Here is a 56,436-nt window from a genome sequence, read left to right as displayed (position 1 = left end):
CCGGTACCCGGCACGACGCCCCGGAAGCAGACATGGAACTCCAGCAGACCTTCACCGTCCCCGTTCCCCTCGACATCGCGTGGAAGGCGCTCAACGACCCCGAGCGCATCGCACCCTGCATGCCCGGCGCCACCCTCGAGGCGGTCGAGGGCGACGCCTTCACCGGCAGCGTCAAGGTCAAGCTGGGCCCCATCGGGCTCACCTACCGGGGCAGGGCCCGGTTCGTCGAGGCCGACCCCGCGACCAGCACGGTGGTCATCGAGGGCACGGGCAAGGACGCCAAGGGCAACGGCACCGCCAGCGCCACCGTCACCGCCGTCCTCACCGAGGACGCCGGGAGCACCACCGTCACCACCACGACCGACCTGGCCATCACCGGCAAGCCCGCCCAGTTCGGCCGCGGGGTCATGAACGACGTCGCCAACAAGATCGTCGGCCAGTTCGCGGCCAACCTCGCCGCCCTGCTGACCTCGGACACCGGCGCCGCCACGGGCTCGGCCGAGCGGGCCCCGGCGCCGGCTCCCTCGACCGCGGACTCGGCCGGACCGACCCCGGCACCGGCTCCCCGGACCGTCGCGGCCGTACCCGCGGCCGCCGAACTCGACGCCTTCGCCCTGCTCGGCATCACCCCCGCGGTCCGCCGGCGCCTGGCCGCCGCACTCGTCCTCGCCGACGTCTTCGTCCTGGGCTGGGCCCTCGGCCGGCTCGGCAACCGTCGCTGACCCGCCCACCCCAGGGAGCTCCCCGTGCCCTCCACCGTCACCACGGTCGACCCGGCCACCGGCCAGACGCTGCGCACCTACCCCGGCGGCGACGTCGACACGGTGTTGTCGGTCCTGGCCTCTGTCGCCGCGGCCCAGCCCGCCTGGGCCGCCACACCCGTCACCGAGCGAGCCGAGACCGTCCGGGCGATCGGCGCCCGGCTGCGCAAGCAGGCCGACGAGCTCGCCGCCCTGATGACCGCCGAGATGGGCAAGCCCATCGGAGAGGCGCGCGCGGAGGTGGAGAAGTCCGCCACCGCCTGCGACTACTACGCCGACCACGGGCCCGCGGCGCTCGCACCCATCGAGGTGGACACCGGCGACCAGCGCAGCTGGGTGGCCCACGAGCCGCTCGGCGTGGTGCTCGCCGTGATGCCGTGGAACTTCCCGTTCTGGCAGGTGCTGCGCTTCGCCGCGCCGACGCTGCTCGCCGGGAACAGCGCGGTCCTCAAGCACTCCCCCAACGTCACCGGCTGCGCGCTGGCCATCGAGCAGCTGTTCCGGGAGGCGGGCCTGCCGGAGGACGTCTTCCGCAGCATCGTGGTCGCGGAGGAGGACGTCCCGGCGGTCACGCAGGCCCTCGTCGAGGACGACCGGATCGCCGCGGTCAGCCTCACCGGCAGCGAGCGGGCCGGCGCCGCCGTGGCCGCTGCCGCGGGGCGGGCGGTCAAGAAGAGCCTCCTGGAGCTCGGCGGCTCGGATCCGTTCGTCGTCCTCGACGACGCCGACCTCGATGCCGCGGTCGCCGGAGCCGTGAAGAGCCGCTTCATCAACTCCGGGCAGAGCTGCCTGGCGGCCAAGCGGTTCGTCGTGCACCGGGCCGTCGCCGAGCAGTTCACCCGCCGCTTCGCCGAGGCCGTCGCCGGCCTGCGCGTCGGGAACCCCGCGGACGAGGCCACCGCCATCGGCCCGATGGCCCGCGCCGACCTCGTCGACGGCCTCGAGCGGCAGGTCCGCGAGTCGGTCGACGCCGGCGCCACGGTCCTCGTCGGCGGCCGGCGCCTGGACCGTCCCGGCGCCTGGTTCCCGCCGACGGTCCTGGCCGACGTCACCCTCGACATGCCGGTCATGGCCGAGGAGACCTTCGGCCCGGTCGCCGCCGTCGTCACCGTCGCCGACGACGACGAGGCCGCCCGCGTCGCCAACGCCACCCGCTACGGCCTGGCCGCCAGCGTGTGGAGTGCGGACCCCCCGCGCGCCCTGGCCGTCGGCCGGCGCATCACCTCCGGGGCGCTGTTCGTCAACGCCGTGGTGGCCTCCGACCCCCGCCTGCCCTTCGGGGGCACCAAGCGCAGCGGTTACGGCCGCGAGCTCGGTGAGGTCGGCGCGGTCGAGTTCACCAACGCCCGCACCTACGTCATCGGCACCGGCTCAGTGCCGGCCGGCCCGGCCACGGAGTGAGGTGCGCGGCTGGCCGGGAGCCGCGGTCACTGCCCCAGGACCAGCTGCATCAGCAGCGCCTCGACGGGACGCCGATCCCTCAACCAGGGTCAACCCTCCGAGGATCCGCGGAGGCAGCCATCGGCTCCGTCTCGGGAGCACTCACCGCCTTCGGCGAACGGGATGGGCCGGGTCCTCGTCGGCCTCGGGCACCGTGGGGCGGCCCGGCCGCACGGTAGGAGCTCGGCCCGCACCTCGGCCAGCGTGGTGGTAGCCCACTCGCGGACGGCGGCGGCCTCGCCGCGCGGCGGTTGAAGGCGTAGACGCAGTGGCGGGCCCGCTCACCCTCGTCAATGGTGTCGAACCGGCGGCCGAGGAAGCCGAGCAGCTCGGACGTCCGGTGCGGTCACCGCGCGGATCCCTGGCGGCCGTCCACGGCGTCCATGGACAGCGGAGGTCATCGGGGACAGGCTGGGCGTTCCCCGACCACGGTCGGACAGTCGACCCGAGAGGAGGGCACCTCATGACCGGTGACATCAGGCAGACCGTGATCTCCGGCGTTCCCTACGTCGTGACGTCCGTCGCGGACGGCACCCCGGCGACGCTGGACGCGTTGATCGACGACGCGGAGTTCACCATCGCCCGGAAGGACCAGCACCACCTGGTGCGCGGCCACGGACGCGGGCTGGACGGCAAGGTGGTCTTCTTCGAGAAGGACCACCTCGGGGGCAAAGACGTGAGGGTCTGGCATGTCACGGTTGATGACTCAGGAACCTTGAAGGCTGAGGCGGTCGCGGCGTTCTGAGCCGCCGTGCGTGAACGACCGACGCCACAGCGACTTCACTAGGCAGCCGACCGCGACGCATTCGACGCCGACGTCGGGCCGCTGACCGAGGCCCGCGTGGAGGAGACGCCGGCCTGACGGGCGGTTGGCGGTGGGCGACGTGCGCACGGCCGAACGTCACACGCGCCCCTCGCTCCTGGCCTTGATTCCGCCGGCCTCGGCGGTCAGGTAGCGATCGGTGAGACGGCGGTAGAACCGCCCCACCACCACACCCACGGGCCCGGCCTGCTCCACCGCCAGCGTCACACGCGTGCCCCCGGTGCCGGGTTCCTTGTGCAGGTGCCGAGCGGTGGTGCGGACTCCCGGGCCGGTGGCCACCCAGGTGAACGAGCGGCTCGGCTCGAGCTCGGCCACCACGTACTCGGCCGGGGGAATCCGGGGGTGCGCCACCCGGACTCGGGACCCCATGGCCAGGGGCCCGTCGTCGAGGCGGCGCACCGAGGTGATCGTCGGCATCCACTCCGGCCGTCCTCGCGGCCGCATTGCTCGCGTTGCTGTACTCACGCGAGAGGCGGGCCCCCCTCGTCGGGCGACCCGCCTCTGACCTGCGGTTTCGCTGTCGGGCTGACAGGATTTGAACCTGCGACCCCTTGACCCCCAGTCAAGTGCGCTACCAAGCTGCGCTACAGCCCGAGCGCCGGGCGGCTCGCACCGCCCGATCGCTGCGTAGAGCAGGTTACCGCACCCGCTCCCCCGCTCCGCCCAGTGGTCAGCCGCGTGCCGTGGTCAGTCGCTCGCTCACCTCCCACAGCCGCAGCCCGGCGGCCGGGTCGCGCCCCTGGCCGGGCGTGGGCAGCTCCCGGCGCCCCGCCCACAGCTTCCCCGTCACGGTCGCCGTCTCCGGCGCGGTCGCCAGCCACAGCACCGTGTCCGCGCCCTGCTCGGGCGTGCGGCCGAAGCGGTCGGTGACCCACCGGAACGGACCGCCGACGTCGGCCAGCAGCCCGGTGCCGGCGACCAGCCCCGGGTGCACCGCGTTGGCGACGACGCCGGTGCCGGCCAGCCGGCGCGCGAGCTCCTGGGTGAACAGCACCCGCGCCAGCATCGTGGGCGGCGTGGACCGCAGGTAGGAGTACCGCCCGCGCAGCCGCTGCGGGTCGTCGAGGTCGATCGTCGCGCGGCCGTACCGCGACGCCACGTTGACCACCCGCGCCGGCGCACCGGCCCGCAGGAGCGGCAGCAGCTCCCGGGTGAGCAGGAAGTACGCCAGGTGGTTGGTGGCGAAGGTCAGCTCCACGCCGTCAGGGGTCAGCCGCCGCTCCTTCACGAACACCCCGGCCGCGTTCACCAGCACGTCGAGCCGGTCGTGGCCGGCGCGGAACCGCCGCGCCGCCTCGCGGATCGACGCCTGGACGGCGAGGTCGCAGACCAGCACCTCGAGCCGCGCGCCCGGCACCGCCGCCCCGACGTCGCCGAGCGCCCGCTCGCCCCTCTCCGCGCTGCGCACCAGCAGCACGACAGCGGCGCTCTCCCGGGCCAGACCGGTCGCCGTCGCCCGGCCGATGCCCGACGCCGCGCCGGTCACGAGCGCGACCTTCCCGTCCATGCGCGCCATGCGGCACATCCTCCCGCCGCCCCGGCGCCCGCCGGGGCGCTCGCCCCGCCCCTCCGTGCCGGGAATGCGCGACGACGACCGGCGTTGGTGGTTGTCCGTGACAACCGTGACCCGGGCCTCGGTCGGGCTCCGTTCCGAGCGCGGCCCCGTGCTCGGGGCGGTCATGCTCAGCACCGCGCTGATCGCCCTCGACAGCACGATCATCGCCACCGCCGTCCCCGCCGTCGTCGACGACCTCGGCGGGTTCAGCCAGTTCCCCTGGCTGTTCAGCGTCTACCTGCTGACCCAGGCGGTGACCGTGCCGGTCTACGGCAAGCTCGCCGACGTCCTCGGGCGCAAGCCGGTGCTCCTGTTCGGCATCGCGGTGTTCGTCGCCGCCTCGCTGTTCTGCGGCCTGGCCTGGTCGATGCCGGCGCTGATCGTCGGACGGGCGCTCCAGGGCATCGGCGCCGGCGCCATCCAGCCGATCGGCATGACCGTCATCGGCGACATCTACACCGTCGAGGAGCGCGCCCGGGTGCAGGGCTACCTCGCCTCGGTGTGGGGCGTCTCGTCGGTGCTCGGGCCCACCCTCGGCGGCGTCTTCAGCGACTACCTGTCCTGGCGGTGGATCTTCCTCGTGAACCTGCCGCTGGGCGCGCTGGCGTTCGTCGCGCTGCTGCGCCGGTGGCACGAGCGGGTCGAGCGCCGCACCCACCGCTTCGACGTCGCCGGCGCCGTCCTGCTGTCGGCCGGCTTCGCGCTGCTCATCCTCGGGCTGCTGCAGGGCGGCAGCGCGTGGGCGTGGACGTCGGGGACCTCGATCGCGGTCCTCGCGACGGCGGTCGTCCTGCTCGTGGTCTTCGCACTGGTCGAGCGGCGGGCCGCGGAGCCGGTGCTGCCGCCGTGGGTGCTGCGCCGCCGCATCCTGCTGTCCGGCAACGTGGCCGCGCTCGGCCTGGGCGCGCTGCTGGTCGGGCTCAGCTCCTACCTGCCGACCTGGGCGCAGGGCGTCCTCGGCGCCGGCGCGCTCGAGGCGGGCTTCGCCCTCGCCGCGCTGACCCTCGGCTGGCCGATCGCGGCGAGCCTCGCCGGCCGGCTCTACCTGCGGATCGGCTTCCGGAACACCGCGCTCATCGGCGTCGCGCTCGCCGTCGCCGGGACCGCCGGGACGGCGCTGCTCGGCGCCGACGCCCGGTTGTGGCAGGTCGGCGCGTGGATGTTCGTCACCGGCGCGGGTCTCGGGCTGTCGTCGTCGCCACTGATCGTCGCGGTGCAGTCGGTGGTCGGCTGGGACCGGCGCGGCGTCGTCACCGCCACCAACATGTTCGCCCGGTCGATGGGGTCCGCGGTCGGCGCGGCGGTGTTCGGCGCGATCGCCAACACCACGCTGGCCGCCCGGTTCGCCGCGCCGCCGCCGGGCCTGGACGGCGAGGTCCCCACCGACGTCGACAGCACCACCGCGGCGCTGTCCCAGGGCGGGGCCGTCGCGGAGTTCGCGCGGGAGAGCCTGCACGCGGCCTCGCACGGCGTGTTCGTGGCGACCGCCGTGACCGCCGTCGTCATCGCGCTGGCGGTGCTGGCGATGCCCCGCCGGACCGAGCCGCTGCGCTTCGACGACGACCCGGTCGCGGCGGGCTGACGCGGTCAGCCGCGCCTGTCGTTCCCCCGGCCCTCGCGGACCTTCACCGAGATGTCCAGCGGCGTGCCGCCGAAGCCGAACCGCTCGCGCAGCTTCCGCTCGAGGAACCGGCGGTAGCCGGCCTCGAGGAAGCCGGTGGAGAAGACGACGAACCGGGGCGGCCGGACGTCGGCCTGCGTCACGTACTTGATCTTCGGGGCGCGCCCGCCGCGGGCCGGCGGCGGCGTCTCCTGCACCAGCTGCCGGACGTAGGCGTTGAGCTCCGCCGTCGGCACCCGGGTCTCCCAGGAGGCGAGCGCAGCGTGCAGGTGGGCGGGCAGCTTGCCGATCCCGCGGCCGCTGGCCGCGGAGATGTTGACCCGGCTCGCCCACTTGACCCGGGCCAGGTCCCGCTCGATCTCGCGCTCGAGCTGGGCGTGCCGGTCCTCGTCGAGGGTGTCCCACTTGTTGAACGCGATGACCAGCGCGCGGCCGGCCTCGATGACCTGGGTGATCACCCGCTGGTCCTGCTCGCTGATCACCTCGTCGGCGGCCAGCAGCACGACGGCGACCTCGGCGGCCTGGATGGCGGCCTCGGTGCGCAGGCTGGCGTAGTACTCGGTGCCGCTGGCGGTGTTCACCTTGCGGCGCAGCCCCGCGGTGTCGACGAACCGCCACTCCTCGCCGCCGAGGGTGATGATCGAGTCGACCGGGTCCACGGTGGTGCCGGCGACCGAGTCGACGACCGACCGCTCCTCCTTGGCCAGCCGGTTGAGCAGGCTGGACTTGCCCACGTTGGGCCGCCCGACCAGCGCCACCCGCCGCGGGCCGCCCTCCTCGGGCTGCTCCCGCGGCGCCTCGGGCAGCGCGTCGAGCACCAGGTCGAGCAGGTCACCGCTCCCCCGGCCGTGCAGCGCGCTGACCGGCTGCGGCTCCCCCAGGCCCAGCGACCACAGCTCCGCGACGTTGGCCTCGCTGCGCTCGTCGTCGACCTTGTTGGCGACGACGATCACCGGCCGGTCGCTGCGGCGCAGGATGCGCGCGGCGGCCAGGTCGGTGTCGGTGGCGCCCACCTGGCTGTCGACGACGAACACGATGACGTCGGCGGTGCGCATCGCGAACTCCGCCTGCCGGCTGATCGACGCGCCCAGCCCCTCGGCCTTCGGGTCCCAGCCGCCGGTGTCGGTGACGGTGAACCGCCGGCCGTTCCACAGCGCCTCGTAGGAGATGCGGTCGCGGGTGACCCCGGGGATGTCCTGCACCACCGCGGCGCGCCGGCCCAGGACGCGGTTGACCAGCGTCGACTTGCCCACGTTGGGCCGGCCGACGATCGCCACCACCGGCAGCGGACCGCCGGTGCCCTCCTCGCTCATGCCCTCTCCCCCGCACCGACCGCCGAGAGCGCCAGCTCGACGATGCGGTCGACGACGCCCTCCCGGTCCAGGTCGGTGCTGTCGACGACCACCGCGTCGGCGGCCGGCCGCAGCGGGCTGTCCGCGCGGCTGCTGTCGTACTCGTCCCGGCGGCGCAGGTCGGCGGCCAGGTCGGCGATCTCGTCCGGGGTGCTCAGGCCCAGCTGGGCGGCCCGCCGCTGCGCGCGCGCCTCCGGCGCGGCGGTCAGGTAGACCTTCACGGTCGCGTCGGGCAGCACCACGGTGCCGATGTCCCGGCCCTCGACGACGACGGCGTCGGCCGCGGCCACCAGCGCGCGCTGCTGGTCGACCAGCTGCCGGCGCACCGCGGGCACCGCCGAGACCGCCGAGACGTTGCGGGTCACCTCGGCGCCACGGATCCGCACCGCGACGTCGGTGCCGTCGACCTCGACCCGCTCGGTGTCCGCCGCCGTCCCCACCTCGATGCGCGCGCCGGCGACCACGCGGGCCACCGCCTCGGCGTCCTCGGGGTCGACGCCGGCGTCCAGGACGGCCACGGTCGCGGCCCGGTACATCGCGCCGGTGTCGAGGTAGGCCGCGCCCAGCCGGGTCGCCGCCGCGCGCGCGACGCTGGACTTGCCCGTGCCCGACGGCCCGTCGAGGGTCACCTGCCCCCGGAACCCCTGCTCGCTCACTGGGCTGTCGCTCCGCGCAGTGGTCGCCGCTCGCTGGCGCTCGCTCACTGCGCGATGTCCCGTCGCAGCGCCACGGCACCCCGCAGGTACACGTGCTGGATGTCCCCGCGCGGCCGCTCGGTCTCCACGTGCGCCATGAGCCGCAGCACCCGCGGCAGCGCGTGCTGCACGCCGATCTCGGTGGCGCACATCAGCGGCACGTCGCCCATCCCGAGCTCGCGGGCGGCCAGCGCCGGGAACTCCGAGACCAGGTCCGGCGTCGCGGTGAACAGGATGCTGATGATGTCGTCGTGGTGGAGGCCGTTGCGCTCGACCACGGTGCTCACCAGCTCCCGGGTGGCCTCGAGGACCTGCTCGCGTTCGTCGGCGTCCACCTGTGTCGCGCCCCGGATGGCCCGTACGGCCACGTGCACCCTCCTCGTTCGGTCCCGGCTCCCGGATCAGGGGTGCCCGGTCGAGTCTAGGTACCCCGCGCCACCTCCCGGTCGCCGGTGACCGGACCGGCCGGGACCGGCGGGGCCCGGGAGGCCCGTGCCGCCATACGAGTCGTAGGTGAGTTGGGGATAACGGTTCCCTCTCCGGCCGGGACGGCGGAGGGCCGGGAGCCACGACCGGGAGCCGTGCGTGACGGAGCGCTTCCCGCCCGTACCGGTCCGCGACGGGTCGCCGTCCGCCGGGACGGGCAGGGACCTAGGGCCCTGGGTAGTTCCGGACGGATTCGTCACGGTCGGGGTGTGAGTCGAGAAGAGGCCCACCGCCGCACCCCTGCCCGCCGACGGCGAACCCCCTCGGGTCCGCCCCGGCCCACGCGGGCGCCCGAGGACGAGGCCCGCCCGCTGCCCCCGCTGTCCACCGCGCGCACCGACCGGACCGCCGGCGTCATCCGCGTCCGCGGCCGTCTCGACCTGATCGGCGCCGAGGCGCTGTGCCGGACCGTGACCGGGTTGCTGCGGCTGGGCCACCGGCAGGTCGTCGTGCGGCTGGACTCGGCCACCGTCGCCGACGACGCCCGCGCGCTGCTCGCCGACCTCGCCCGCCGGATGCCCGCAGGCGAGCGGCTCGTGCTCCGGTGAACGCGGACACCCGGCGCCGCGAGCACTGGACGATGGGCGCCGACGCGGTGCACCCCCTCGAGTGCGGCGGGGAGTCGCTGGACCTGCCCGTGGGCCGCCTGCACGCGGTGAGCGGCGACGGCCTGCTGGTCGGCCGGTCGGTGTGCCTGGCGCCGGTGACGCTGCTCGACCCCGCGGTGTGGTCCTGGCCCGAGGACCGGGACGAGGCCGGCGACCCGCTGTGCTGGATCTGCCTCGCGCTGACCGCCTGACCCGCGGCGGCGGCCGTCAGAGCGGGCGGATGCCCCAGGCGCCGGTCGTGGACTCCCCCGGCGCCAGCCGGCGCACCGCCTCGCCGGAGCGGAACGCGTCCGGCGGGCAGGTCATCGGCTCGACGGCGAGGCCGTGCCGGCGGCGCGACGGCGGCCCGACGACGTCGCCGGTGAACACCTGCAGGTGGCCGTAGGCGGCGTCCATCCAGACCGCGGCGCCGCTGCCGTCCGGGCGGACCAGCCGCACCTCGGCGAGGCCGTCGTCGTCCCGGATCAGGTCGGTGAAGCAGTCGTCGACCACCAGGTCGCCGACCCGCCGGCCGGCGCGCAGGTCGAACGGCGTCCCCACCACCGGCTCGCTGCCGACCGGCAGCAGCCGGTCGTCGGTCAGCAGCCGGGTGGCCGCGGGCAGGGTGAGGGTGCAGTCGTCGACCCGCAGCCCCGGGCCGGCGGCGAGGTAGGGGTGGTGGCCCTCGCCGTAGGGCAGGTCGGTGGCGCCCTCGTTGGTGGCGGTGGTGGTCACCCGCAGGCCGTCGTCGGTGAGCTCCCACGCCACCTGCAGCCGCAGGGTGAACGGGTAGCCCGGCTGCGGGTGCAGCAGGTACCCGAGGACGACGCGGTCCTCCGCCCGGTCGAGCACCCGCCAGGGCACGTGCCGGACCAGGCCGTGGATCGCCGTCCCGCGCTCGGGCTCGGTCACCGGGGTGACGTGCCGGACGCCGTCCCAGGACCAGACGCCGTCGCGCAGCCGGTTGGGCCAGGGCGCGAGCACGTGCCCGCGCACGTCCGCGGCCATCTCCGCCGCGTCGTAGCCGTCGACGACGTCGCGGCCCCCGGCCCGGTAGGTGCGCAGGCCGCCGCCGACCTCGACGACGACGGCCTCGGCGTCCCCGCGGCGGAGGACGTGCTGCTCGCCGGTGGGCGGGAGGCTCACCCGAGCCGCTCGCCGTCGACGGTGGAGAACAGGTGCACGTGCCCGGACAGCGGGCGGACGTGCAGCCGGTCGCCCTTCATCGGCGGACGGCGGCCGTCGACCCGCACGGTGATCGAACGCCGCTGGTCGTCGAGGTCGGCGTGCCCGTACACGTAGGCGTCCGCGCCGAGCTCCTCGACGACGTCGACCTCCACGGGCAGGCCGTGCTCGGCGAGCTCGAGGTCCTCGGGGCGGACGCCGAGCACCACCCGGTCCCCGGCCCGGCCGAGCACCTCCCGCTCCACCGGGTGGACGGCGTCGCCGAGGCGCACCCCGCCGTCGACGACGGGCAGCTCGACGAGGTTCATCGCCGGCGACCCGAGGAAGCCCGCGACGAAGACGTTGCGGGGCCGGTCGTAGAGGTCCCGCGGCCGGCCCGCCTGCATGAGCAGCCCGTCCTTGAGGACGGCGACCCGGTCGCCCATCGTCATGGCCTCGACCTGGTCGTGGGTGACGTAGACGGTGGTGATGCCCAGGCGCCGCTGCAGCGCGGCGATCTGGGTCCGGGTCTGCACGCGCAGCTTGGCGTCGAGGTTGGACAGCGGCTCGTCCATCAGGAAGACCTGCGGCTGGCGCACGATCGCCCGGCCCATCGCCACGCGCTGCCGCTGCCCCCCGGAGAGGGCCTTGGGCTTGCGGTCGAGGTACTGCTCGAGGTCGAGCAGCCTCGCCGCCTCGCGCACCCGCTCGCCGATCTCGGCCTTGCCGACCTTGGCCATCTTGAGCGCGAAGGCCATGTTGTCGGCGACGGTCATGTGCGGGTACAGCGCGTAGTTCTGGAACACCATCGCGATGTCGCGGTCCTTGGCCGGCAGGTCGGTGACGTCGCGGTCGCCGATGAGGATGCGGCCGCCGTCGACGTCCTCGAGGCCGGCGAGCATCCGCAGCGACGTGGACTTGCCGCACCCGGACGGGCCGACGAGGACGAGGAACTCGCCGTCCTCGACCTGCAGGTCCAGCGCGTCGACGGCGGGCCGCTCGGCGCCGGGGTAGACGCGGGTCGCGGAGTCGTAGGTGACAGTGGCCATGGAGGTGCTCCTCGGGAGTACGGCGACGGTGCCGGCGGTGCGGGGTGGATCAGAGACGGTGTGCGGTGAGGTCGCGGACCTCGGCGTAGCGCTCGCGGACGGCGGGTGTCGGGTCGGCCTCGTGCACCTCGGTGCCCGGCCGCGGCCACTCGGGTGCGGCGTCCTCGCCGGACAGCACCCAGGCGGCCTGGCGGGCGGCGCCGTCGGCCACGTACTCCCCCGGCGGCGGCACGAGCACCGGCACGCCGAGGACGGCGGGGGCGATCCGGCGGACCGCCTCCGAGCGGGCGCCGCCGCCGACCAGGAACACCCGGCGCACCTCCGCGCCGGTGGCGCGGACGGCGTCGAGGCCGTCGGCGAGGCCGCACAGCAGCCCCTCGACGGCGGCGCGGGCCAGCGAGGCCGGGGTGGAGGTGGCGAGCGTCAGGCCGTGCAGCGCGCCGGTCGAGTCGGGGCGGTCCGGCGTCCGCTCGCCCTCCAGGTAGGGCACGAGCACCAGGCCGCCGGCGCCGGCCGGGGCCGACAGCGCCAGCCGGGACAGCTCGTCGTGGCCGACACCGAGCAGCCGCGCGGTGGCGTCGAGGACGCGGGCGGCGTTGAGCGTGGCCACCAGCGGCAGGTAGTTGCCGGTGGCGTCGGCGAACCCGGCCACGGCGCCGCTGGCGTCGGCGGCCGGCGTGGTGGAGACGATCGAGACGACGCCGGAGGTGCCGATCGAGCAGACGACGTCGCCGGGCTCGGCCGCCAGGCCCAGCGCCGCCGCGGCGTTGTCGCCGGTGCCGGGGCCGAGGACGGCGCCGGTGGTGGACGTCCCCGCCGACTCGGCCGGGCCGAGCACCTTCGGCAGCACCGGGGTGCTGCCGAAGGCGCGCTGCAGCAGGTCGGGCCGGTACTCCCCCGTGGCCGCCGACCAGTAGCCGGTGCCGCTGGCGTCGCCGCGGTCGGTGACCAGCGCGTCGATACCCGGCTGCCCGGCCAGCACCCAGGTCAGCCAGTCGTGCGGCAGGCAGACGGCGGCGGTGCGCTGCGCGTTGGCCGGCTCGTGCTCGGCCAGCCAGCGCAGCTTGGTGACGGTGAACGACGCCACCGGCACCAGGCCGACGGCGTCGGCCCACGCCTGCGGGCCGCCGAGCTCACGGGTGAGGTCGGCGGCCGCGCCGGCGGAGCGGGTGTCGTTCCAGAGCAGGGCGTCGCGCACGACCCGGCCGTCCTCGTCGAGGCAGACCATGCCGTGCTGCTGGCCGCCGACGGCGACGGCGGCGACGTCGTCGAGCCCGCCGGCCTGCGCCACCGCCTGCTCCAGGGCGGCCGCCCAGGCCGCGGGGGCCACCTCGGTGCCCTCGGGGTGCGGCGCCCGGCCCTCGCGCACGAGGGCACCGGACGCCGCGTCCCGGACGACGACCTTGCAGGCCTGGGTCGAGGTGTCGACCCCCGCGACCAGCGTCATCAGCGGGCGCCGAGCAGGTGCTCGAGGGCCAGCTGCGACAGGCGGACCTGACCGCCGCGACGGGCGCCGGCGGCCGCGGCGTCGAAGTCCTCGAACGCCGAGCGGTCGGCCAGCAGCTGCTCGTAGGTCTCGCCGTCGCCGAGGGTCGGCTGGGCGAGCTCGGGCACGGCGGCGTCGGCGAGGGCCTCCTGCACCTCCGGGTCGGCGCGGAACGCGGCGGCCCGCTCCTTGAGCAGCAGGTAGGTGCGCATGTTGGCCGCGGCCGACTCCCACACGCCCTTGCCGTCCTCGGTGCGCAGCGGCTTGTAGTCGAAGTGGCGGGGACCCTCGTAGCGGGCGCCGCCGGACGGGAAGCCGTTCTCCAGCAGGTCGACGGTGGCGAAGGCCGACAGCAGGTCGCCGTGACCGAAGACGAAGTCCTGGTCGTAGCGCGGGCCCTTCTGACCGTTGAGGTCGATGTGGAAGAGCTTGCCCTGCCACAGCGCCTGGGCGATGCCGTGCGTGTAGTTGAGGCCGGCCATCTGCTCGTGCCCGACCTCGGGGTTCACGCCCACCAGGTCGGCGTGCTCGAGGCTGTTGATGAAGGCGATGGCGTGGCCGATGGTCGGCAGGAAGATGTCGCCGCGCGGCTCGTTGGGCTTGGGCTCCAGCGCGAAGCGCAGGCCGTAGCCGCGGTCCTCGGAGTACTGGGCCAGGGTGTCGATGCCCTCGCGGTAGCGGTCGAGCGCGGCCTTGAGGTCCTTGGCGCTGTCGACCTCGGCGCCCTCGCGGCCGCCCCACAGCACGTAGGTCTGGGCGCCGAGCTCGGCGGCGAGGTCCATGTTGCGCATGATCTTGCGCATCGCGAACCGGCGGACGCCGCGGTCGTTGGCGGTGAGCCCGCCCTCCTTGAACACCGGGTGGGTGAACAGGTTGGTGGTCACCATCGGCACGACCAGGCCGGTGTCGGCCAGCGCCTTCTTGAACGCGTCGATCCGCTGGGTGCGGGCGGTGTCGTCGCTGCCGAACGGGATGAGGTCGTCGTCGTGGAAGGTGACGCCGTAGGCGCCGAGGTCGGCGAGCTTGTGGACGCTCTCGACCGGGTCCAGCTCGGGCCGGGTGGCCTCGCCGAACGGGTCGCGCGCCGTCCAGCCGACCGTCCAGAGGCCGAACGAGAACCTGTCCTCGCGGGTGGGCTGAGGTGTCGACACGGTGGTTCCTCTCATGGGTGGGGTGGAGCGGGAGCCTGCGGTCAGTGGAGGGAGACGGCTGTCCAGGAGACCGGGGGCAGGCCGACCCGGAGCATGCCCTCGATCAAAGCTGCTCGGGTGTTCGGCCGCAGCCGGACCCGGTCCGGCCGGTCGGTCGTGTTGGCCGCGTGCGGGTCGGGGTCGGCCAGCGTCAGCGCCTCCGCGATGGTGCTCACACCGAGCGCTGCGACGTCGACGGTGACCTCCGCCTCCTCCGTCTGCGAGCGGTTCACGAGGAACAGCGCGGCCGCGCCGGCGTCGGCCGTGGCGGCGGCGTCGACGACGGGCACCTCGCCGTGCTCGGCGGTGTCGTAGGCGGGGCCGTCGACGCCCACGTGGAGGGCGACGCCGCGCGCCAGGCGGGCGGTGGTCGCGAACGGGAAGAACGTCGTCTTGCGCCATGCCGGGCCCTGCGGCTCGGCCGCGATCGGGGCGATCACGTTGACGAGCTGGGCGATCGAGGCGCTCGTGACCCGGTCCGCGTGGCGGAGCAGCGACATCAGGAGGTTCCCCACGACGACGCCGTCCGCCACGGTGTAGGCCTCCTCGCTGATCGGCGGCGCGAGGGGCCAGTCGTCGATGCGCTTCGCGAGACCGGCCGGCACCTGGGACAGGTACCAGACGTTCCACTCGTCGAAGGAGACGTCGATCGTCTTCGGGCTCCTGCGGACGGCCTTCACGTGGTCGGCGGTGGCGACGACGGTCTCGATGAACCGGTCCATGTCCGTCGCGGAGGCGAGGAAGGAGCCGAGGTCGCCGTCCTTCTCCTCGTAGTAGGCGTGGCAGGAGATGAAGTCGACGTCGTCGTAGGCGTGGGTGAGGACGGTCCGCTCCCACTCGCCGAAGGTCGGCATGGTCGCGCCCGACGAGCCGCAGGCGACGAGCTCGAGGTCCGGATCGAGCTGGCGCATGGCCTTCGCGGTCCGGGCGGCGAGCTTCCCGTAGTCCTCGGCGGACAGCTGGCCGAGCTGCCAGGGGCCGTCCATCTCGTTGCCGAGGCACCACATGCGCACGCCGAACGGCTGGGCACGTCCGTTGCGGGTCCTCCGGTCCGCGAGCGTCGTGCCGGAGGGCACGTTCGCGTACTCGAGCAGGTCGAGCGCCTCCAGCGTGCCGCGGGTGCCGAGGTTCACCGCCAGCATGAGCTCCGCGCCGACCTTCTCCAGCCACGAGGCGAACTCGTGCAACCCGACCTCGTTGGTCTCGGTGCTGTGCCAGGCGAGGTTGAGCCGGACGGGGCGGTCCTCGCGCGGCCCGACGCCGTCCTCCCACCGGAAGCCGGAGACGAAGTTCCCGCCGGGGTACCGGACCGTCGTCACCCCCATCTCCTTGACGAGGTCGATGACGTCGCGGCGGAAGCCGTCCTCGTCGGCCTCGGGGTGCCCGGGCTCGTGGATGCCACCGTACACACCGCGTCCCATGTGCTCGACGAAGGCGCCGAAGAGCCGACGGGACACCGGACCCACCGGTCGCGCCGGGTCCACGGTGAGGGAAGCGCGCAGCATCAGATCCCCCGCACCCGCGGTCCGGACGGCCCGGCGGACGCGATCGGGCGGGCCGGAGGCGCCCCGAGCCGGCCGCGGAGCCAGGACAGCTGCGCGCGCTGCTGGTGGGCCTCGCCGCCCTCGTGGTCGTTGAACGGATAGACCTCGATCTCCTTGGGCCCCCCGTACGCGTGGAACGCCGCGAAGACCGTCGACGGCGGGCAGGTCTCGTCCATGAGGGCGGCGGAGAACAGCGCCGGCGCGGACGACCGGCGGCCGAGGACCGCGCCGTCGAAGTAGGCGAGCGTCCGGAAGACGCGGTCCGCGCGGTCGCGGTGGGCCTTGAGGTACCGCACGATCTCGCCGTACGGATCACCGGGAGCGACGCGCGTGGCCCGCGGGAAGTCGCACAGGAACGGCACGTCGGGCATGACCGCCCGCACTCCGCGGGCGAGCGCCGAGACGGCCAGCGCGATGCCGCCGCCCTGGCTGATGCCGGTCACCGCGACCCGGTCGCCGTCGACCTCCGGGTGGGCACGCAGCACCTCCAGAGCCCTCGTGGCGTCGGTGTAGACCCGCCGGTAGTAGTACTCCTGCGGGGACAGCACGCCGCGGGTCAGGAACCCCGGCTGGGCGGCTGCGGAGCCCACCGGGTCGCCGGTGTCCCCCACGGCCCAGCCGCTCCCCTGGCCGCGGGTGTCGACGACGAGGTGGGCGAAGCCCGCCGACGCCCAGAAGACGTGCTCGTGGGCCAGGCCCCGTCCGCCGTTGTAGCCCTGGTACTGGACGACCCCGGGCAGCGAGCCGTCCCCCCGCAGTGCGCGGGCAGGCAGGTGCAGCCAGGCCCTCACCGGGGAGCCGCCGAAGCCGGCGAAGGACACGTCGTGGGTCTCGACGGTCACCAGGCCGGTGTCGGCCGGTGTGCACGACACGTCCAGCGGCCGCTCGGCCGCCTCGTCCAGGGTCGCTGCCCAGAACTCCCAGAGGTCGTCCGGGGCCGGGAGCTCCGGGCGGTAGCGCCGGAGCTCCTCGAGCGGGAGGTCGGTCTGCGGCATCAGGCGGAGGCCGTTCCCGGCTCGACGACGGTCTCGGGGTGCAGCACCCGCTCGAACCCGACCGTGCGGCGGCTGCCGGTGAGGGTGAACGGCAGCACCTCCCGCACGTCGGCGCTGGAGGCACCCACCCGCAGTTCCACGTCACCCGGCTCGACGATCCGCCTGCCGTCGCGCCCGGGGAAGGACGTGAGGTCGGCGTGCAGGGTGAACCGGACGGTGGCGGCGGACCCCGCCGCGAGGTCGACCCGCCGGGCGGCGACGAGCGCCTGCACCGGCCGGACCACCTCGGCCGCGACGTCGTGCAGGTAGACCTGCACGACCTCGGTGACCTCGCGGTCGGTGTCGTTGCGGAGGTCGACCTCCAGCTCGCTGGTCCCGTCGGTGCTCCACTCCGGGCCGCTGACCGACCGGACACCGGCCCAGGTCGCCGAGCCGTACCCCAGCCCGTGCCCGAACGGGAACAGCGGGGTCGGGTCGACCACGCTGACGTCGCTGCGCCGGCCCAGGGTCGCCGCGAGGTAGGTCCCGGGCTGGCTGCTGTCCGCGCGGGGGAAGCTCACCGGCAGCCGGCCCGACGGGTTCACCCGCCCGCTGAGGACGTCGGCGATCGCGGGACCGCCCTCCTCCCCGGGGAAGAACCCGCACACCACGGCGGCGAGCCGGTCGACCTGCCGGGAGAGCTCGTACGGCCGGCCGGCGAGCAGCACCAGCACGACCGGGGTGCCCGTCGCGAGCAGGGCCTCCAGCAGCTCCTCCTGGCGGCCGGGGAGCCGGAGGTCCACGGCGTCGCAGCCCTCCCCCGAGGTGCCGTTGCCGAACAGGCCCGCCTTGTCGCCGAGGACGGCGACGCACACGTCGGCGTCGGCCGCGGCTCGCGCGGCGGCCGCGATCCCCTCGGCATCGCCACCCAGCACCGGGCAGCCCTCCGCGACGACGACGTCGAACGCCTCCGGGGCCGCCTCCAGCGCGTCCGCGAGCGTCGGGATGTCGACGCCCACGGGCACCTCCGGGTGGTGCACGCCGACGTGCATCGGGAACGAGTAGCAGCCGAGCATCGCCTGGGCGGTGTCGGCGCGGGGACCGACCACCGCCAGGCGCAGCCCGGGCCGCAGCGGCAGCGTCCCGTCGTTGGCGAGCAGCACGACCGAGCGGCGGGCGAGCTCCCCGGCGACGGCCCGGGACTCCTCGGAGTCCAGGCTCACCGCTCCGTCCAGGACCGCCGGCGAGTCCGGGGACCAGTCGGCGTCGAGCAGGCCGAGCTCGCACTTCTGCAGCAGGACCCGGCGCAGCGCCCGGTCCACCAGGCCCTCGTCCACGGCTCCGCCGCGCACCGCCTCGACCAGCGGCCGGCCGTAGCAGTTCACGGTCGGCAGCTCCACGTCGATCCCCGCCTCCAGGGCACGGGCGGCCGCCTCCGCCGGCGAGGCCGCCACGCCGTGCAGGGTCTGGAGGAAGGCGATCGAGAAGTAGTCGGCGACGACCGTGCCGGTGAACCCGTAGGTCTCCCGCAACAGGGACGTGAGCAGCGCCGGGTCCGCCGCGGCGGGCACGCCGTCGATGTCGGTGTAGGAGTTCATCACCGACCGGGCACCCGCCCGCAGGGCCATCTCGAACGGCGGGAGGAACACGTCGGCGATCTCCCGGGGGCCGGCCGAGACCGGCGCGAGGTTGCGCCCCGCCCGGGAGCCGGAGTAGCCGACGAAGTGCTTGAGGGTCGCTACGACACCGCTGGACTCCAGGCCGCGGACGTAGGCGCTGCCGATCGTGCCCACGAGGTGCGGGTCCTCGCCCATGGTCTCCTCGACCCGTCCCCAGCGCAGGTCGCGGGCGACGTCGAGGACCGGGGCGAGCCCCTGGTGGACGCCGAGCCGGCGCATGCCCTCCCCGATGAGCGCGCCCATCCGCTCCACCAGGTCCGGGTCGAAGCTGGCCGCCCAGCACAGCGGCGAGGGGAAGACGGTCGCCGTCCACGCCGCGAGACCCGTGAGGCACTCCTCGTGCACCAGCGCGGGGATCCCGAAGCGGCCGGCCGCCACGATCTGCCGCTGGCTCTCCGCCAGGCCCTTGGCCCCCACGAACGGGTCGACGGGCGCGGTCCCGAACGGCCGGGTCAGCTGCCCCAGCCCGCTGCGGATCAGCTCGCTCCAGTCCACCGGCGCCGCGGCCATGTCGTGCTGGTGCGGGGCCACCTCGCCCTCGGTCTCGTCGATGCCCACCCAGACGCCGTACAGCTGGGCGACCTTCTCCTCCAGCGTCATGCGGGAGACGAGGTCTGCGACCCGGTCCTCCGCGGGGACGGCGGGGTCCCGCCACGGCGCCTGTCCGGTGTCCCTGCCGATCTCGTCGTTGGTACCCATGCCCTCGGGAGTCCGTCCAATCTCGTCGTTGCGATCGCGGTGGGCCGGCGTCGCCGGCGGTGCTGGGTGGTCGGTGCAGCGGTCAGGCCAGGGTGACCTCCGGCTGCAGCGCGTCGGGCCGCAGCGTCCAGGACCCGGAGCCGTCCCCCGCCGACACCAGGTAGTCGCCGGCCCACCCGCGCACCGACACCCGGCCCTCGCCGTCGGTCCGCAGCCGGGTCGGCGCGAGCCACCACTCCCCCTTGACCAGGCCGCGGAGGGCGTCGTACGCCGGCTTGGGAGTGCCGTCGGCGCGCACCAGGCCCGCAGGTGCGCCGAGCCAGGACCCCCGGTCGGTGATGCCCCAGTAGGTCACGGCCTGGACCGCGGGGTGCGACAGGAGCGTCCGGTAGTGGCGGACGACGTCGTCGGCCTGTCGCTCCTCGCCCTCGGGCGTCGACGGCCACTCGTCGACCTGGTGGTCGTTCAGGTCCACGATCTCCGGCGGCATCAGGTCCCCGGACACCAGGGTCGTCTCGGTCCAGTGCAGCGGGAGGCCGTAGCGCGCGAACCGCTCCAGGACCGCCAGCGTCCGCTCCTCGCCCCAGTAGCCCTGGTGCATGTGGCTCTGCAGACCGATCGCGTCGACCTGCACCCCGGCTTCGAGGACTCCCTCGATGAGGCACTCGTACGCCGTCGACAGGTTGAAGTCGTTCAGGACCAGCGTGGTCGCGGGGCTCGCCGCGCGCGCCTCCTCGAAGGCCAGGCGGATGGTCGGGATGCGACCGATGCGGCGGCACAGGCGGGTGATCGCGTTCTGCCTGTCCTCGTTCGCGAAGACCGGCATGATCACGACCTCGTTGATCGCGTCCCAGGTGTCGACCAGCCCCGCGAAGGACCCGACCTCCCTCCGGACCCGCGCCCGCACGATCTCCTCGACCTCCTGGTCGGGGTACTCCCTCAGCCAGTCCGGGGCGAGCGTGTGCCAGACCAGCGGGTGGCCCTTGACGGACACGCCCCGTTCCCGGAACCACGCTGCCGCGGCCTGCAGGCGGCGGGTGTCGGGCTGCCCCTCCACCGGCTCGAAGCCGGCCCAGTAGAACGGGAGGGTGGCGGCGTTGAACAGGTCGAGCCAGAGGTGCTCGAGCCGCTCGGCCGCCGCCGGGTCGGCGCCGCCGAAGACGTTCTCGCGGGACTCGCCCCGCTCCCCGTTGGCCAGCCCCACGAAGTCGAAGCCGATGTTGCCGAAGGCGAAGTCGTGTCGCACCTGCTCGACCACCACCTCCCGGTCCGCGCAGGGCGAGCCGTCGGCGTGGCGCACGGTCAGCACGGCCTCGGAACACCGGACGTCGGCGAGGGTAGATGTGGAGCAGGTCACCTCGAAATCGTTATCGACAACGATTGACAGCGCAAGACCTTGCTGCCACCTTCTTCGAATGTGTTCCACGCCACCGAGGCGTGCGGAGTGACGAAGGGGTCAGACATGCGGCGTACGGGGCGAGCAGCTCTCTCGGTGCTGTGCAGCAGTGCGGTGCTGCTGACGGCCACTGCCTGCGGCGGTGGCGACAGCAGCGCCTCGGGAGGCGACGACAACACGATCACCTGGTGGCACAACTCGAACAACGAGCCCGGCAGGGGCTATTACGAGCAGGTGGCCGCCGACTTCGAGGAGGCCAACCCGGGCGTCGAGGTCGAGGTCGTCGCCATGGCCCACGAGGACATGGTCGACAAGCTCGAGGCGGCGTTCCAGAGCGGCGACGTGCCGGACGTCTACATGGAGCGCGGCGGCGGCGAGCTGGCCGACCACGTGGAGGCCGGCCTGGTGCGCGACCTGTCCGAGGACGCGGCGGAGGAGATCGACAAGATCGGCGGCTCCGTCGCCGGCTGGCAGGTGGAGGACAAGACCTACGCGCTGCCGTTCTCCGTCGGCGTCGTGGGCTTCTGGTACAACACCGAGCTCTTCCAGCAGGCGGGCATCACGGCGCCGCCGGCCACGATGGAGGAGCTGGCCTCCACGATCGAGACCCTGAAGGGCGCCGGCATCACGCCGATCTCGCTCGGCGCGGGCGACAAGTGGCCCGCCGCCCACTACTGGTACTACGCGGCGGTGCGCGCGTGCTCCGAGGACGTGCTGACCGACGCGGTCACCAGCCTCGACTTCTCCGACCCGTGCTTCGTCCAGGCGGGCGAGGAGGTCCAGGCGGTCATCGACACCGAGCCCTTCAACCCCGGCTTCCTGACGACGCCGGCCCAGGAGGGTGCCACGTCGGCCTCGGGCCTGCTGGCGACCGGACAGGTCGCGATGGAGCTGACGGGCCACTGGGAGCCCGGCGTCATGCAGGGCCTCACCGAGGACGGCCAGGGCCTCGGCGACAGGACCGGCTGGTTCCCGTTCCCGGCGGTCCAGGGCGGCGAGGGTGACCCCGAGGCCCAGCTCGGTGGCGGCGACGCGTGGGCCGTCGCGCAGAGCGCTCCGGACGAGGCGGTCGACCTCGTGAAGTACCTGCTCTCCGACGAGGTGCAGACGGGCTTCGCCGCGAACGACATGGGTCTTCCGACGAACCCGGCCGCCTACGGCTCGGTCTCCGACCCGGCGCTCGCCCGGCTGCTCGAGGTCCGCGACGCGGCGCCCTACGTCCAGCTGTACTTCGACACCGCGTTCGGGGCGTCGGTCGGTGGCGCGATGAACGACGCGATCGCGCTGCAGTTCGCGGGCGAGGCGACGCCGCAGGACATCGTGGACCAGACCCAGCAGGCCGCCGACCAGGAGGGGTGATCCGACGATGACCTCCCAGGGCGCCGTGACGGCGGCTGACCCGGGGACCGCGGTCACCCGGCGCGCTCAGGCGCGCCGGGTGACCGGCCGTTCCGGTCGTGACAGGGGCCGGAAGCGCCTGGAGATCCTCTTCTTCGTGGCGCCGGCCCTGGTGCTGATGGCGATCTTCGTCGTCTACCCGGTCTACTCCGCAGCCCGGATGTCGTTCTACCGCTGGAAGGGCTTCGGCCCGATGGTGGACTTCGTCGGGCTGCAGAACTACGTCCGCGTGCTGGCCGACGAGGTCTTCACCGACGCGGTCGTGCACAACTTCATCATCGTCTTCGCGTCGATCCTCGTGCAGCTGCCCCTGGGACTGGCGCTGGCGTTGCTGCTCAACCGCCGCATCAGGGCGCGAGGCACGCTGCGGACGATCATCTTCGTCCCGTACGTGCTGGCCGAGGTGATCGCCGGCGTCGTGTGGTTCCAGCTGCTGCAGCCCCGGACCGGCCTCATCGAGACCATGCTGACGTCGGTGGGGCTCCCGGTCCCCGCGCAGGGCTTCCTCGGCACCCCCGACCTGGCCCTGGCCACGGTGTTCGTCGTGCTCACGTGGAAGTACCTCGGCCTGGCCGTGCTCCTCTTCCTGGCCGGGCTGCAGGGGGTCCCCGACGAGCTCCACGAAGCCGCACAGCTCGACGGGGCCTCGTGGTGGCAGGTCCAGCGCCGCATCGCGATCCCGCTGCTCGCGCCCACCATCCGGACCTGGTGCTTCCTGTCCATGATCGGCTCCCTGCAGCTGTTCGACATGGTCTGGATCCTCACCGGCGGGGGACCGGCGAACGCGACGACGACGATGGCGACGTACCTGGTCAGCCAAGGCACGCAGCGGGGCAACTTCGGGATCGCCGGAGCCGCGTCGGTCGTGCTGTTCCTGATCGGGTTCGCGATGGCCGTCGCGTACCAGCTCCTGGTGCTGCGCCGCGACACGAAGGCGGACACGTGAACCCGGTGGACGAGACACGCGAGAGGAGTGCCCGGTGACGGCCCGACGGGCGACGACGTACGGGCGGGGTGGCCCGCTGGTCTACCTGGTGGCGCTCGCGGTCGTGGCGCTCACGCTGGGGCCGGTGCTCTACGGCGCACTCGGCGGCTTCCGCAGCAACGAGCAGCTGGCGCGGGACCCCGCCGGGCTCCCCGACCCGTGGGTGCTGGAGAACTACGCGGGCGTCCTCACCAACCCGGCCTTCTGGCAGTACGCGCTGAACTCGACGGTGATCGCCCTCATCACCACGGCCGTGGCGGTGCTCGCGGGCGTGATGGCCGCCTATCCCCTGGCGCGCTACCAGTTCAAGTTCCGGGAACCGCTGTTCCTGGTGTTCGTCCTGGGGTTGCTCTTCCCGGCGGCCGTGGCGATCGTCCCGCTGTTCATCCTCGTGACGCGCGACCTGCAGCTCGGCAACACCTGGTGGGGGGTCGCCCTGCCGCAGGCGGCGTTCGCGCTGCCGACCACGGTCGTGATCCTGCGGCCCTTCCTGATGGCGCTGCCCCGGGAGGTCGAGGAGGCGGCCATGATCGACGGCGCCTCCCGGATCGGCATCTTCTGGCGGATCGCGCTGCCCCTGTCGATGCCCGGGCTGGTCACGGTCGGCGTCCTCGCGTTCGTCGCGTCCTGGAACGCCTACCTCCTCCCGTTGCTCCTGCTCCAGGGGGAGATGCGCACCCTCCCGCTGGGCGTGGCCGACTACTCGACCGAGCACTCGGCCGACACCGCGGGGGTGCTGGCGTTCACGACCATCGCGATGATCCCGGCGCTGATGCTGTTCCTGGCCATGCAGCGGCGCATCGTGAGCGGGCTGCAGGGGGCGGTCAAGGGCTGAGTCGGACACGGGGCCCGGAGCCGTGGGACCGGCCCGGGCCCCGTGTCCGACTCCCTGGACAGCGCCGCGTCCTGGACAGTGGAGTGTCCTGGACAGCGCAGCACCCTCCCCCGGCGAACCGACCATCGAAGGCCCGACCGAGAAGAGGTTGACCCATGCAGCTCGACTCCCCGAGTGACGACGTCGTCGGCTCGGCCCTCCTCGTGGGTCCGGGCAACGGGACGACCGACGGGCACCCTCCCGTGCCGTCCCTCCGTGGCCGGGTGACGATGCAGCAGGTGGCCGCGGAGGCCGGCGTCTCGATCTCCACCGTGTCGAAGGTCATCAACGGGCGGTACGGCGTGTCCGCCGGGACCGTCGACCACGTGGCCCGGGTGATCGAACGGCTCGGCTACGAGGCGAGCCTCGTCGCACGCAGCCTGCGCAACCGTCGCACCAACGTCATCGGCCTCCTCGTCATGGACTTCGAGCCCTTCAGCACCGAGGTCCTCAAGGGGGTGGCCGACGCCGTCCACGGCTCCGGCTACGAGCTGATCGCCTACTCCGCCGGCGGGCACGTCGAGGCGCACACGGGGTGGGAGCGCCGATCGCTGAGCCGGTTGATGGCGACGCTCGTCGACGGTGCCGTGCTCGTCACGCCGACCGTGACGGACGTCCCGGCCGACGGACCGGTGGTGGCGGTCGATCCGCAAGCCGGGCCGTCGCGGCTGCCCTCGGTGGCTGCGGACAACCTGCAGGGTGCGCGGGTCGGCGTGGAGCACCTGCTCGCGTCCGGACACACCCGGATCGGCATGATCACCGGACGGTCGGACCTGCTGTCCGCGCAGCAACGCGAGCAGGGCTACCGCGATGCGCTCGGCGCCGCCGGGCTGCCCGTGGACGAGACGCTGGTGCAGTCCGGCGGTTTCGACCCGGAGCTGGCGCGGGAGGCGGCCCGCGAGCTCCTCTCGCGCCCCGAGCCACCGACCGCGGTGTTCGCCGCCAACGACCTCTCGGCGCTGGCGACCCTGGAGGTCGCGACCGAGCTGGGTCTGGACGTGCCGCGTCAGCTCTCGGTGGTGGGCTTCGACAACATCCCGGAGTCCGCGCTCGCCGATCCCCCGCTGACCACCGTGCAGCAGCCGATCCGGCGGATGGGCGAGGAGGCCGCGAAGATGCTCCTGGCCCTCATCTCCGGCGGTGAGCTCCCCGAGCAGCACCGCACGCTGACGACATCGCTGCTGCTGCGGGCGTCCACCGCCCCTCCGGAACGGGCGTCCTGACCGGGCCGGGTCCTCCGTCAGAGCCCGACGAGCTCCTCCAGCGCGCCGACCTCCTGGCGGGTCAGCCGGCGGATCGAGCCGCTGCGCATCCGCTGCAGCGACACCGGCCCGATCGCGGTGCGGGTCAGCCGGGACACCGGCAGGTCCACCGCGGCCAGCAGCCGCCGGACGATGTGCTTGCGGCCCTCGTGCAGCACGACCTCGACCACCGACTGGCCGGCGTGGGTGTCCACGACGTGGAAGGCGTCCACCCTCACCGGGCCGTCGTCGAGCTCGATCCCGGCGCGCAGCCGGCGGTGCAGGTCGCGCGGGACCGACCCGGACACCTGCGCCAGGTAGGTCTTCCTCACCTCGTAGGAGGGGTGCGCCAGCCGGTGCGCCAGCTCGCCGTCGTTGGTGACCAGCAGCAGGCCCTCGGTGTCCTGGTCGAGCCGGCCGACGTGCACCAGCCCGGGCGCGAGGTCGCCGATCATGTCGCCGACGGTGGGCCGGTCGCGGTCGTCGCTCATCGCGGTGATGACGCCCGGCGGCTTGTTCAGCGCGTAGGTGACCCGGTCGTCGCGCAGCTCGATCCGCCGCCCGTCGACGGCGATCTTGTCCGTGTGCGGGTCGACCCGCATGCCCTGCACGGTGACGACGCGGCCGTTCACGCTGATCCGGCCGCGGTCGATCATCTCCTCGCAGACGCGGCGGGAGCCGACGCCGGCGCGGGCGAGCACCTTCTGCAGCCGCTCCCCCTCGCGCTCCTCCGGCGCGGCGGACGGCTCGCGGTCGCCGGGGTGGGCCGGGGCGAGCTCCATGTCCTCCGACCAGCCCGCCCCGCCGGGGGTGCCGGGGGCCTCGTCCGGGTCGGTGTACTCGTCGTGGTGCGGTGCGGTGTCCATGTCGCCGTCCAGTCTCCCACCCCCGCGGCGGGAGCCGGGCGGTGCGGGCGGACGGTCAGCAGGTCTCCCGGCCGTAGGCGTCCACGGCCTCGCCGGAGGAGGTCAGGTCCTGCTGGAGCTCCTGCAGGCGCGGCGCCAGGCCGGCGTTGGCCGAGGGGTCGGTGAGGTCGGCCTCGCCGAGCAGGTCCGACAGCGCCCGCCAGGAGGTGACCAGGTCGCCCCAGTCCGCGGCCACCGCCTCCGGCGGCTCGACGGCCTCCAGCCGGCCGACGGCCTCCTCGACCACCCGCGGCGCCGACCGCGGGTCGGCCGCGACGGCGTCGACGTCGGCGGTGATGTCCTCCAGCAGGGCGGGGACCTCCGCGCAGAAGGCCTCCTGCCGCTGCGCCTCCTCCGACGACGAGCAGCCGGCCACGGTCAGCGCGACGGGGGCGAGCGCGACGAGGGCGAGCGCGGCGGCGGTGCGCGGGGCGGCGGGGGCGGTCACCGGTCCGGGTCCTCCTCGCGGGCCAGCGCGGTGGGGTCGGGCAGCAGCGGCGCCAGCGGCGGGAGCTCGTCGAGGCCGGTGAGCCCGAGCCGCTCGAGGAACAGCGGCGTCGTGCCGTAGAGGCCGCCGCCGCTGTCGGGGTCGGTGCCGACCTCGGCGACCAGGCCGCGGGCGAGCAGGGTGCGCATGACGCCGTCGACGCCGACCCCGCGGATCGCCGACACCCGCGCGCGGGTCACCGGCTGCCGGTAGGCGATGACGGCGAGGGTCTCCAGCGCCGCCTGGGTCAGCCGGGTCCGCTGCCCCTCCGCGAGGTGCCGCTCGACGACGGGCGCGAACTCCTCGCGGGTGTAGAACCGCCAGCCCTCCCCCACGCGGCGCAGCGTGATGCCGGACCGGCGCGCGTCGTGGTCGGCGGCGAGGTCGGCCAGCGCGGCCCGCACCCGGGCGACCGGGCAGCGCAGCGCGCCGGCCAGCGTCGGCTCGTCGACCGGCCCGTCGGCGACGAACAGCAGCGCCTCCAGGCCGCCGCGCAGCTCCGCCGGGTCGAGCTCCGGCTCCGGCTCGGGCTCGGGCGCCGGCGCGGGCTCGGGCATCCCGGGGAGCGGCAGCGGCTCGGGCTCCTCGGGGACCGGCGGGACGTCGTCGTGCGCCGGCGCCGGCCGCTCGGCGACGCGGGCGGCGAGCTCCGCGGCGACGGCGTCCCACACCGCGGGGTCGGCCGCGTCGGGGCGGCCGGTCTCCTCCTCGCGGGTCGCCTCGAGCTCGGCGGCGAGGGTCTCCCAGGAGATCGGGCCGCGGCCCTCCTCCGGCCGGTCGCTCACGGCAGGTCCTCCGTCGCGACGTCGTCGGCGGGGTCGTCCGCGGCGTCCTCCCCCGCGGGACCGGACGGGACCGGGCCGGTCCAGCGCACGTGCAGCTCCCCCAGCGGCGTCAGCTGGGTGAAGGTCACCCGCTGCTGGCGGTAGAGCTCCAGCAGCGCGAGGAAGCGGGCCACGACCTCCAGCGTCGAGGAGCACTCGGCGGTCAGCGCGCGGAAGGTGAGCGTCCCGGCGCCGATGAGCGCGCTGCGGACGGCGAGCAGCTGCTCGGCCACGCTCACCGGCGGCGCGTGCAGGTGGGAGACGCCGACGGTGGGCGGCTCCTTCGGCGCGAGCGCCTGGGCGGCGAGCGCGGCGAACCGCTCAGGGGTGACACCGAGCAGCACCTCGGGCAGCAGCTCGGCGAACCGGGGCTCCAGCGGCGCCTCGCGGGGGTACCGGCCGGCGGCGGCGGTCTCGCGCTCGCGGAGGAACGCGGCGGCCTGCTTGTAGGCGCGGTACTGCAGCAGCCGGGCGAACAGCAGGTCGCGGGCCTCGAGCAGCTCGAGGTCCTCCTCGTCCTCGATCTCGGCGGCGGGCAGCAGCCGCGCGGCCTTGAGGTCGAGCAGGGTCGAGGCGACGACGAGGAACTCGCTGGCCTGGTCGAGGTCGAGCTCGTCGCCGAGCGCCCGCAGGTGGGCGATGAACTCGTCGGTGACCACCGACAGGGCGATCTCGGTGACGTCGAGCTGGTGCTTGCCGATCAGCTGCAGCAGCAGGTCGAACGGGCCCTCGAAGTTGGTGAGCCGCACGGTGAAGCGCGCCGGCTCCGCCGGGCGCTCCGCCACCGCCTGCACCTCACCGCTCACGGACAGCAAGCCTAGGCGCTCCGGCCCCCGTGCAGGGGCCCGCCGCGGGCGCGCGAGCGGCGGGGGGCACGGGGGTCCTTCGTCAGCCGCGGAGGCGGCGGACGAGCACCGAGTCCTCGCCCTGCTCCTCGAGGTCGGCGAGCAGCACCGCGATCGCCTCGCGCACGATGCGGCCGCGGTCGGCGGCCACGCCGTGCTGGGCGCGCAGCGCGAGCCGGGCGCTCTCCAGGCCCAGCAGCTCCTCGGCGGAGAGGTAGACGGTGATCTTCTCGTCGTGCTTGGTCCGGCCGTTGCCCGAGGCCCGGGCCGGCTTGCCGCGGGTGCGGGCGCCGGGGGCCGGGGCGGGGGCCGGGGTGCGGAAGGCGGCCAGCGCGTCGGCCGGCGCGCCGCCGGGGACCAGCGTGAGCGGGGCGGGCGCCTCCTCGGCGGGGACCGGCTCCGCCGCGCGGCGGGCACCCCGCAGCGCCGGGGAGCTGACCGCCGAGCTCACGCTCGGCAGCTCGGTGACCTCCGCCTGCGGCACGTCGGTGCGGCGGAACAGCTCGGCCGCGCCGGGGAGGACGGGGCGACGGGTCACAGGGCGATGACCTCCTTGGCCAGGTCGCGGTAGGCGGCCGCACCCGAGGAGGTCGGCGCCCAGGTGGTGATCGGCTGGCCGGCGACGGTGGTCTCCGGGAAGCGCACGGTGCGCTGGATGACCGTCTGGAACACGGTGTCGCCGAAGGCCTCGACCACCCGGCTGAACACCTCCCGGCAGTGCACGGTCCGGGTGTCGTACATCGTGGCGAGGATCCCGGAGATCTCCAGCTCGGGGTTGAGCCGCTCGCGCACCTTGTCGATCGTGTCGACCAGCAGCGCCACGCCGCGCAGCGAGAAGAACTCGCACTCCAGCGGGATGACCACGCCGTGCGCCGCGGTCAGGGCGTTGACCGTGAGCAGGCCCAGCGAGGGCTGGCAGTCGATGAGGACGTAGTCGTACTCGTCGCGGACGTCGGCCAGCTTGCGCAGCAGCGTCTGCTCGCGGGCGACCTCGCTGACCAGCTGCACCTCGGCGGCGGACAGGTCGATGTTGCTCGGCACCAGGTCCAGGCCGGGCACGTCGGTGGGCACGCGGACGTCGGCCAGCGTGGTCCGCGGCTCCATGAGCGCGTTGTAGATGGTGCGGTCCAGCTGCTGGGAGGGCACGCCCAGGCCGACCGACAGCGCGCCCTGCGGGTCCAGGTCGACCAGCAGCACCTTGCGGCCGTACTCGACCAGCGCGGCGCCCAGGTTGATCGTCGACGTCGTCTTGCCGACGCCGCCCTTCTGGTTGCACATCGCGATGACCTGCGCCGGGCCGTGCTGCGTCAGCGGCGGCGGCTCGGGCAGCTTGCGCTGCCGCGCGCGGGCGGGGTCCAGCTTCGAGGCGGCCGCACCCATCTCCCCGCCGTCGGCCGGGAGTGCGAGAGCCTGCCCGGCCACGTCCCCTCGGATCGCCATGAGTCGCCACTCCTCCGTGCTCCCCGGCGGAGCCGGCCGCGGTCTCGGCCGGCCCGGTCCGCTCGGGTCCTCTGCGACGGTAGGGAGATCAACTCCAACGATCCACGCAACACGCCGGTTGCTGGCGGAAGTCGCCCAGGTTCCGGCGTACCGGCGGGTAGCCATGGGCAGGACCTGCCAGACGGACCGCCCCGCCCTCGTCAGGACAGGGCCCTGGGGTGGCTGCTGGCGTACACCTCCCGCAGCTTGTCGACGGTGACCAGCGTGTAGACCTGGGTGGTCGTCACCGACGCGTGGCCGAGCAGCTCCTGCACCACGCGGACGTCGGCGCCCCCGTCGAGCAGGTGGGTGGCGAACGAGTGCCGCAGCGTGTGCGGCGAGACGTGGTCGAGGTCCAGCCCGGCCCGCTCGGCCGCCGACCGCAGGATCGCCCAGGCGCTCTGCCGTGACAGCGGCCCGCCGCGGGCGTTGAGGAACAGCCGCCCGCCGCGGACGCCGCCCCGCCCGGCCCTCGTCCCCGCCACGGCCAGCGCCGGGCGGGCGCGCACCAGGTAGTCCTCGATGGCGCGCAGCGCGTAGCTGCCCACCGGGACGATCCGCTCCTTGCCGCCCTTGCCGGCCAGCCGCACCACGGCCTGGCCGCGGTCGAGGTCGTCGACGGCGAGGCCGACCGCCTCGGAGATCCGCGCGCCGGTGCCGTAGAGCACCTCGAGCAGCGCCCGGTCGCGCAGCCCCCGCGGGCCCTCCACCGACCCGGCGGCCTCGATCAGCGCCACCACCGCCTCGACCGGGATCGCCTTGGGCAGCCGCCGCGCCGGCGCGGGCGGGCGGACCTCCGCGGCGACGTCGCCGGGCACCAGCCCGTCGAGCAGCGCGAAGCGGTGCAGCCCGCGGACCGCGACGACCGCGCGCGCGGCCGAGGTGGCCGACAGCGGCGGGTGCTCGTCGTCCCCGGCCCGCAGCGCCGCGAGGAAGCCGGAGACGTCGCTCTCGGCGACCTCCCCCAGGCCCCGGACCCCGGCGTCGGCGAGGAACCGCGTGTACCGGCGCAGGTCGCGCCGGTAGGAGGCGATGGTGTTGGCGGCCAGGCCCCGCTCGACGGCGAGGTGGTCGAGGTAGCCGCCGACCACCCGCTCGACGTCGGGACCGGCACCGATCGTGGCGGTCAGGGCAGGACCTCCTCCCAGGGCACGGCGGTCATCCCGTGCGCCTCGGCGACCTCGGACAGCGTCACCTGCCCGGCGACGACGTTGACGCCGTGCGCGAGCGCCGGGTCCGCGGCGACGGCCGCCCGCGTCCCCTGCTCGGCCAGGGCCATGACGTAGGGCAGCGTCACGTTGGTGAGCGCGTGCGTGGAGGTGTTCGGGACGGCGCCGGGCATGTTCGCCACGCAGTAGAACACCGACTCGTGCACCCGGAAGGTCGGCTCGTCGTGTGTCGTGGGACGGGAGTCCTCGAAGCACCCGCCCTGGTCGACGGCGATGTCGACGAGCACCGAGCCCGGCTTCATCCGCTTGACGAGGTCGTTGCTCACCAGCGTGGGCGCCTTGGCGCCGGGGACCAGCACCGCGCCGATCACCAGGTCGGCGTCGAGGACGGCGCGCTCCACCTCGTAGGCGTTGGAGGTCACCGTCTGCAGGTGGCCGCGGTAGACGTTGTCGGCGGCGCGCAGCTTGTCGACGTCCCTGTCCAGGACGACGACCTCGGCCTGCATGCCCAGGGCGATGGTCGCGGCGTTCATGCCCGACACCCCGGCGCCGATGACGACGACCTTGGCCGCGTAGACGCCCGACACCCCGCCGAGCAGGACGCCGCGCCCGCCGTGCGCGCGCTCGAGGCTGTGCGCGCCGACCTGCGGCGCCATCCGGCCGGCGACCTCGCTCATCGGCGCGAGCAGCGGCAGCGCGCCGTTCGCCGTCTGCACGGTCTCGTAGGCGATCGCCGTGGTGCCGGAGGCGACCAGCGCCTCGGTGCACGCCCGCGAGGCGGCCAGGTGGAGGTAGGTGAACAGCGTCTGCCCGGCGCGCAGCCGCCCGTACTCCTCCTCGACCGGCTCCTTGACCTTGAGCAGCAGGTCGGCGTCGGCCCAGACGTCGTCGGCGCTCGCGACGATCCGCGCGCCGGCGGCGGTGAAGTCGGCGTCGGGGATGGAACTGCCCTCCCCCGCGCCCTGCTCGACGAGCACCGTGTGCCCGGCCCGGGTCAGCTCCGTGACCCCGGCCGGGGTCAACGCCACCCGGTACTCCCTGTTCTTGACCTCGCGGGGCACCCCGACGCGCATGACCACTCCTGGTGTGTCGACCGGGCCGAGGTCGTCGGCCCGCGCCTGTCGTCCGCTCCCGGGTGAGGGAGCTCACTCCGGACCCTAGAGCCTGCCCGGTCCCGCGCTGCCGGGACCGCGCGCAGCGCCGACGATGGCGGGGCCGGACCGCGCCGCCTGACCTCCGGGAGGACCCGCTGATGCGCCTGTACGCCGCCCGACCCGACACCCGCCTGCGCCAGGTGGGGGCCGACGCCGGGCTGCTGGCCTGGGCCGGGCTGTGGGTGCTGGTGGCGCGCGCGGTGCACAGGGCGGTGCTGGCGCTCGCGGCCCCCGGCCGGGCGGTGGAGGACCTCGGGACGTCGGTCGCCGACAGCATGGGCTCGGCCGCGGACGCGGCGCGGGACGTGCCGGTGGTCGGTGACGAGCTGTCCTCCCCCTTCGACGCGCTCGGCGACGCCGCGGGCTCCGTGCAGGGCGCCGGGCAGGCGGCGCAGGACGCCGTCGGCACGCTCGCGCTGCTGCTCGCCGTCGTCCTGGTGGTGCTGCCGGTGGGCTGGCTGCTGGCGCGCTGGCTGCCGTGGCGGCTGCGCTGGGTCCAGGAGGCGACGGCGGTCCAGCGGCTGGCCGCCGGCCCCGACCCGGACCTGCACCTGCTCGCCGCCCGCGCCATCGCCACCGCCCCGCTCCCCCGGCTGGCCGCGCTGCCGCCGGGGACCGGCGCGGCCTGGCGGGCCGGCGACCCCGCCGCGGTGCGGGCGCTGGCCGCCCTGGAGGCGGGGCGGCTGGGGCTGCGGCTGCCCGTGCCGGACGCCGCGGGCTCCGGCGCCACGTCGTCCCCGCCCGGGTCCGGCGCCACGTCGTCCCCGCCCGGGTCCGGCGCCACCGCGCCGCCGCTCTCGGGTTGAGTCCGCGACCGCCGGTGCCGATGTCCCCTCCCGAGCCGGGAGGTGTCCGTGGGACGAGCGAGACGGCGGCGCGGCACGGCGGCCCGCCGGGTGGCCGGCGGCGTCGCCGGGCGGGTGGCCGCCGTGGCGGCCGTGGGGCTGGTCGTGCTGTCCGCGCCGGCCACGGACCTCGCCGCGCAGGTGACCGCGTCCTGGGCTCCGTTCCGCAACGCGGGCACCGTCGACGGGCCGGAGCCCACGCGCGTCGCGGACACCCCCCGGACCGTGGCGGACGCGCCGGAGCCGGTGGTCGACGCCCCGGTGCTCGCGCTGCCGGTGCCGCGCCGGCTGCACGTCGAGGTGCCGAGCCCGCTGGTCCCGCACGGCGAGCCGCTGCAGACCGCGCCGCCGCCCGCGCAGTGCGGCGGGTACGGCAGCCTGCGCCAGGTGCCGCCGGGCGTCGTCCCCGGGGTGGGGTCGGCGACGGTGAGCTGGCAGGCCGACGGCCGGGAGTCCGTGCAGGGCTACCGGGTGACGGCGGTCAGCCAGCAGCTGGTCGCCGGTCCCCAGCCGGCGCCGCCGCAGGTGACCGTCGGCCGGCGCGGCGACTGCGGCGAGGTGACCGCGAGCGTCGGCGGGCTGACCAGCGGCGTCCCCTACGTCTTCTGGCTCGAGGAGCTCGTCCTCGACGCCGGCACGCAGGTCACCGAGTACCAGCAGGTCGGCTGGTCCAGCCCCGTCGTCATCGGCTGACGCGCCGAGATCGGCGGTCTCGTGGCGATCAGCTGCTGATGGCCACGAGACCGCCGATCTCGGCGCAGGCGCAGGGAGGCGCTACGTGGCGTCGACGGGGCGCAGCCGCGGGCCCGCGGCGCGGTGCTGGGCGGCGGCGAGCAGGCCGATGACGGCGGCGGCGTTGCGGATCCGCCCGTCGAACACCTGCTGCACCGCCTCGTCCAGCGGCACCCGCTCGACGGTCATGTCCAGCTCCTCGTGCTCCACGGTGAAGCCCTCGGGCCGGTCGACGTCGGACAGCCCCTCGGCGAGGTACACCAGCACCTGCTCGTCGCAGAAGCCCGGGGTGCTGTAGCTGGTGGTGAGCAGCGACCACCGCTCGGCGGCCATCCGCACCTCCTCGGCCAGCTCCCGCTTCGCCGTCTCCAGCGGCGGCTCGCCGTCGGCGTCGCGCAGGCCGGCGGGCAGCTCCCACAGGTAGCCGCCGACCGGGTGCCGGTACTGCCGGAGCAGCACGACCTGCCCGTCGTCGCCCAGCGCGACGACGGCGACCGCGCCCGGGTGGCGGACCACCTCGCGCACGCTGTCGCCGCCGCCGGGCATCGCGACGGTGTCCTTGACCAGCGAGATGACCCGGCCCTCGTAGACCGTCTCGCTGCCGAGGACGCGGTAGTCGCCGTCGGCGGCCGGCTCGGTCACCTCAGATCCCCACCTTCTCCGCCTCGGCCTCCACGGGCACCGGCAGCCGGGCCGACTCGGCGCGGTCGATGGCCGCGTCGACGAAGGCCGCGAACAGCGGGTGCGGGCGGGTGGGCCGGCTCTTGAGCTCCGGGTGGGCCTGGGTGCCGACGAAGAACGGGTGCACCTCGCGCGGCAGCTCGGCGAACTCGACCAGCAGGCCGTCGGGCGAGGTGCCGCTGAACACCAGGCCGGCGTCGGAGAGCCGGTCGCGGTAGGCGTTGGCCACCTCGTAGCGGTGCCGGTGCCGCTCGGTGATCTCGGTCGAGCCGTAGGCCGCCGCGGCCTGCGACCCCTTGAGCAGGTGCGCCGGGTAGCTGCCCAGCCGCATGGTGCCGCCCAGCCCGCGCTCGCCGGCGATGACGTCGACCTGGCTGGCCATGGTGGCGATGACCGCGTCGGGGGTGTCGGGGTCGAACTCGGCGGAGTTGGCCTGCTCGAGCCCGGCCACGTTGCGGGCGTACTCGATGACCATGCACTGCAGGCCCAGGCACAACCCCAGCGTCGGGATGCCGTTGGTGCGGGTGTAGCGGATCGCGCCGAGCTTGCCCTCGATGCCGCGCACCCCGAACCCGCCGGGGACGCACACGCCGTCGACGTCGGACAGCGCGGCCGCCGCCCCCTCGGGGGTCTGGCAGTCGTCGGAGGGCACCCAGCGGATCTGCACCCGGGCGCGGTGGGCGAACCCGCCCGCGCGCAGCGCCTCGCTGACCGACAGGTAGGCGTCGGGCAGGTCGACGTACTTGCCGACCAGCGCGATCGTCACCGTCTGCTTCGGCCGGTGCACCCGCTCGAGCAGGTCGCCCCACACGGTCCAGTCGACGTCGCGGAAGGGCAGGCCCAGCCGGCGGACGACGTAGGCGTCCAGGCCCTCGCGGTGCAGCACCTTGGGGATGTCGTAGATCGACGGCGCGTCGGGGCAGGAGATGACGCCCTCGGCGTCGACGTCGCACATCAGGCTGATCTTGCGCTTGAGGCCGGTGCCGATCTCGCGGTCGGCGCGGCAGACCAGCGCGTCGGGCTGGATGCCGATGTTGCGCAGCGCGGCCACCGAGTGCTGCGTCGGCTTGGTCTTCAGCTCGCCCGACGGCGCGATGTAGGGCACCAGCGAGATGTGCAGGAAGAAGCAGTTGTCCCGGCCGATCTCGTGGCGCACCTGCCGGGCGGCCTCGAGGAAGGGCAGCGACTCGATGTCGCCGACGGTGCCGCCGATCTCGGTGATGACGACGTCGACGCCCTGGTCGTCGTCCGTGCCGGACTCGGCCGCGGCGAGGATGCGGGACTTGATCTCGTTGGTGATGTGCGGGATGACCTGCACGGTGTCACCGAGGTACTCGCCGCGCCGCTCCTTGGCGATCACGTCGGAGTAGACCTGCCCGGTGGTGACGTTCGAGCGCCGGCCGAGGTCGGTGTCGAGGAACCGCTCGTAGTGGCCGACGTCGAGGTCGGTCTCCGCGCCGTCCTCGGTGACGAAGACCTCGCCGTGCTGGAACGGGTTCATCGTCCCCGGGTCCACGTTGAGGTACGGGTCCAGCTTCTGCATGGTCACCCGCAGGCCGCGGGCGGACAGCAGAGCGCCGAGGGAACTGGCCGTCAGGCCCTTGCCGAGAGAGGAGACAACTCCACCGGTGACGAAGACGAACTTCGTCGGCTGGGAGTTGTGGAGGAGCCCGCGATCACGCATTCCAGGTCGACCCACGGGAACCCACCGTAACACGATCCGGGTCCTCGCCCCGGTCACCGGCGGGAACGCCCCGCCGGCCCGGCGCGGTCGTGGCCAGCGTCACCAGCAGCGGCACGAGCAGCGCGGCGGCGGTCGCGGGCAGCGCGACGCCGGAGTCGTTGACCGCGGCGCCCAGGGCCAGGCTCAGGGCGGCGGCGACCAGCCCGGCGCGCAGCACGGCGGCGTCGGCCGGGGGCAGCCCCGAGCCGCCGTCGCGGAGCAGGCCGGGGCCGCGCAGCAGCGCCGGCCGGCGCCCGCGCACCAGCCAGACGGCGGCCACCAGCGCCACCGGCAGCATCCAGGCCAGCGCGCTGCCGAGCAGGATGTCGACGTTGGCCGAGGCCTTGCGGCTGACCACCGTCCACGCCTCGCCGGTGAGCAGCTGCTCGACGAACCGGCCGAGGTGGCTGCGCTCGGCGGCCGGGCGCAGCCAGTCCAGGAACGCCAGCGTGCCGACGGCGACCACCCCGGCGCCGAGCACCGCGGCCAGCCGCACCACGGTCACCCGCACGCCGGTGAGCAGCATGGCCAGCAGCAGGAAGCCGGGCAGCACCGCGAGCACGCCGCCGAAGTCGCGGCCCAGGCCCGGCGCGCCGACCAGCGCCACGGTGACCAGCCCGGCGCCCAGCACGACGCCGCCGGTCACCCGCCGCGCCCGCCGCCCGCCGTCGTCCCGCCCGGCACCGGCGCGGCGGCCGGCCGCGGTGGCGGCGACCGCGGTGCCGACCAGCGCGGCCGCCGCCAGCAGGCCGGAGGTGAGGTTGCCGTAGCCGGTGAACCGCCCGGCGACGATCGCGTCGTAGCCGAGCAGCCCGTTCAGCTCCAGCGACGAGCCGGTGAGCACGTCGGCGACCAGCGTGCCGACGGTGAGCGCGAGGACGGCCAGCGGCGGCCCGCCCCGGCGCCGGCGCCACGGCCCGAGCAGGGCGACCGCGACCACCGCGGCGTCGGCCACCAGCAGCGCCCCGGCCAGCGCCCACCGCGGCGACCCCGCGCGCTCCCAGGGCAGCAGTCCGGCCAGGTAGGTGGCCACCGGCAGCGCCGCGGCCGCCAGCGCGGCGAGCTCCAGCACCGGCCGCAGCCGGGTGCGCGGCCGCGCGGTGCGGGTGAGGCCGAGCACCAGCACTCCGAGGACGACGACGGCGGCCTGCACCGCCACCAGCGCCGTGAAGAACGTGCCGGTGCTGCGGTGGTGGGTGACCGCGGCGGTGTTCGCCCGTTCGAGCTCCGCGACCGCCTCCGCGGTGGCCGGGCGGCCCCCCGCGACGGTGAGCGGCTGGCCGTTGACCGACGCCGGCCGCTCCAGGTCCAGCGCCCGCAGCACGGTCGGGGCGACGTCGATGAGCTGGGTGAACGGCGCCCGGCCGGTGCTCGCCGAGGTGAGCCACCCCGGGCCGGTGAACCCGGGCCCCGAGGCGATGCCCACGTGCAGCTGCGGCCGGCCGTCGTTGACCTCCGAGACGCCCTGCACCAGCAGCAGCGTCTCGCCGGGCAGCGTGTCCACGGCGGCGCGCAGCCGGGCCACCTGCTCGTCGACGGCGGCCAGCGCGGCCTCGCGGGAGACCGGGTCGGTGCCGGTCTCGCTGCCCTCGGGCGCGGGGACGCCGGCGTCGACCAGGCCGTCGAGGGAGACCAGGGTGAGCGGGCAGGGTTCCAGCAGCGCGGCCAGCGCCGCCGGGTCGGCCGGCAGCGCGTCCTCGCGGGTCAACCCCACCCCGGGCGCGGCCACGGCCAGCGCCGCCGCCCGGCCGACGACCGTCGCGCAGCCGACCGCGGCGCCGAGGGCGCCGGGCTCGGCGCCGAAGCGGGCGCTGGCGTCGTCCTCGGCGACCGCGCGGACGGCGCTGAGCGGATCGGCCAGCCCCACCTCCGCCAGCCGCTCCTGCAGCCCGCAGTGCGACAGCTCGGGGCTGGCCGGCGGCCCGGCCGGCACCGGCTCCTGCGAGGGCGCCGCGCCGGGCTCGCCGGGGACGGCCGGCGTCTCCCCCGGCAGCGGCACGGTGGGCAGCGGGACCATCGGCAGCACCTCGTCCGGCGCCGGGAACCGGGCCCGGTTGCCCGCGCCCAGGGTGGCCCAGCCGTCGAGCAGGCAGGTGGTGGAGCGGGCCGCGCGCACCGACACCGCCCCGACCGGCGAGGTGTCGGCCAGCTCCCACAGGGCCGGGGTGCGCTCGGGGTCGACGTCGTCCCACGCCAGCCCGGGCACGCCGACGACGAGCACGCGGTCGGCGCGCCGGCCGTCGTCCGCCGCCGCCCCGGGCAGCCCGAGGGCGAGCAGCGCCAGGAGCACGGACAGCAGGACGGCGGCGCGCCTCACCGCGGGGGCCCCAGCAGCTCGCGGTAGACGGCGGCCAGGGTGCGCGCGGTGGCCGCCTCGTCCGGCCAGCCCGCCGCCTGCGCCCGCCCGGCCTCCGCCAGCGCGGCGGCGCGGGCGGGGTCGGCCAGCAGGGCGGTGACCGCGCCGGCCAGCGCGGCGGCGTCGCCGGGGGGCACGAGCAGGGCGGCGTCGCCGAGCAGCTCCGGCAGCCCGCCGGTGCGGGTGGCGACCAGCGGCGTGCCGGCCCTCAGCGCCTCCTGGGCGGTGAGCGAGCGCGCCTCCCAGCGGGAGGGCAGCACGACCAGGTCGGCGGCGGCCAGCAGGTCGGCGACGTCGTCGCGGCGGCCGAGCAGGGTCACCGGCAGCCGCCGCGCGGCGATCCGGGCGGACAGCTCGGCCTCCAGCGGGCCGTCGCCGGCGATCGCGACCAGCGGCGGGGGCTCCCCCGCCCAGGAGGCCGCGGCGTCGAGGAGGACGTCGTAGCCCTTCTGCGGGTGCAGCCGGCCGACGGCGAGCACCAGCGGGCGGCCGTCGACCAGCCCCAGGCCGGCACGGACCTCGTCGCGGGAGCGCCGGGCCGGCGGCAGCGCGGGCGCCGACACCGGCGCCACCCGCACGTCGCGGGCGCCGAGGCGGCGGGCGTTGTCGGCGAGGTCGCCGGAGGCGGCCAGCACGACGTCGGCGGCGCGGACGGTGGCCCGCTCGGCGGCGGCGAGCACCCGGCGCAGCGGGCCGGAGCGCTCGGGCAGCGCGTTGTGCAGCGTGACCACCAGCGGGCGGCGCGCGCCGGTGCGCGCCGCGGCGGCGGCGACCAGGCCGGCGCGCAGCCCGTGGGCGTGCACGAGCTCGGCCCCGGTGGCGGCGCGGCGCAGCGCGAGCACCGCCCGGGTGTCGGCGAGCGGGTCGAGCCCGGCGGAGATCTCCACGGGGGTGAACCGGGCGGCGGCGGAGAAGCCGAACAGCGCGTCGGTGGCCGCGGGCCCGCAGACGGTGACCTCGGCGCCGGCGCCGGCCAGCGCGGGCAGCACCGAGCGCAGGTGGGTGCCGACACCGCCGGTGCTGGTGGCGAGCACCTCGGCCACCCGGCGGCCGGCCAGCGGTCGGGCCTCAGCCACCGTGCACCTCCGTCCCCCCGGGCGTCCGCAGCGCGCGCACCGCCGCGGTCAGGGGGCGGCGCGCCGTCCCCATCATGACCGCCGCCGCCACCGCGGTCACGGTCGCCGCCGCCAGCAGCCCGGCGCCGGCTGTGGCGAGGAGCGAGCCGCCGGGCACCGGGTCGGCGCCCAGTGCGCGGGCGACCGCGAGACCCGCGGCCGCGCCCGCCCCGGCGGCGAGCAGCGCCGGCAGCCCCAGGCGGGCCAGCCCGGCCAGCCCCGCCGACCCCGCCGTCCGCACGGTCACGACGAGCAGGCCGATCCCCGCGGCGGTCACGCCGACGCTGTGCCCGGCGGCCAGGGCCAGCGCCCGGTCGGCGGCCGGCAGCGCGGTGGACAGGACGACGTCGGCGGCCACGGCGAGCAGCCACCCGCCGAGCACGCACACCGTCGGCGCCCGCCACAGCCCGCGGGCGTACAGCGCCCGGGTGAGGACGGCGACCAGGCCGTACCCGACCAGCCCCGGCGCGAAGGCGACGACGGCGTCGCGCAGCGCGGCCACCCGGTCGTCCCCGCCGTCGACGAGGAACACCCGCGCCATCGGCCCGGCGCCGGCGGCCAGCACCGCGGCGGCCCCGGCGCTGGCGACCACGACCAGGGCGGTGACCGGCGCCAGCGCGCGGCGGTAGCCCGGCAGGTCCCCGACGGCGGCGCGCTCGGCCATGAGCGGGTAGGCGGAGGTGGCCAGCGGCACCGCGACCGCGGCCCACGGCACGAGGAACAGCGTGAGCCCGGCGGTGTAGGCGACCTGGGTGCCGTCGGGCCCGTCGCCGGCCAGCCGGATGGCGACCGCGGCCACCAGCTGCTGCCCGGCCAGGGTGAGCACCCCGGCGACCGCCAGCCGGCGCACCTGCGGCGCCGCGCCCACCGGGAAGCGCAGCGCGGGCCGCAGCCCCAGGTGCAGCCGCCGCACCGGCACCAGCACCGCCAGGGCCAGCGCCAGCACGCCGAGCGTCGTCCCGACCCCGAGGACCAGCTCGCCCGTCGTCGTCAGGTCCTGCACCTCGCGGCCGCCGCCCGTCCAGGCGAAGGCGGCGTACGCGGCGGCGACGACGAGGCTGGACAGCAGCGGCGCCAGCGCCGGCCAGGCGAAGCGGCGGTGGGCCTGCAGCACGCCGGTGGCGACGACGGCGAGGCCGTAGAGCACCACCTGCGGCGCGAACACGACCAGGAAGCGGGCGGCCAGGTCGACCTCGGCGGGGGTGCCGCCGCCGAGCAGCAGCTCGGCGACCGGGTGCGCGAGGACGGCGAGCAGCGCGGCCAGCGGCGCGAGCACCAGCAGCGTCCAGCCCAGCAGCGCCGAGGCGGTCCGGCGGACCTGCTCGCGGTCCCCGGCGGCGATGCCCCCGGCCAGCATCGGGACGACGAGGGAGGCCAGCGCCCCGCCCGCCACCACCTCGAAGACGATGTTCGGGACGGTGTTGGCCGCGGTGTAGGTGTCGCCGGTGCTGTCCGCGCCGACGGCGTTGGTGAACACCAGCGTCCGCCCGAAGCCGGCGAGGCGGGCCAGCACCGTCAGGACGGCGATCAGCGCGGCGGCGCCGGCGACCCCCTGCGCGACCCGGCGGCCGGGCCGGCGCACCGCCGGTCCCGCGCTCACGCCGGGCGGCGGCCGAGCCGGTCCAGCTCGCGCAGGCCCGGCGTGGCCTCGATGACCCGGGTGAAGCTGACCCGCTCGCTGGCGAGGGTGAGCGCGGTGACCGCGGCCAGCAGGCCCGCGCGCGCCGGGCGCGAGGGGACGGCCGCGGCCCGCAGGCCGAGCAGCGCGCCGAGGGCGTTGGCGCCGGCGTCGCCGAGCATCACCCGCTCGCCGAGGTCGGCGGGCAGCACCGCCAGCGCCGCGCCGAGCGGCCCGGCGGCCAGCCCGCCGGCCGGGCCGCGCAGGCCCGCCGCGGCGGCGAGCGCGCCGGCCTTGGCGGCGCGGCCGGGGCGCAGGTCGAGCAGGTTCACCAGGTTGGCGGTGCCGGCGACCAGGCCGGTGGTGAGGACGGCGTCGGCCGTGGTGAGGAGATGGAACGGCCCCGCTGCAGGGGCCCGGGCCGAGCGGGGCGAGGCGTGGGGGGCAGTGGGGTCCTTCACGAGCAGCGCCGCGACCGCGGCGGCCGCGCCGATCCCGGCGACCTTGACCGCGCCGGCCGACACCCGGCCGGCGCGCAGCGCGGCGAGGTGCCCGGCCAGGCCCTTGTCCCGCGCCTGCTCGGGGCGGGCGCCGGCGAGGTCGTCGTAGCCGCCGACCAGCCCGGACACCGCCCCGGCGACGACGGCGGCGGCGCGGGTGCCGGCCGGGGCGCCGAGGGCGGCGCCGGCGGTGGCGGCCGCGGCCAGCGCCGGCCCGCCGAGCAGGGTCACCGGGCGCCCGGCGTAGTTGGTCCGCCGCCACGGGGCGCCCGGGGGGCGGGCGTCCAGGGCCGCCGCCGTGGCGAGGCCCGCCCGGGCGGCGGCCGCGCCGGCGGCGGCGAGCAGGAGCCGTCGCCGGGTCACGGCGTGGTGGCCGGCACCGGCGGGACCGGCTGGGTGTCCTCCCCGGTGCCGTACTTGCCGGAGGTGCCCTCGCGCTCGCGGCCCAGCGCCAGCACGGTGCTGATCTGGCCCGAGGGGCTGGTCACGTTGTCCACCGTGGAGACCGCCGCGGAGACCTCCGGGTCGGCGCGCACGACGCCCACCAGGCCGTCCTCCCCCGCCGCGTCGGCGTCGCCGGCCACGACCGCACCCGAGCCCTCGGCGTCGAGGGCGGTGACCAGGTCGAGCAGCACGTCGTTGCGGTCGGCGGCGTCGTCGCCGGTCAGCGCCCCCGTGGTGAGCACCACGGCGAAGTCGGCCGGGGTGACCGACGCGGAGTCCTGGGAGAGGACCTCGAGCGCCGAGAGCCCGGCCAGCACGGTGGACACCGCGGCGGTGTCGGGCGCCGGGGTGCCGTCGGCCGGGACCATGAGGACCTGGGCGAGCAGCGCGCCGACCAGCTGGCCGGTGTCGTCGGTCTCGGGCAGCGCGACGCCGGCCGGGCGGCCCGGGCCGGTCACGTAGCTCTGCAGGCCCGCCTCGCTGGCCGGGTCGCTGTACTCCGGCGCCAGCGAGACCTGCCCGGTGACCGTGCCGCCGGCCTCGGTGACCAGCGCGGTGACCTCCTCGACGGTGTCGGTGGTGACCTCCTCCGAGGCCTGCACCAGCAGCACGCTGCGGCCGGTCAGCGCGCCCTGCACCAGGACCGGGGCGACGGCGGACTCGAAGGCCTGGCTGCTGTCGACCTGCGTCTGCAGGCCCTGGGTGGTGTCCTCCAGCGCGCGCTTGTCCTCCTGCAGCGAGGTGACCTGGCCCTCCAGGTTGTCCAGCAGCGGGCCGGACAGCTGGGTCGCGCCGATCACCAGCCCCAGGGCGATCGCGAGGAACACCGCGATCAGGGAGACCAGGTGGTACCGGAAGTCGATCACGAGAAGAGGTTCTCCAACCAGAACACGAAGCTGTCCCACTGGTCGACCAGCAGGTCGAAGTAGATCCGCCCGGCGGTGGTGACGGCCAGGGCGGCGACGATGGCGACCAGCGCGGCGAGCACGAGCACGACCAGCGCGGCGGTCGAGATGCGGCTGCGGTAGAGCCGGCTCACGCCCTTGGCGTCGACCAGCTTGCCGCCCAGCCGCAGCCGGGTGAGGAAGGTCGAGGCCATGCCGCCGCGGCCCTTGTCGAGGAACTCCACCAGCGTGGCGTGCGTGCCGACGGCGACGATGAGCTTGGCGCCCTTCTCGTCGGCCAGCAGCATCGCGATGTCCTCGCTGGTCGCCGCGGCCGGGAAGGTGATCGCGTCGACGCCGAGGTCCTGCACCCGCTTGAGGCCGGGGGCGCGGCCGTCGACGTAGGCGTGCACCACGACCTCGGCGCCGCTCTTGAGGACGTGGTCGCTGACCGAGTCCATGTCGCCGATGATCATGTCCGGCGAGTAGCCGGCCTCGATGAGCGCGTCCGCGCCGCCGTCGACGCCGATGAGGACCGGCCGGTAGTCGCGGATGTAGGACCGCAGCGCCTGCAGGTCCTCCTTGTAGTCGTACCCGCGGACGACGACGAGCACGTGCCGGCCCTCGATGGCCGTCTGCACGTCGGGCACGCCGACGCCGTCGAGCAGCAGCGCGCGCTCGCGCTTCATGTACTCCATCGTGTTGGTGGCGAACGCCTCCAACTGCGTGGACAGCCCGGCCTTGGCCTCGGCCATCGCGGTGGCCACGGTCTCCGGCGTCTGCTCGGTGCCCTTGGCGACGGCGGTGCCGTCGGGGCCGTAGAGCGTGTCGCCCTCGACGCGGACCTGCGCGCCCTCCTTGAGCGCGGCGAACACGTCCTTGCCGACGCCGTCGACGAGGGGGATGCCGGCCGCGGTGATGATCTCCGGTCCCAGGTTCGGGTAGCGGCCGGAGATGCTGGGGGCGGCGTTGACGACGGCGCCGACCCGGGCGGCGACGAGGGAGTCGGCGCTCACCCGGTCGATGTCGACGTGGTCGATGACGGCGACGTCGCCGGGCCGCAGGCGCTTGGTGAGGTTCTTGGTGCGACGGTCCAGCCGGACGGTGCCGCTCACCCCGGGTGCCGCCTCCTGGGCCCGGCTCCGTCGCAGGGTGCCGATGCGCATGGGGCGATGGTCCCACGCACGCCGTCGGCGGCTCTCCTCCGACGCGCAACTGCAACGGCCTGGTCACGCAGGGTGTCCGACACCACGGACGACGCGACACGCCCGGCACGCACGCCCCACCAGCACCGCTCCATTCCCCGGCGACGCTGTCTAGCGTTGCCCGCTGTGACACGTGGGGCTCCAGCTGCCAGCGTTCCGGCGACCCGTCCCGGGGCCGCGGAGGAAGGGCCGGAGACGACGGCTCCCCCGCACATCCGCGCGGTGCCCGGGGGCCCGGCGCCCGCGCCGGCTCCCGTGGGCGGTCCACCGCCCGCCCCCGCGGGGCGACCCGGGGACGCGCCCGCCGGAGAACGCCGTGCCGCGCGCCGGCGGGAGCGGCGCGGGTCGGGCGTGCGGGAGCGCCGCCGGCGCGAGACCCACGACCGCATCGTCGACGCCGCCGCCGAGCTGTTCGCCGAGCGCGGCTTCGACGCGGTGAGCGTCGTGGAGATCGCGCAGCGCGCCGGCGTGGTGGAGAAGACGGTCTTCAACCACTTCCCGGTCAAGGAGGGCCTGGTCCTCGCCGCCGACCCGCCGATGCGCGCCGCGCTGCTCGACGCCGTCGCCACCCGCCCGGCCGGGGAGTCGGTGGCCGCGGCGGCGGGGACGTTCATCGTCCGGGCGATGTCCATGCTCGGCACGCCCGAGGCCGCCGAGGGGGTGGCCGCGATGGCCCAGGTCGTCCGGGGCTCGCGGACGCTGCAGGCCCGCGAGCGGGAGATCCTCGGCGAGCTCACCGCGGCGCTCGCCGCACAGATCCGCGCCGAGACCGGCGCCGGCGACGGCGCGGTCGAGCCCGAGCTCACCGCCGCGGCGGTCACCGCGCTCTACGGGCGGTTGCTGGAGCTCGCCCGCGACCGCGTGCTGGCCGGCGTCACCGGCCCCGAGCTGGCCGAGGAGCTGCGCACCGCCGGCCGCCGCGGGCTGTCGCTGCTGCAGTTCGGCCTCGCCGGCTACGCCAAGCGCCGCTGACCACGTAGTTCCGGAACCGGCCGGCGCCTGCCAGGCTGCGCGCCGTGCGCGCGCTGCGGCGACCGGCCGCCGTCCTGTCCGGGGCGGCCCTCGCCGTCCTCGCCACCTCCGGCTGCAGCCTGCTGGCCGCCGCCGCGGCGCCGGAGGAGGAGCAGCCGGTCGCCGTGAGCAGCCCGGAGCCCGGCCCCTCCGTCCCGCCGCCGCCGGTGCCGGTCGAGGTGGCGGCGGCGGAGCTGGCCGACTCCTCCGGGCCGCTGGACTTCACCGGGTCGGTGCGGGTCACCCGGTCCGCGGTGGCGGTCGGGCTGCCGCCGCTCCCGCCGCCCTTCCCCCACGACTGCGCGCTGCCCGACGACGGCTCGCTGCGCACGCTCGCCGTCGTGGTCGAGTTCGCCAACGACACGTACGCCGAGGCCGGGCTCGCCGCGACCGTCGAGCTCACCGCCGCGGACGGCGGCGCCCCGCGGGCGGGCACCGCGGTGTTCGTCGCGTCGTCGCCGTCGGCCCGCTGGTGCCGGGACGGGGACACCGCGCCCACCCGCGACGGCTTCGGCCTGGCCGCCGGGGCGGGGTCCGGCGCCTCGGCGACCGTCCACGTCGTCGCGCGCGCCGCCGCCCCCACCGGCGACCTGGTGCTGCGGATCTCCGCGCTGCGCAACGAGGCCGGGTCGAACGCCACCGGCCCCTGGGACGAGGTGACCGTGACGGCCGGGGCGTGCGCCGACGACCCGGCCGCGCTGTGCGTGCCGCTGGGCTGAGCGCCCGGCTCAGGCGGGCAGCTGCAGCGCGCGCAGCAGCTGGTCGGCGCGGTCGCCGGGGATCTCCGGATCCTTCGTGAACAGCGCGACGGCGACCATGTACTCGTCGTCGCCGGCCCAGCCGCGGCCCTCCGCGACGATCCGGCGGATCTGCTCGCGCACCTTCGGCTCGCTGCTGTAGCGCCCATAGTCCAGGCCCATGGCGAGGAAGTTGACCACCCGGTAGCCGAGGTCGGCGGCGGTGCTGACGGTGGTGACCGGGTCGGCGTAGCTCGCGACCGCCGTGATCACGTGCTCGTAGCCGGCCTTGAGCAGCTGCAGCGTGAGGTCGTTGCCGCGGACGCCGCCCCACAGCTCGGGCATGAGGATGTCGCGGTCGGGCGCCGGGATGTAGGGCGGGTTGGCGATCGCGGTGGTCACCGGCTCCCCGCCGGCGGCGTCGGCCTGGTCGAAGAAGTCGCCGAGCTCGACGGTGTAGCGGTCGGCGACCCCGCGCTCGGCGATGTTCGCCTGCGCCTTCCGCACCGAGTCCTCGCTGATGTCGTAGCTGCGGATGCGCAGGCCGGGCAGGCCCTGCACGACGTCGGCGATCGCCGAGGCGTCACCGGTGCCCAGCTCGACCAGCGGCGCGGACCCCCACCCCAGCTGCTCGCGGTACTGCTGCAGCAGCATGCAGACCGAGAAGCCGTAGTGCGCCGACTCGTCGGCGGAGCTGAAGCAGCTCACCGGTCACCCCCGGCGGTCCGGGCGGCGCGGGCCGCGGCGAGGGGTGTCGGGAGCGGGGCATCGGCGCGCACGGTGTCCGCCTACCCGCGTCACACGATCGACACTCCTGCGTCCCGCCACCCGGTCGTGTGCGACCGGTCGGGCTCCTACGCGGTCCGCGCCGCGGCGGCGACGGCGAGCAGCTCGCGGGCGTGCGCCTGGCCGGTGTCGCTGTCGGACAGGCCCGACAGCATGCGCGCCAGCTCCCGCACCCGGTCCTCGCCGTCGACGGCCCGGATGTCGGTGGCGGTGACGCCCGCGGCGGTGTCCGGGGACTTGTCCACCACGAGGTGGGTGTCGGCGAAGGCGGCCACCTGCGCGAGGTGGGTGACGACGACGACCTGGTGGTCGCGGGCCAGTCGGGCCAGCCGCCGCCCGATCTCGCCGGCGGCCTGCCCGCCGACGCCCGCGTCGACCTCGTCGAAGACCATCACCGGCACCGGGTCGGCGCCGGCGAAGACCACCTCGATCGCGAGCATCACCCGGGACAGCTCACCGCCGGAGGCGCCGCGGTGCACCGGCCGCGGCGGGGCGCCGGGGTGGGCGGCCATGAGCAGCGCGACCTCGTCGACGCCGTCGGGCCCGGGCTGGTCGGGGTGGCTGTCGATCGAGAAGGAGACCCGCGCGCTCTTCATCGCCAGGCCCGCGAGCTCCCGGCCCACCTCGGCGGCGAACCCGTCGGCGGCGGCGCGGCGGCCGGCCGAGATCCGGGCGGCGAGGTCGTCGACCTCGGCGCGGGCGGTGTCACGGGCGGCCTCCAGCGCCTCGAGGGCCTCGTCGGAGACGTCGAGCGCGTCGAGCTTGGCGCGCGCGTCCTCGGCCCAGCCGAGCACGCCGGCCAGCCCCTCCCCCGGGTCGGCGTACTTGCGCACCAGCGCGGTGATCGCCGCCCGCCGGTCGAGCACCTCGGCCAGCCGGGCGGGGTCGGCGTCGAGGTCGGCGACGTAGCCGGCCAGCTGCACGCTCACGTCGGACACGACCGCGACCGCGTCGGCGAGGTCGCGGGCGAGCAGGACCAGCGCGGGGTCGTCGGTGCCGGCCAGCGCGCGCTCGGCGGTGGCCAGCGCCGCGGTGGCGTCCTGCGGCAGGCCCTCGGCGCCGAGGTCGCCGGTGACGTCGCCGACCAGCGCCATCCGCGCCTCGTCGACCGCGGCGCGCAGCGCGTCGGCGTCGCCCAGCCGCTTGGCCTGCGCGTCGAGCGCCTCGTCCTCGCCCGGCTCGGGCGCCAGCGCCTCGATCTCCTCCAGGCCGTGCCGCAGCACCTCGGCGGCCTGGGCCAGCTCGCGGGCCTGGCCGCGGCGGCGGTCGAGGTCGGCGGCGAGCTCCCGCCACCGGGCGTAGGCGGCGCGGTAGGTCTCCAGCAGCTGCAGGTGCTCGGTGCCGGCGTAGCGGTCGAGGGCGTGCCGCTGCTCGGCCGGGCGGGACAGCCGCAGCTGGTCGCTCTGCCCGTGCACGGCCAGCAGGCCCTCGGCGAGCTCGGAGACCACACCGACCGGCACGCTGCGCCCGCCCAGGTGCGCCCGCGAGCGGCCCTCGGCGTTCACGGTGCGGGCGAGGATCAGGCTGCCGTCGTCGTCGGGCTCGGCGCCGGCGTCGGCGGCCCGCTCCCACACCGGGGAGTCCGGGGGCAGCTCCAGCCGGCCCTCGACGCCGGCCCGCCCGGTGGCGCGCACGCGGCCGGGGTCGGCGCGGCCGCCGAACAGCAGCGTCAGGCCGGTGACGACCATCGTCTTGCCGGCGCCGGTCTCGCCGGTGACCACGGTGAGGCCGCGGCCCAGCTCGAGGGTGACGTCGTCGATCGCGCCCAGCCCGCGGATGCGCAGCTCGGTCAGCCGGCCGAGGCCGTGCGCGCTGCGCGGCGCGGCGCCGTCCCGGCGGGCGGGCGGGCGGGCGCCGTCGGCGTCGGCCGGGACGGCGGCGTCGGCGGCCGGCGCGGTGCGCGCGCGGCCGGCGCGCTCACGCGTCGGGGTCCGCGGTGCCACCGCGCACCTCCTCCCGGACGCCCCCGTCGCCGTTGCCCGGGTAGGACACGACGTCGCGGGCGAGGACGTTGCGCGAGGGCCGCAGCTCGTGGCCGGGGTCGTGCCGGCGAACCTCGCGGAAGCCGCGCACCGGCAGCCCGAACTTGGCGACCAGCCGGTCCCCGAACGTCGTCGTGTGCACCCGCGCGATGCGCACCGGCCGGGCCGCGCGCCGCACGTCGACGCGGCCCCCGTCGGGCACGTCGAGCGCCCGCCGGCCGTCGGCCGAGACGCGGGCGCGGTTGCCGTCGGGCGGGATCGCGACGGAGAGCACGGCGTCGGGCGAGGTGACCAGCGGCCGGGAGAACAGCGCGTGCGCGTTGCTGGGGACCAGCAGCATCGCCTCGACGTCGGGCCACACCACCGGGCCGCCGGCGGAGAACGCGTAGGCGGTGGAGCCGGTGGGGGTGGCGAACAGGACGCCGTCGCAGCCGAAGCTGGTCAGCGGCCGCCCGTCGATGGAGACCACGACGTCGAGCACCCGCGAGCGCTCGGCCTTCTCCACCGACACCTCGTTGAGCCCCCACGTGCCGGCGACGACGTTGCCCGCAGCGTCGAGGACGTCGACCTCGATGGCCAGCCGCTTCTCCACCGAGTACTCGCACTGCTCGATGGCCGTCAGCGTCTCCTCGACCGCCTCGGGCTCGGTCTCGGCGAGGAAGCCGACGCGGCCCAGGTTGACGCCCATGAGCGCGGCGTGGCTGTAGCGGGCGAGCTCCGCGGCGCGCAGGAAGGTGCCGTCGCCGCCGAAGACCATGACGATCTCGGCGCCGCGGGCGGCCTCGGCGTCGGCGGGGACCACCTCGGCGCCCTCGATGCCCAGCGCGTCGGCCTCGTCGTCGAGCACGCGCACGGTGATGCCGGCGCGCGCCAGCCGCGCGGCGGAGCTGCGGGCCAGCTCGGTGATGTCCTGCCGCCCGGTGTGCACGGCCAGCAGCACGTGCCGCCCGCCTCCCGGGCGCCATCCGCCCTGGCCGGCCTCGCTCATCGGTCCTCCTCGATCCGGGCTGCTCTGCCCGTCCGTGCCCTGTGCCGCGGCGTCCGCCGCCGGTCCCCAGCGTCCCCCCGGACGGGCCTCCCCGCCCGGCCGGTCCCCCGCGTCACCGTGGTCCCTCCTCGACGGCGCGGCGCACGTCCTCCTCGGCCGGCGCGCCGGCGTCGCGGCGCAGCCGCAGGAAGAACTCGACGTTGCCGGCCGGGCCGGGCAGCGGGCTGGCGACGACACCGGCGGTGCCCCAGCCCAGCGCGGCCGCGGCCTCGGCGACCTCGAGCACGGCCGCCGCGCGCGCCGCCGGGTCCCGCACCACCCCACCCGCGCCCAGCCGCTCGCGGCCGACCTCGAACTGCGGCTTCACCATCGGCAGCAGGTCGGCGTCGTCGGTGGCGCAGGCGGTGAGCGCGGGCAGCACCAGCCGCAGCGAGATGAACGACAGGTCGGCCACCACCAGGTCGGCCGGGCCGTCGATCTGCTCCGGCGTCAGCGTGCGGACGTTGGTGCGCTCGTGCACCCGCACCCGGTCGTCGGTGCGCAGCGACCAGGCCAGCTCGCCGTAGCCGACGTCGACGGCGACCACCTCGCGGGCGCCCCGGGTCAGCAGCACCTCGGTGAACCCCCCGGTGGAGGCGCCGGCGTCCAGCGCGCGGCGGCCCTCGACCGGCACGGTGAAGGCGTCCAGCGCCCCGATCAGCTTGTGCGCGCCGCGGGAGACCCAGCGGTGCTCGTCGGGGTCGGTGCGGACCACGACGGGCGTGCCCGCCTCCACGCCGGTGGCGGGCTTCGTGGCGGCGCGCCCGGCGACGGCGACCCGCCCCTCGGTGATCAGCTCGACGGCGTGCTCGCGGGAGCGGGCCAGGCCCCGGCGGACCAGCTCGGCGTCGAGTCGGCTGCGGCGCGGCATCAGAGCTGGTCGATCGTGCCGAGCTCGCGCTCGAGGCGGTCGTGCTCGGCCTCGAAGACGGCGACGTGCTCGCCCACCGGGCGCTGCGCCAGGTCGGCGAACCGTGCCCCCGGCTGCTCGGGCGCGGCGGCGCCCGGGCCGGCGGCCGCCGCGTCGACGACCGGCCCCCCGGCGACGGGCCGGGCCGGGACGCCCGCGGGACCGGGCCGCGGCGGGCCCGGGACCGGTCGCGGCCGGGTCGGCTCGGTCATGGCGCTGGCCTCTCGGACGGGATGGGGAACGAGGTCGCCGGACGGCGGGCACGGGGCGGCGCGGTGCGGCGCCCTCGACCCGCGAGGGTACCGGCCGGGGACGACGGCGCGGGCCGCCCGAGGGGGCCGCGGATCCCCCGCGCGGTCCCCCGGCCCCGGGTGCCGGCGCGCCGTCTCACCGCTCCGCCAGGCCCCACGCGGCGAGCACCCGGCGCGCCTCGCCGTCGGCGGCGCGCGCCCGCACCGGAGCGCTCTCGGGCGTCCCCGTCCAGGCGGCGCGGCACAGGGCGCGGAGCCCATCCAGGCCGTCGCCGGTGCCGGTGCCGTCGCCGTCCCCGGCGCGCAGCTCCAGGAGGCCGGCGCCGTCCGCGGTGGCCAGCCAGCCCCCGCAGCGCCACCCGCCGTCCTCGGCGGTGACCGGCGGGTGCGGCACCAGCAGCCCGCCGGCGTCGGCGGCCAGCAGGTCGGGCCGGTGCAGCGGGCCGGCGGCCAGCAGGGTGGCCGGGACGGTGACCCCGCTGAGGACCAGCAGGCTGGCCGCGCCGGCCCGGTGGCTGCCCTCGACGTCGGTGTCCAGCCGGTCGCCGACGACCAGCGGGCGCTCGGCCCCAGTACGGCGGACGCACTCGGCGTGCATGGCGGGGTCCGGCTTGCCGGTGACCAGCGGCTCGCGGCCGGTCACGCCGCGGACCACGCCGACCATCGCCCCGTTGCCGGGCAGCGGGCCCCGCGGCGAGGGGATGGTCGCGTCGGCGTTGGTGGCCACGTGGCGGGCGCCGTTGCGGACGGCGACTACCGCCTCGGCCAGCTGCGCCCAACCCACCTCGCGGCCGTAGCCCTGCACCACCGCGGCCGGCTCGTCCTCGGCGCGCTCCACGACGGTGAGCCCGGCCGCCCGCAGCGCCGCCGCGACACCGGGACCGCCCACGGGCAGCACCCGCGCGCCCGGCCCGAGCATCCCGGCCACCACCGAGGCCGCCGCCTGGGAGCTGGTGATGACCTCGTCCGCGCTCGCCGGCACGCCGAGGTCGGTCAGGTGGCGGGCCACCTCCTCCGGCGGGCGGGCGGCGTTGTTGGTGACGAAGCCCAGCCGCATCCCCCGCTGGCGGGCGGTGATGAGGGCCTGCGGCACGCCGGGCACCGCGTCCGGCCCGACGTAGACGACGCCGTCGAGGTCCAGCAGCGCGACGTCGTGCACCTCGGCCGGCGGCCGGGGGCTGCCGGCCGCGAGAGCCGGCCGCGCGGACGGGTCGCTCACGCCGCTCCCCCTCCCGACGCCCGACGGGCCCGCACGCCGCGCAGGGCTCGGGCGTAGTGCGCCTGGTCCGGGCGCATGGCGACCGCCAGCGCGAGGTGCTCGGCGGCCAGGCCCAGCTCACCGGCCCGGCTGGCGGCCATGCCCAGGCCGAACTGGGCGTAGTCGTCGGTGGGGTTGCCCGCCGCCAGCTCGGCGAAGCTGACGAGGGCGTCGCGGTAGCGCCCGGCGTCGTACTGCGCGCGGGCCAGCGCCTCCAGGATGCTCCGCGAGCCGGGCTCGGCCTCCGCCGCCCGGGCGAGCAGGGTCGCCGCGGCCGCCGGGTCGCCGCCGCTGAGCAGGTCCAGGCCGCGCCGGTACCACTCGTAGACCCCGCCCTCGGGCACTCCCCCGCCCGGGAGGTCGTCCTCCGGTGAGCCTGCTGTCGACACCGCTGTCCTCCCGCTCCTGCCGCTCGCGTGGGCGCCGGCCGGTGCGAGGCCCGGGAGGGACCGGGGACCCGGCTGCCGCGGCAGTGCGCGGCCGGCGGCTCCTACGATCCCGTCGTGCACTCGTCGTCGGCGGGCCCCCTGCCCCACGCTGTGGCGGGACTGGACGTCCGTCCGTTCCGGGCCCTGACCTATCGGCGACACGACCCCGGGCACCTGGCCCGGGTGAGCTCGCCAGCCTACGACCTGGTGACGCCGGACGGCCGCGAGCGGCTGGCCGCCGCCGATCCGCACAACATCGTCCGCCTCATCCTGCCCGGCGGCACGTCCGGACCCGGCACGGCCGGGGCCACCGGCCCCTGCGGCGGCAGCGCCGGCGAGGGCACCGCGGCCCGCGCGGCCCGCACGCTGCGCGAGTGGGAGGACGCCGGGGTGCTGGTCCGGGACGGCGAGCCGGCGCTGTGGCTGTACGAGATGCAGCCCGTCGAGGGCGCGGCCACGGTCGGCTGGCTCGGCGCGGTCGCGGTCGCCGCCGCGGGTGACCGCGCGGTGCTGCCGCACGAGGACACCTTCCCGGCCGCCGTCGAGGGCCGCCGCGCGCTGCTCGCGGCCACGGCCACCGACCTCGAGCCGATCGTCCTGGCCCACGACCCGGAGCCGGAGGTCGCCGCGCTGACGCAGGCGGCGCCGGCCGGCCCGCCCACGATGGACGTCACCGACCCCGACGGTGTCCGGCACCGCCTGTGGCGGGTCGCCGACCGGGAGGTGCTGCGCCGCCTGCCCGAGGCCCTCGCCCGCACCGGCGCGGTCATCGCTGACGGCCACCACCGCTTCGCCGCGGCCCGCGCGCTGCACCGGACCCGTCCCGACGGCGACAGCCGGGTGCTCGCGCTGCTCACGCCGATGGGCGCCGGCGGGCTGCGGGTCGAGGCGATCCACCGCGTCGTGCCCGACCTCTCCCTGGACGCGGCCGCGGCGGCCGCCGCCCGCGGGTTCACCGTCACCGAGGTCCCCGCCGGCCCGGACCCCGACGACGTCGAGGCTGCCGTGCGCCACGCGCACGCCTCCGCCGAGAGCCTGTTCCTGCTCAGTGACGGCCGCCGGCTGCTGCGCCTGTCCGGACCGTCGGCCGAGGTCCGGGCGACCGTGCCCGCCGAGGCGCCGCCGGCCTGGCGCGGACTCGACGTCGTGCTGGCGACGACCGGGCTGATCGGGCACCTGTGGGGCCGGCCCGACGACCCCGGGTCGGTGCTCGTGGCCCACGACGTCCCCGAGGCGCTGGGCCTGGCCGACCGGCGCCACGGCGTGGCGCTGCTGCTGCGGCCGCCCTCCCCCACGGACGTCGCCGCGGTGGCGCGGGCGGGAGCCCGGATGCCGAGGAAGTCGACGCTGTTCGTGCCCAAGCCGCGCACCGGGCTGGTCCTGCGCCCCCACGGCGACTGACCGGCGGCGAGCGCCCGGCGCGCCACCGGTCACGCCGTCCGCCCCGTCCCCCCGGCGCTGGTGCGCGGCACCTTGCGGCCGCGCCGGCAGTTGACCTCGCACACCGACGCCGTGCCGCCCGGCGTCCGCCAGAACCGCCGCTGCAGCGCGCCCTCGACCTCGACGACGTCCCCGGCCTCCCAGGCCGCGACCCGGCGCTGCAGGCCGCGGTCGTAGGTGATGCAGGTCAGCACGTCCACCGACTGCCCGCGGGCCCGTGGCTCAGGCCGGCGCACCACCAGGCGGAAGCTCACCAGGGTGTCCCCGCTGGGGAGGGCCTTGAGCTCCGCGGGGGCCGAGAGCCGCCCGCGCAGCACCACGTCGTTCCGGTCGATGACTGCCACGCTCATGGCGGCAGCCTCACCCGGTCCCGGACCCCCGGGAGGCGCGCCGGTACGCCTGTGGACCGACGGCCGCGGTGTGGACGACCGGGCTCCGATCGTCGGTGGTCAGTGCCCGGGCTCGTCCTCGGCGGGCGGCTCGACCTCGCCGAGCAGCTCGGCCACCTCGCGCTCCACGTCGGCGTCGAAGTCCAGCTCGTCGTCGCCCGCGTCGGCGGCGTCCTCGTCCGCCACCACGGCGTCGTCGTCCGCCACCGCGTCGTCGTCGTCCGCCACCGCGTCGTCGTCGTCCGCCACCACGATGTCGTCGTCCGTGACCGGCTCGACGTCGGGGACCTCCGGCAGCTCCTCCTCGCCGAAGGCGACGTCGTCGTCCTCGGGCTCGGCAGCAGCCACGGCCTCCTGCCAGGCGCCGGCGGCCGGGTCGTCGGCGGCGGTGAGCAGGTCGGCGTAGGCGATGGCCAGCCGGCGGGTGGGCTCGTCGTCCCAGTTCACCCGGTCGGGCTGGGGTCGCCCGCCGAGCGCGCCCTCGAGCACCAGGCGGGCCGCGGGCACCTCGCCGAGGTCCTGGCGGGCGCCCGCCTCGACGAGCTGCAGCTCCACTGTCTCGTCACGGTCGGGCTGCTCGGCCAGCGCCTCGCGGACCAGCCGCAGCGCCACCTCGGGACGTCCCTGCGCCCGCTCGCAGTCGGCCAGCACGGCCCGGTAGCCCTGGTCGCCGCTCATCCGCCGGTAGGCGCGCAGCTCGCGCGAGGCCTCGGCGTAGTCCCCGGCGTGGTAGGCGGCGACCCCGACGGCCTCGCGCACGAGGGCGATCCGGGACGCCCGGTCGCGCGCTGCCCGGGCGTGCGCGAGTGCCTGCTCGGGGTCGTCGTCGACGAGCGCACCGGCGACCACCAGGTGCCGCGCGACGGTCTCCGCGTTGCGGAAGTCGAGGCCCCGGAGGCCGGCCCGGACGGCGGGGTCGAGGTCACGCGGGTCGGCCCAGTCGGGCAGCGGGGGGCCGGCGGGCGCCGGGGGCGTCCGGTCCACGCGGGCCGGCGCGCCGGCGCGGCCGCGACGGTCCTCGCCCGGCCGGCGCTCGCGCCAGTCGCCCCCACCGGTTCGCTCGGGACGTCCCGCGCCCGAGGGGCGACCCGGGCGGCCGGCGGCCTGGTCACGGTCCCGACCGGTCGGGCGCTCACCGCGGTCCGTCGGGCGGCCCGACCGGCGGTCCCCCCAGGACCGGCCGCCGCCCTGGGCGCCGGTGCCGCGGCCGTCCCGGCCACGGTCGCCGCCCGGACGGTCACCGGACGGTCGGCGGTCCCGCCACGAGCCCTCCGGCCGGTCGCCCCCGGTCCGCCGATCGCGCCAGGAGCCCTCGGTGCGGTCGGTCCCGGGACGCCGGTCCTGCCAGGACCGCTGCGGGCGGTCACCGGCGGGACGGCGGTCCTGCCACGGGCGCTCCGTCCGGTCACCACCGGAACGGCGGTCCTGACCGGCCCGCTCGGTGCGATCCGCACCGGGACGGCGGTCCTGCCAGGAGCGCTCGGTCCGGTCACCGGTCGGACGGCGGTCCCGCCACGAGCCCTCGGACCGTCCACCGGCCACCGGACGGCGGTCCTGCCAACCCGCGTCGCCCCGGTCCCCACCGGGACGGCGCTCCTGCTGGGCTCCGGTCCTGCGGCCACCGGCCAGCGGTCGACCGCTGCGCTCACCCGAGGCAGCGCCGTCGCGGCGGCCCTGGGCGCCCTGCCGGCCGGAGCCGGACCCACGCTGACCGGTCGCGCCCCCGCTGGAGGAACCGCCCGCCCGGTCGTCCCGCCGCGGGCGTCCACCGCCGCGCGGGTCCTGGCCGTCGGGCCGGCCACGTCCGGCGGAGCCTCGTCGAGGAGCAGTCATGTCGTCGTCAGTACCTCGGTCGCAAGGGCGGCACTCGTTCGAGCGCCGGAATGGTGTGCCAGACACGCGAAACGGGGGCCGGAGCCAATGGCTCCGACCCCCGTTCCTGAATGGTTGTCCGGCGGCGTCCTACTCTCCCACCCCGTCTCCGGGGCAGTACCATCGGCGCTGAGAGGCTTAGCTTCCGGGTTCGGAATGGATACCGGGCGTTTCCCTCTCGCCATGGCCGCCGTAACGCTGTGAACGTGTTCCCGGCCCGCGCGCCGGCCACCAGGGGGCCGGGCGGCGAGGAGGCTGGGTGCGTTCAGAACCGCACAGTGGACGCGAGACACGAAGAAGTGTGTAGAAGGATGTGTGGTCAAGCCCTCGGCCTGTTAGTACCGGTCAGCTCGCACGCCTTGCGGCGCTTCCACTTCCGG

At 76.1% G+C, this 56,436-nt stretch carries 53 protein-coding genes, 1 tRNA gene and 1 rRNA gene; 15 read left to right on the top strand and 40 right to left on the bottom strand.

The features are described from left to right. Positions 1-32: 32 nt before the first annotated feature. The 3 genes from ACI8AA_RS16570 (at position 33) to ACI8AA_RS16560 (ending at position 2,946) form a co-directional block, all read left to right on the top strand. Positions 33-722, top strand: a complete 690-nt coding sequence (locus ACI8AA_RS16570; RefSeq protein ID WP_457045498.1) for an SRPBCC domain-containing protein — start codon at positions 33-35, stop codon at positions 720-722. Positions 723-746: 24 nt separating this feature from the next. Then, entirely contained in the window at positions 747-2,162 is a 1,416-nt protein-coding gene (locus ACI8AA_RS16565; protein WP_457045497.1) for an NAD-dependent succinate-semialdehyde dehydrogenase, read from the top strand. A gap of 502 nt (positions 2,163-2,664) precedes the next feature. Further along, the gene (locus ACI8AA_RS16560) at positions 2,665-2,946 is read left to right on the top strand and encodes a hypothetical protein (RefSeq protein ID WP_457045496.1); all 282 of its coding nucleotides are present in this window, start codon (positions 2,665-2,667) and stop codon (positions 2,944-2,946) included. Between the two features lie 156 nt (positions 2,947-3,102). Here the strand turns inward: ACI8AA_RS16560 and ACI8AA_RS16555 are convergent, their stop codons facing one another. The 3 genes from ACI8AA_RS16555 to ACI8AA_RS16545 form a co-directional block, all read right to left on the bottom strand. Beyond that, entirely contained in the window at positions 3,103-3,468 is a 366-nt protein-coding gene (locus ACI8AA_RS16555; RefSeq protein ID WP_457045495.1) for an SRPBCC family protein, read from the bottom strand. A gap of 76 nt (positions 3,469-3,544) precedes the next feature. After that, a tRNA-Pro gene (locus ACI8AA_RS16550) sits at positions 3,545-3,618 on the bottom strand. Positions 3,619-3,694: 76 nt separating this feature from the next. Beyond that, complete coding sequence (locus tag ACI8AA_RS16545; protein WP_457045494.1) at positions 3,695-4,540, bottom strand: SDR family NAD(P)-dependent oxidoreductase; 846 nt, start codon at positions 4,538-4,540, stop codon at positions 3,695-3,697. 97 nt (positions 4,541-4,637) lie between these two features. On the opposite strand from ACI8AA_RS16545, the gene ACI8AA_RS16540 reads away from it, so the two are divergent. Beyond that, complete coding sequence (locus ACI8AA_RS16540) at positions 4,638-6,161, top strand: MDR family MFS transporter (protein ID WP_457045493.1); 1,524 nt, start codon at positions 4,638-4,640, stop codon at positions 6,159-6,161. A 5-nt stretch (positions 6,162-6,166) separates the two neighbouring features. Here ACI8AA_RS16540 and der read toward each other — a convergent pair whose 3' ends face one another. Genes der through aroH form a run of 3 tightly spaced genes read right to left on the bottom strand, consistent with a single transcriptional unit; the run spans position 6,167 to position 8,615 of the window. Continuing rightward, positions 6,167-7,513 carry a ribosome biogenesis GTPase Der gene (gene der, locus ACI8AA_RS16535; protein ID WP_457045492.1) on the bottom strand — a complete coding sequence of 449 codons (1,347 nt, stop codon included), beginning with the start codon at positions 7,511-7,513 and terminating at the stop codon, positions 6,167-6,169. Then, complete coding sequence (cmk, locus tag ACI8AA_RS16530; protein ID WP_457045491.1) at positions 7,510-8,208, bottom strand: (d)CMP kinase; 699 nt, start codon at positions 8,206-8,208, stop codon at positions 7,510-7,512. The genes der and cmk overlap by 4 nt, the downstream gene beginning before the upstream one ends. 44 nt (positions 8,209-8,252) lie before the next feature. Then, the gene (aroH, locus tag ACI8AA_RS16525) at positions 8,253-8,615 is read right to left on the bottom strand and encodes a chorismate mutase (RefSeq protein ID WP_456938400.1); all 363 of its coding nucleotides are present in this window, start codon (positions 8,613-8,615) and stop codon (positions 8,253-8,255) included. A gap of 327 nt (positions 8,616-8,942) precedes the next feature. Between aroH and ACI8AA_RS16520 the strand changes: the two genes are divergently transcribed. Together ACI8AA_RS16520 and ACI8AA_RS16515 are read left to right on the top strand one after the other, a co-directional pair. After that, entirely contained in the window at positions 8,943-9,281 is a 339-nt protein-coding gene (locus ACI8AA_RS16520; protein WP_457045490.1) for a hypothetical protein, read from the top strand. Beyond that, a complete protein-coding gene (locus tag ACI8AA_RS16515; RefSeq protein ID WP_457045489.1) occupies positions 9,278-9,532 on the top strand; it encodes a hypothetical protein in 255 nt (84 codons plus the stop codon). The genes ACI8AA_RS16520 and ACI8AA_RS16515 overlap by 4 nt, the downstream gene beginning before the upstream one ends. Before the next feature lie 16 nt (positions 9,533-9,548). Here the strand turns inward: ACI8AA_RS16515 and ACI8AA_RS16510 are convergent, their stop codons facing one another. From ACI8AA_RS16510 to ACI8AA_RS16475, 8 genes are all read right to left on the bottom strand, one after another. Then, a complete protein-coding gene (locus ACI8AA_RS16510; RefSeq protein WP_457045488.1) occupies positions 9,549-10,466 on the bottom strand; it encodes an aldose 1-epimerase family protein in 918 nt (305 codons plus the stop codon). Continuing rightward, positions 10,463-11,533 (bottom strand): ABC transporter ATP-binding protein, encoded by a 1,071-nt coding sequence (locus ACI8AA_RS16505; protein ID WP_457045487.1) that lies wholly within the window; start codon positions 11,531-11,533, stop codon positions 10,463-10,465. Before ACI8AA_RS16505 ends, ACI8AA_RS16510 begins: the two co-directional genes overlap by 4 nt. Positions 11,534-11,582: 49 nt before the next feature. Beyond that, a complete protein-coding gene (xylB, locus tag ACI8AA_RS16500; protein WP_457045486.1) occupies positions 11,583-12,980 on the bottom strand; it encodes a xylulokinase in 1,398 nt (465 codons plus the stop codon). Beyond that, the gene (gene xylA / locus ACI8AA_RS16495; protein ID WP_457045485.1) at positions 12,980-14,170 is read right to left on the bottom strand and encodes a xylose isomerase; all 1,191 of its coding nucleotides are present in this window, start codon (positions 14,168-14,170) and stop codon (positions 12,980-12,982) included. Before xylA ends, xylB begins: the two co-directional genes overlap by 1 nt. Positions 14,171-14,211: 41 nt before the next feature. Continuing rightward, a complete protein-coding gene (arfA, locus tag ACI8AA_RS16490) occupies positions 14,212-15,714 on the bottom strand; it encodes an arabinosylfuranosidase ArfA (protein WP_457045484.1) in 1,503 nt (500 codons plus the stop codon). Continuing rightward, entirely contained in the window at positions 15,714-16,748 is a 1,035-nt protein-coding gene (locus tag ACI8AA_RS16485; protein ID WP_457045483.1) for an acetylxylan esterase, read from the bottom strand. Before ACI8AA_RS16485 ends, arfA begins: the two co-directional genes overlap by 1 nt. After that, the gene (locus ACI8AA_RS16480) at positions 16,748-19,105 is read right to left on the bottom strand and encodes a beta-xylosidase/alpha-l-arabinosidase (RefSeq protein WP_457045482.1); all 2,358 of its coding nucleotides are present in this window, start codon (positions 19,103-19,105) and stop codon (positions 16,748-16,750) included. Before ACI8AA_RS16480 ends, ACI8AA_RS16485 begins: the two co-directional genes overlap by 1 nt. A gap of 82 nt (positions 19,106-19,187) precedes the next feature. Beyond that, on the bottom strand, positions 19,188-20,414 hold the full coding sequence (locus tag ACI8AA_RS16475) for an endo-1,4-beta-xylanase (RefSeq protein WP_457045481.1): 1,227 nt from the start codon (positions 20,412-20,414) through the stop codon (positions 19,188-19,190). A 183-nt stretch (positions 20,415-20,597) separates the two neighbouring features. Between ACI8AA_RS16475 and ACI8AA_RS16470 the strand changes: the two genes are divergently transcribed. The 4 genes from ACI8AA_RS16470 to ACI8AA_RS16455 all read left to right on the top strand — a co-directional run bounded on the left by ACI8AA_RS16470 (position 20,598) and on the right by ACI8AA_RS16455 (position 24,981). Next, positions 20,598-21,860 (top strand): extracellular solute-binding protein, encoded by a 1,263-nt coding sequence (locus tag ACI8AA_RS16470; RefSeq protein WP_457045480.1) that lies wholly within the window; start codon positions 20,598-20,600, stop codon positions 21,858-21,860. Between the two features lie 79 nt (positions 21,861-21,939). Further along, the gene (locus ACI8AA_RS16465; RefSeq protein ID WP_457045479.1) at positions 21,940-22,845 is read left to right on the top strand and encodes a carbohydrate ABC transporter permease; all 906 of its coding nucleotides are present in this window, start codon (positions 21,940-21,942) and stop codon (positions 22,843-22,845) included. A gap of 34 nt (positions 22,846-22,879) precedes the next feature. Continuing rightward, positions 22,880-23,719, top strand: a complete 840-nt coding sequence (locus ACI8AA_RS16460; protein WP_457045478.1) for a carbohydrate ABC transporter permease — start codon at positions 22,880-22,882, stop codon at positions 23,717-23,719. A gap of 155 nt (positions 23,720-23,874) precedes the next feature. Continuing rightward, on the top strand, positions 23,875-24,981 hold the full coding sequence (locus tag ACI8AA_RS16455) for a LacI family DNA-binding transcriptional regulator (protein WP_457045477.1): 1,107 nt from the start codon (positions 23,875-23,877) through the stop codon (positions 24,979-24,981). 17 nt (positions 24,982-24,998) lie between these two features. On the opposite strand, the gene ACI8AA_RS16450 is transcribed toward ACI8AA_RS16455, so the two are convergent. From ACI8AA_RS16450 to ald, 8 genes are all read right to left on the bottom strand, one after another. Continuing rightward, positions 24,999-25,865: a pseudouridine synthase gene (locus tag ACI8AA_RS16450; RefSeq protein ID WP_457045476.1), complete on the bottom strand. Its 867-nt coding sequence runs from the start codon at positions 25,863-25,865 to the stop codon at positions 24,999-25,001. A 55-nt stretch (positions 25,866-25,920) separates the two neighbouring features. After that, entirely contained in the window at positions 25,921-26,352 is a 432-nt protein-coding gene (locus tag ACI8AA_RS16445; protein ID WP_457045475.1) for a hypothetical protein, read from the bottom strand. After that, complete coding sequence (gene scpB, locus ACI8AA_RS16440; RefSeq protein WP_457045474.1) at positions 26,349-27,176, bottom strand: SMC-Scp complex subunit ScpB; 828 nt, start codon at positions 27,174-27,176, stop codon at positions 26,349-26,351. Before scpB ends, ACI8AA_RS16445 begins: the two co-directional genes overlap by 4 nt. Beyond that, positions 27,173-28,021 (bottom strand): segregation and condensation protein A, encoded by an 849-nt coding sequence (locus tag ACI8AA_RS16435; RefSeq protein WP_457045473.1) that lies wholly within the window; start codon positions 28,019-28,021, stop codon positions 27,173-27,175. The genes scpB and ACI8AA_RS16435 overlap by 4 nt, the downstream gene beginning before the upstream one ends. Before the next feature lie 82 nt (positions 28,022-28,103). Continuing rightward, on the bottom strand, positions 28,104-28,598 hold the full coding sequence (locus tag ACI8AA_RS16430) for a hypothetical protein (RefSeq protein ID WP_457045472.1): 495 nt from the start codon (positions 28,596-28,598) through the stop codon (positions 28,104-28,106). Further along, positions 28,595-29,500 carry a ParA family protein gene (locus tag ACI8AA_RS16425; protein WP_457045471.1) on the bottom strand — a complete coding sequence of 302 codons (906 nt, stop codon included), beginning with the start codon at positions 29,498-29,500 and terminating at the stop codon, positions 28,595-28,597. Before ACI8AA_RS16425 ends, ACI8AA_RS16430 begins: the two co-directional genes overlap by 4 nt. Before the next feature lie 200 nt (positions 29,501-29,700). Continuing rightward, entirely contained in the window at positions 29,701-30,630 is a 930-nt protein-coding gene (locus tag ACI8AA_RS16420; RefSeq protein WP_457045470.1) for a site-specific tyrosine recombinase XerD, read from the bottom strand. A 35-nt stretch (positions 30,631-30,665) separates the two neighbouring features. Then, the gene (ald, locus tag ACI8AA_RS16415) at positions 30,666-31,781 is read right to left on the bottom strand and encodes an alanine dehydrogenase (protein WP_457045469.1); all 1,116 of its coding nucleotides are present in this window, start codon (positions 31,779-31,781) and stop codon (positions 30,666-30,668) included. A gap of 179 nt (positions 31,782-31,960) precedes the next feature. Here ald and ACI8AA_RS16410 point away from each other — a divergent pair, with 179 nt between their 5' ends. Beyond that, on the top strand, positions 31,961-32,668 hold the full coding sequence (locus ACI8AA_RS16410; RefSeq protein WP_457045468.1) for a hypothetical protein: 708 nt from the start codon (positions 31,961-31,963) through the stop codon (positions 32,666-32,668). 48 nt (positions 32,669-32,716) lie between these two features. After that, complete coding sequence (locus tag ACI8AA_RS16405; protein ID WP_457045467.1) at positions 32,717-33,400, top strand: hypothetical protein; 684 nt, start codon at positions 32,717-32,719, stop codon at positions 33,398-33,400. 81 nt (positions 33,401-33,481) lie between these two features. On the opposite strand, the gene ACI8AA_RS16400 is transcribed toward ACI8AA_RS16405, so the two are convergent. The 8 genes from ACI8AA_RS16400 to steA are packed head-to-tail and all read right to left on the bottom strand — an operon-like array spanning position 33,482 to position 43,875. Further along, positions 33,482-34,081 (bottom strand): NUDIX domain-containing protein, encoded by a 600-nt coding sequence (locus tag ACI8AA_RS16400; RefSeq protein ID WP_457045466.1) that lies wholly within the window; start codon positions 34,079-34,081, stop codon positions 33,482-33,484. Between the two features lies 1 nt (position 34,082). Further along, positions 34,083-35,819, bottom strand: a complete 1,737-nt coding sequence (locus ACI8AA_RS16395) for a CTP synthase (RefSeq protein ID WP_456938373.1) — start codon at positions 35,817-35,819, stop codon at positions 34,083-34,085. After that, positions 35,797-38,160, bottom strand: a complete 2,364-nt coding sequence (locus ACI8AA_RS16390; RefSeq protein WP_457045465.1) for a hypothetical protein — start codon at positions 38,158-38,160, stop codon at positions 35,797-35,799. Before ACI8AA_RS16390 ends, ACI8AA_RS16395 begins: the two co-directional genes overlap by 23 nt. Further along, the gene (locus tag ACI8AA_RS16385) at positions 38,157-39,275 is read right to left on the bottom strand and encodes a glycosyltransferase family 4 protein (protein ID WP_457045464.1); all 1,119 of its coding nucleotides are present in this window, start codon (positions 39,273-39,275) and stop codon (positions 38,157-38,159) included. The genes ACI8AA_RS16390 and ACI8AA_RS16385 overlap by 4 nt, the downstream gene beginning before the upstream one ends. Continuing rightward, on the bottom strand, positions 39,268-40,914 hold the full coding sequence (murJ, locus tag ACI8AA_RS16380) for a murein biosynthesis integral membrane protein MurJ (protein ID WP_457045463.1): 1,647 nt from the start codon (positions 40,912-40,914) through the stop codon (positions 39,268-39,270). Before murJ ends, ACI8AA_RS16385 begins: the two co-directional genes overlap by 8 nt. Then, positions 40,911-41,795, bottom strand: coding sequence for a hypothetical protein (locus ACI8AA_RS16375; protein WP_457045462.1), 885 nt, complete (start codon positions 41,793-41,795; stop codon positions 40,911-40,913). Before ACI8AA_RS16375 ends, murJ begins: the two co-directional genes overlap by 4 nt. Continuing rightward, positions 41,792-42,742, bottom strand: a complete 951-nt coding sequence (locus ACI8AA_RS16370; RefSeq protein WP_457045461.1) for a copper transporter — start codon at positions 42,740-42,742, stop codon at positions 41,792-41,794. Before ACI8AA_RS16370 ends, ACI8AA_RS16375 begins: the two co-directional genes overlap by 4 nt. Further along, positions 42,739-43,875, bottom strand: a complete 1,137-nt coding sequence (gene steA / locus ACI8AA_RS16365) for a putative cytokinetic ring protein SteA (RefSeq protein WP_457045460.1) — start codon at positions 43,873-43,875, stop codon at positions 42,739-42,741. Before steA ends, ACI8AA_RS16370 begins: the two co-directional genes overlap by 4 nt. Before the next feature lie 441 nt (positions 43,876-44,316). Here steA and ACI8AA_RS16360 point away from each other — a divergent pair, with 441 nt between their 5' ends. Then, positions 44,317-44,937 (top strand): TetR/AcrR family transcriptional regulator, encoded by a 621-nt coding sequence (locus tag ACI8AA_RS16360; protein WP_457045459.1) that lies wholly within the window; start codon positions 44,317-44,319, stop codon positions 44,935-44,937. A 44-nt stretch (positions 44,938-44,981) separates the two neighbouring features. After that, positions 44,982-45,695 carry a hypothetical protein gene (locus ACI8AA_RS16355; protein ID WP_457045458.1) on the top strand — a complete coding sequence of 238 codons (714 nt, stop codon included), beginning with the start codon at positions 44,982-44,984 and terminating at the stop codon, positions 45,693-45,695. Positions 45,696-45,704: 9 nt separating this feature from the next. Here ACI8AA_RS16355 and ACI8AA_RS16350 read toward each other — a convergent pair whose 3' ends face one another. The 7 genes from ACI8AA_RS16350 to ACI8AA_RS16320 all read right to left on the bottom strand — a co-directional run bounded on the left by ACI8AA_RS16350 (position 45,705) and on the right by ACI8AA_RS16320 (position 52,316). Next, positions 45,705-46,421, bottom strand: coding sequence for a methylase (locus ACI8AA_RS16350; protein WP_457045457.1), 717 nt, complete (start codon positions 46,419-46,421; stop codon positions 45,705-45,707). A 146-nt stretch (positions 46,422-46,567) separates the two neighbouring features. Further along, positions 46,568-48,442 (bottom strand): DNA repair protein RecN, encoded by a 1,875-nt coding sequence (gene recN, locus ACI8AA_RS16345; RefSeq protein WP_457045456.1) that lies wholly within the window; start codon positions 48,440-48,442, stop codon positions 46,568-46,570. Further along, positions 48,417-49,469, bottom strand: coding sequence for an NAD kinase (locus ACI8AA_RS16340; RefSeq protein ID WP_457045455.1), 1,053 nt, complete (start codon positions 49,467-49,469; stop codon positions 48,417-48,419). The genes recN and ACI8AA_RS16340 overlap by 26 nt, the downstream gene beginning before the upstream one ends. Before the next feature lie 112 nt (positions 49,470-49,581). Next, a complete protein-coding gene (locus ACI8AA_RS16335; RefSeq protein WP_457045454.1) occupies positions 49,582-50,379 on the bottom strand; it encodes a TlyA family RNA methyltransferase in 798 nt (265 codons plus the stop codon). Next, positions 50,379-50,630, bottom strand: coding sequence for a hypothetical protein (locus tag ACI8AA_RS16330; RefSeq protein WP_457045453.1), 252 nt, complete (start codon positions 50,628-50,630; stop codon positions 50,379-50,381). Before ACI8AA_RS16330 ends, ACI8AA_RS16335 begins: the two co-directional genes overlap by 1 nt. Positions 50,631-50,805: 175 nt before the next feature. Beyond that, on the bottom strand, positions 50,806-51,888 hold the full coding sequence (locus tag ACI8AA_RS16325) for an HAD-IIA family hydrolase (protein ID WP_457045452.1): 1,083 nt from the start codon (positions 51,886-51,888) through the stop codon (positions 50,806-50,808). After that, positions 51,885-52,316 (bottom strand): tetratricopeptide repeat protein, encoded by a 432-nt coding sequence (locus tag ACI8AA_RS16320; RefSeq protein WP_457045451.1) that lies wholly within the window; start codon positions 52,314-52,316, stop codon positions 51,885-51,887. The genes ACI8AA_RS16325 and ACI8AA_RS16320 overlap by 4 nt, the downstream gene beginning before the upstream one ends. A 114-nt stretch (positions 52,317-52,430) precedes the next feature. Between ACI8AA_RS16320 and ACI8AA_RS16315 the strand changes: the two genes are divergently transcribed. Further along, positions 52,431-53,756: a DUF1015 domain-containing protein gene (locus tag ACI8AA_RS16315; RefSeq protein ID WP_457045450.1), complete on the top strand. Its 1,326-nt coding sequence runs from the start codon at positions 52,431-52,433 to the stop codon at positions 53,754-53,756. Between the two features lie 29 nt (positions 53,757-53,785). Here the strand turns inward: ACI8AA_RS16315 and ACI8AA_RS16310 are convergent, their stop codons facing one another. The 3 genes from ACI8AA_RS16310 to rrf form a co-directional block, all read right to left on the bottom strand. Then, positions 53,786-54,145, bottom strand: a complete 360-nt coding sequence (locus tag ACI8AA_RS16310; protein WP_457045449.1) for a single-stranded DNA-binding protein — start codon at positions 54,143-54,145, stop codon at positions 53,786-53,788. A gap of 99 nt (positions 54,146-54,244) precedes the next feature. Next, positions 54,245-55,168 (bottom strand): hypothetical protein, encoded by a 924-nt coding sequence (locus tag ACI8AA_RS16305; protein ID WP_457045448.1) that lies wholly within the window; start codon positions 55,166-55,168, stop codon positions 54,245-54,247. A gap of 965 nt (positions 55,169-56,133) precedes the next feature. Next, positions 56,134-56,251: ribosomal RNA gene (gene rrf, locus ACI8AA_RS16300) — 5S ribosomal RNA — on the bottom strand. Positions 56,252-56,436: the final 185 nt, after the last annotated feature.

Source organism: Geodermatophilus sp. SYSU D01180 (genome assembly GCF_054050415.1).
This window is presented reverse-complemented; position numbering and strand designations above follow the sequence as displayed.

Coding starts and splice junctions, on each gene's coding strand:
- ald (WP_457045469.1), bottom strand. CDS start 31,781: ATGCGCGTCGGGGTGCCCCGCGAGGTCAAGAACAGGGAGTACCGGGTG.
- ACI8AA_RS16480 (WP_457045482.1), bottom strand. CDS start 19,105: ATGGGTACCAACGACGAGATCGGCAGGGACACCGGACAGGCGCCGTGG.
- ACI8AA_RS16545 (WP_457045494.1), bottom strand. CDS start 4,540: ATGGCGCGCATGGACGGGAAGGTCGCGCTCGTGACCGGCGCGGCGTCG.
- ACI8AA_RS16425 (WP_457045471.1), bottom strand. CDS start 29,500: ATGGCGATCCGAGGGGACGTGGCCGGGCAGGCTCTCGCACTCCCGGCC.
- ACI8AA_RS16505 (WP_457045487.1), bottom strand. CDS start 11,533: ATGGCCACTGTCACCTACGACTCCGCGACCCGCGTCTACCCCGGCGCC.
- ACI8AA_RS16450 (WP_457045476.1), bottom strand. CDS start 25,865: ATGGACACCGCACCGCACCACGACGAGTACACCGACCCGGACGAGGCC.
- ACI8AA_RS16340 (WP_457045455.1), bottom strand. CDS start 49,469: ATGAGCGAGGCCGGCCAGGGCGGATGGCGCCCGGGAGGCGGGCGGCAC.
- ACI8AA_RS16310 (WP_457045449.1), bottom strand. CDS start 54,145: ATGAGCGTGGCAGTCATCGACCGGAACGACGTGGTGCTGCGCGGGCGG.
- ACI8AA_RS16570 (WP_457045498.1), top strand. CDS start 33: ATGGAACTCCAGCAGACCTTCACCGTCCCCGTTCCCCTCGACATCGCG.
- ACI8AA_RS16410 (WP_457045468.1), top strand. CDS start 31,961: ATGCGCCTGTACGCCGCCCGACCCGACACCCGCCTGCGCCAGGTGGGG.
- der (WP_457045492.1), bottom strand. CDS start 7,513: ATGAGCGAGGAGGGCACCGGCGGTCCGCTGCCGGTGGTGGCGATCGTC.
- xylB (WP_457045486.1), bottom strand. CDS start 12,980: ATGACGCTGGTCGCGGGGGTCGACACCTCGACCCAGGCCTGCAAGGTC.
- ACI8AA_RS16330 (WP_457045453.1), bottom strand. CDS start 50,630: ATGACCGAGCCGACCCGGCCGCGACCGGTCCCGGGCCCGCCGCGGCCC.
- ACI8AA_RS16560 (WP_457045496.1), top strand. CDS start 2,665: ATGACCGGTGACATCAGGCAGACCGTGATCTCCGGCGTTCCCTACGTC.
- ACI8AA_RS16485 (WP_457045483.1), bottom strand. CDS start 16,748: ATGCCGCAGACCGACCTCCCGCTCGAGGAGCTCCGGCGCTACCGCCCG.
- ACI8AA_RS16335 (WP_457045454.1), bottom strand. CDS start 50,379: ATGCCGCGCCGCAGCCGACTCGACGCCGAGCTGGTCCGCCGGGGCCTG.
- ACI8AA_RS16555 (WP_457045495.1), bottom strand. CDS start 3,468: ATGCGGCCGCGAGGACGGCCGGAGTGGATGCCGACGATCACCTCGGTG.
- arfA (WP_457045484.1), bottom strand. CDS start 15,714: ATGCTGCGCGCTTCCCTCACCGTGGACCCGGCGCGACCGGTGGGTCCG.
- ACI8AA_RS16455 (WP_457045477.1), top strand. CDS start 23,875: ATGCAGCTCGACTCCCCGAGTGACGACGTCGTCGGCTCGGCCCTCCTC.